50 protein-coding genes and 2 pseudogenes (1 of these 52 running past the window's edge) are annotated in these 57,230 nt (G+C 60.1%); 25 read left to right on the forward strand and 27 right to left on the reverse strand.

What is annotated here, in order from left to right:
* Positions 1–97 (forward strand): transposase domain-containing protein (locus IMW75_RS20440; protein WP_146374934.1); only part of this gene is annotated, 97 nt, incomplete at its 5' end.
* Between the two features lie 28 nt (positions 98–125).
* Here IMW75_RS20440 and tnpC read toward each other — a convergent pair.
* The 3 genes and pseudogenes from tnpC to tnpA all read right to left on the reverse strand — a co-directional run.
* Positions 126–1,343, reverse strand: a pseudogene (gene tnpC, locus IMW75_RS20445) (IS66 family transposase); the annotation flags it as partial.
* 61 nt (positions 1,344–1,404) lie between these two features.
* Positions 1,405–1,740 (reverse strand): IS66 family insertion sequence element accessory protein TnpB, encoded by a 336-nt coding sequence (gene tnpB, locus IMW75_RS26995; protein WP_237142305.1) that lies wholly within the window; start codon positions 1,738–1,740, stop codon positions 1,405–1,407.
* On the reverse strand, positions 1,737–2,054 hold the full coding sequence (tnpA, locus tag IMW75_RS20455; protein ID WP_205893565.1) for an IS66-like element accessory protein TnpA: 318 nt from the start codon (positions 2,052–2,054) through the stop codon (positions 1,737–1,739). Before tnpA ends, tnpB begins: the two co-directional genes overlap by 4 nt.
* 1,241 nt (positions 2,055–3,295) lie before the next feature.
* Between tnpA and IMW75_RS20460 the strand changes: the two genes are divergently transcribed.
* From IMW75_RS20460 to IMW75_RS20475, 4 genes are all read left to right on the forward strand, one after another.
* Positions 3,296–3,577: a DUF3077 domain-containing protein gene (locus tag IMW75_RS20460; RefSeq protein ID WP_205893566.1), complete on the forward strand. Its 282-nt coding sequence runs from the start codon at positions 3,296–3,298 to the stop codon at positions 3,575–3,577.
* Between the two features lie 569 nt (positions 3,578–4,146).
* The gene (locus IMW75_RS20465; RefSeq protein WP_205893567.1) at positions 4,147–5,481 is read left to right on the forward strand and encodes an MFS transporter; all 1,335 of its coding nucleotides are present in this window, start codon (positions 4,147–4,149) and stop codon (positions 5,479–5,481) included.
* A gap of 67 nt (positions 5,482–5,548) precedes the next feature.
* Complete coding sequence (locus IMW75_RS20470; protein WP_205893568.1) at positions 5,549–6,799, forward strand: OprD family porin; 1,251 nt, start codon at positions 5,549–5,551, stop codon at positions 6,797–6,799.
* 83 nt (positions 6,800–6,882) lie between these two features.
* On the forward strand, positions 6,883–7,596 hold the full coding sequence (locus IMW75_RS20475; RefSeq protein WP_045061350.1) for a GntR family transcriptional regulator: 714 nt from the start codon (positions 6,883–6,885) through the stop codon (positions 7,594–7,596).
* 9 nt (positions 7,597–7,605) lie between these two features.
* Here the strand turns inward: IMW75_RS20475 and IMW75_RS20480 are convergent, their stop codons facing one another.
* Together IMW75_RS20480 and IMW75_RS20485 are read right to left on the reverse strand one after the other, a co-directional pair.
* On the reverse strand, positions 7,606–8,556 hold the full coding sequence (locus tag IMW75_RS20480) for a PDR/VanB family oxidoreductase (RefSeq protein WP_205893569.1): 951 nt from the start codon (positions 8,554–8,556) through the stop codon (positions 7,606–7,608).
* 87 nt (positions 8,557–8,643) lie between these two features.
* The gene (locus IMW75_RS20485) at positions 8,644–9,702 is read right to left on the reverse strand and encodes an aromatic ring-hydroxylating oxygenase subunit alpha (RefSeq protein ID WP_205893570.1); all 1,059 of its coding nucleotides are present in this window, start codon (positions 9,700–9,702) and stop codon (positions 8,644–8,646) included.
* Positions 9,703–9,979: 277 nt separating this feature from the next.
* Between IMW75_RS20485 and IMW75_RS20490 the strand changes: the two genes are divergently transcribed.
* On the forward strand, positions 9,980–10,258 hold the full coding sequence (locus tag IMW75_RS20490) for a DUF6124 family protein (RefSeq protein ID WP_205893571.1): 279 nt from the start codon (positions 9,980–9,982) through the stop codon (positions 10,256–10,258).
* A gap of 105 nt (positions 10,259–10,363) precedes the next feature.
* Here the strand turns inward: IMW75_RS20490 and IMW75_RS20495 are convergent, their stop codons facing one another.
* The 5 genes and pseudogenes from IMW75_RS20495 to IMW75_RS20515 form a co-directional block, all read right to left on the reverse strand.
* Complete coding sequence (locus tag IMW75_RS20495; protein WP_205893572.1) at positions 10,364–11,074, reverse strand: SDR family NAD(P)-dependent oxidoreductase; 711 nt, start codon at positions 11,072–11,074, stop codon at positions 10,364–10,366.
* A 58-nt stretch (positions 11,075–11,132) separates the two neighbouring features.
* The gene (locus IMW75_RS20500) at positions 11,133–11,789 is read right to left on the reverse strand and encodes a DsbA family oxidoreductase (RefSeq protein ID WP_205893573.1); all 657 of its coding nucleotides are present in this window, start codon (positions 11,787–11,789) and stop codon (positions 11,133–11,135) included.
* Entirely contained in the window at positions 11,786–12,007 is a 222-nt protein-coding gene (locus IMW75_RS20505; RefSeq protein ID WP_045061344.1) for a tautomerase family protein, read from the reverse strand. Before IMW75_RS20505 ends, IMW75_RS20500 begins: the two co-directional genes overlap by 4 nt.
* Before the next feature lie 212 nt (positions 12,008–12,219).
* A pseudogene (gene fic, locus IMW75_RS20510) lies at positions 12,220–13,356 on the reverse strand (protein adenylyltransferase Fic).
* A gap of 268 nt (positions 13,357–13,624) precedes the next feature.
* On the reverse strand, positions 13,625–14,911 hold the full coding sequence (locus tag IMW75_RS20515; RefSeq protein ID WP_205893574.1) for an OprD family porin: 1,287 nt from the start codon (positions 14,909–14,911) through the stop codon (positions 13,625–13,627).
* A 381-nt stretch (positions 14,912–15,292) separates the two neighbouring features.
* Here IMW75_RS20515 and IMW75_RS20520 point away from each other — a divergent pair, with 381 nt between their 5' ends.
* Positions 15,293–17,386: a TonB-dependent receptor gene (locus IMW75_RS20520; RefSeq protein WP_205893575.1), complete on the forward strand. Its 2,094-nt coding sequence runs from the start codon at positions 15,293–15,295 to the stop codon at positions 17,384–17,386.
* A gap of 179 nt (positions 17,387–17,565) precedes the next feature.
* Here IMW75_RS20520 and IMW75_RS20525 read toward each other — a convergent pair whose 3' ends face one another.
* The 4 genes from IMW75_RS20525 to IMW75_RS20540 form a co-directional block, all read right to left on the reverse strand.
* Entirely contained in the window at positions 17,566–17,778 is a 213-nt protein-coding gene (locus IMW75_RS20525; RefSeq protein WP_205893576.1) for a hypothetical protein, read from the reverse strand.
* A 244-nt stretch (positions 17,779–18,022) separates the two neighbouring features.
* Positions 18,023–19,129 (reverse strand): agmatine deiminase, encoded by a 1,107-nt coding sequence (gene aguA / locus IMW75_RS20530; protein WP_205893577.1) that lies wholly within the window; start codon positions 19,127–19,129, stop codon positions 18,023–18,025.
* Positions 19,130–19,134: 5 nt separating this feature from the next.
* Entirely contained in the window at positions 19,135–20,013 is an 879-nt protein-coding gene (gene aguB, locus IMW75_RS20535) for an N-carbamoylputrescine amidase (RefSeq protein ID WP_205893578.1), read from the reverse strand.
* A gap of 353 nt (positions 20,014–20,366) precedes the next feature.
* Positions 20,367–23,279: an aminotransferase gene (locus tag IMW75_RS20540; protein WP_205893579.1), complete on the reverse strand. Its 2,913-nt coding sequence runs from the start codon at positions 23,277–23,279 to the stop codon at positions 20,367–20,369.
* A 143-nt stretch (positions 23,280–23,422) separates the two neighbouring features.
* Here IMW75_RS20540 and IMW75_RS20545 point away from each other — a divergent pair, with 143 nt between their 5' ends.
* From IMW75_RS20545 to IMW75_RS20555, 3 genes are read left to right on the forward strand one after another with little or no spacing between them, the layout of a single operon-like run.
* Positions 23,423–25,231 carry a sensor histidine kinase gene (locus tag IMW75_RS20545; protein WP_045061337.1) on the forward strand — a complete coding sequence of 603 codons (1,809 nt, stop codon included), beginning with the start codon at positions 23,423–23,425 and terminating at the stop codon, positions 25,229–25,231.
* A complete protein-coding gene (locus IMW75_RS20550; RefSeq protein WP_205893580.1) occupies positions 25,228–26,622 on the forward strand; it encodes a sigma-54-dependent transcriptional regulator in 1,395 nt (464 codons plus the stop codon). Before IMW75_RS20545 ends, IMW75_RS20550 begins: the two co-directional genes overlap by 4 nt.
* Before the next feature lie 38 nt (positions 26,623–26,660).
* Complete coding sequence (locus IMW75_RS20555; protein WP_205893581.1) at positions 26,661–27,116, forward strand: thioesterase domain-containing protein; 456 nt, start codon at positions 26,661–26,663, stop codon at positions 27,114–27,116.
* Between the two features lie 39 nt (positions 27,117–27,155).
* On the opposite strand, the gene cysQ is transcribed toward IMW75_RS20555, so the two are convergent.
* Positions 27,156–27,983, reverse strand: coding sequence for a 3'(2'),5'-bisphosphate nucleotidase CysQ (cysQ, locus tag IMW75_RS20560; RefSeq protein WP_205893582.1), 828 nt, complete (start codon positions 27,981–27,983; stop codon positions 27,156–27,158).
* Positions 27,980–28,546, reverse strand: a complete 567-nt coding sequence (gene nudE / locus IMW75_RS20565; protein ID WP_045061333.1) for an ADP compounds hydrolase NudE — start codon at positions 28,544–28,546, stop codon at positions 27,980–27,982. The genes cysQ and nudE overlap by 4 nt, the downstream gene beginning before the upstream one ends.
* A gap of 90 nt (positions 28,547–28,636) precedes the next feature.
* Here nudE and yrfG point away from each other — a divergent pair, with 90 nt between their 5' ends.
* Entirely contained in the window at positions 28,637–29,299 is a 663-nt protein-coding gene (gene yrfG, locus IMW75_RS20570; RefSeq protein WP_205893583.1) for a GMP/IMP nucleotidase, read from the forward strand.
* Between the two features lie 53 nt (positions 29,300–29,352).
* Here yrfG and lysM read toward each other — a convergent pair whose 3' ends face one another.
* Complete coding sequence (gene lysM / locus IMW75_RS20575; RefSeq protein WP_045061331.1) at positions 29,353–29,802, reverse strand: peptidoglycan-binding protein LysM; 450 nt, start codon at positions 29,800–29,802, stop codon at positions 29,353–29,355.
* A 138-nt stretch (positions 29,803–29,940) separates the two neighbouring features.
* On the opposite strand from lysM, the gene IMW75_RS20580 reads away from it, so the two are divergent.
* The 4 genes from IMW75_RS20580 to IMW75_RS20595 all read left to right on the forward strand — a co-directional run bounded on the left by IMW75_RS20580 (position 29,941) and on the right by IMW75_RS20595 (position 34,928).
* Positions 29,941–30,828 carry a LysR family transcriptional regulator gene (locus IMW75_RS20580; protein ID WP_045061330.1) on the forward strand — a complete coding sequence of 296 codons (888 nt, stop codon included), beginning with the start codon at positions 29,941–29,943 and terminating at the stop codon, positions 30,826–30,828.
* A gap of 91 nt (positions 30,829–30,919) precedes the next feature.
* On the forward strand, positions 30,920–31,759 hold the full coding sequence (gene fdhD, locus IMW75_RS20585) for a formate dehydrogenase accessory sulfurtransferase FdhD (protein WP_205893584.1): 840 nt from the start codon (positions 30,920–30,922) through the stop codon (positions 31,757–31,759).
* Entirely contained in the window at positions 31,756–34,104 is a 2,349-nt protein-coding gene (locus tag IMW75_RS20590) for an FdhF/YdeP family oxidoreductase (protein ID WP_205893585.1), read from the forward strand. The genes fdhD and IMW75_RS20590 overlap by 4 nt, the downstream gene beginning before the upstream one ends.
* Before the next feature lie 338 nt (positions 34,105–34,442).
* A complete protein-coding gene (locus IMW75_RS20595; protein ID WP_045061327.1) occupies positions 34,443–34,928 on the forward strand; it encodes a glycine zipper domain-containing protein in 486 nt (161 codons plus the stop codon).
* A gap of 69 nt (positions 34,929–34,997) precedes the next feature.
* Here IMW75_RS20595 and IMW75_RS20600 read toward each other — a convergent pair whose 3' ends face one another.
* From IMW75_RS20600 to IMW75_RS20625, 6 genes are all read right to left on the reverse strand, one after another.
* Entirely contained in the window at positions 34,998–35,417 is a 420-nt protein-coding gene (locus tag IMW75_RS20600) for an acyl-CoA thioesterase (protein ID WP_045061326.1), read from the reverse strand.
* A 175-nt stretch (positions 35,418–35,592) separates the two neighbouring features.
* Positions 35,593–36,819 carry a 3-hydroxyacyl-CoA dehydrogenase gene (locus tag IMW75_RS20605; protein WP_205893586.1) on the reverse strand — a complete coding sequence of 409 codons (1,227 nt, stop codon included), beginning with the start codon at positions 36,817–36,819 and terminating at the stop codon, positions 35,593–35,595.
* Between the two features lie 240 nt (positions 36,820–37,059).
* Positions 37,060–38,991 (reverse strand): RecQ family ATP-dependent DNA helicase, encoded by a 1,932-nt coding sequence (locus IMW75_RS20610; RefSeq protein ID WP_205893587.1) that lies wholly within the window; start codon positions 38,989–38,991, stop codon positions 37,060–37,062.
* 225 nt (positions 38,992–39,216) lie between these two features.
* On the reverse strand, positions 39,217–40,758 hold the full coding sequence (locus tag IMW75_RS20615; RefSeq protein ID WP_205893588.1) for a phosphoenolpyruvate carboxykinase: 1,542 nt from the start codon (positions 40,756–40,758) through the stop codon (positions 39,217–39,219).
* 182 nt (positions 40,759–40,940) lie between these two features.
* Positions 40,941–41,843: an Hsp33 family molecular chaperone HslO gene (hslO, locus tag IMW75_RS20620; protein ID WP_045061322.1), complete on the reverse strand. Its 903-nt coding sequence runs from the start codon at positions 41,841–41,843 to the stop codon at positions 40,941–40,943.
* Between the two features lie 146 nt (positions 41,844–41,989).
* Positions 41,990–42,397, reverse strand: coding sequence for a S4 domain-containing protein (locus IMW75_RS20625; protein WP_205893589.1), 408 nt, complete (start codon positions 42,395–42,397; stop codon positions 41,990–41,992).
* Between the two features lie 116 nt (positions 42,398–42,513).
* Between IMW75_RS20625 and rimA the strand changes: the two genes are divergently transcribed.
* Genes rimA through rimK form a run of 3 tightly spaced genes read left to right on the forward strand, consistent with a single transcriptional unit; the run spans position 42,514 to position 44,692 of the window.
* The gene (gene rimA, locus IMW75_RS20630) at positions 42,514–43,293 is read left to right on the forward strand and encodes a S6 modification regulatory phosphodiesterase RimA (protein WP_205893590.1); all 780 of its coding nucleotides are present in this window, start codon (positions 42,514–42,516) and stop codon (positions 43,291–43,293) included.
* 17 nt (positions 43,294–43,310) lie between these two features.
* Positions 43,311–43,790: a retropepsin-like aspartic endopeptidase RimB gene (gene rimB / locus IMW75_RS20635; protein WP_479687546.1), complete on the forward strand. Its 480-nt coding sequence runs from the start codon at positions 43,311–43,313 to the stop codon at positions 43,788–43,790.
* Positions 43,787–44,692: a 30S ribosomal protein S6--L-glutamate ligase gene (gene rimK, locus IMW75_RS20640; RefSeq protein WP_045061318.1), complete on the forward strand. Its 906-nt coding sequence runs from the start codon at positions 43,787–43,789 to the stop codon at positions 44,690–44,692. Before rimB ends, rimK begins: the two co-directional genes overlap by 4 nt.
* 64 nt (positions 44,693–44,756) lie before the next feature.
* Here the strand turns inward: rimK and IMW75_RS20645 are convergent, their stop codons facing one another.
* Complete coding sequence (locus IMW75_RS20645; RefSeq protein ID WP_205893591.1) at positions 44,757–46,070, reverse strand: ATP-binding protein; 1,314 nt, start codon at positions 46,068–46,070, stop codon at positions 44,757–44,759.
* A gap of 103 nt (positions 46,071–46,173) precedes the next feature.
* Positions 46,174–46,914 (reverse strand): osmolarity response regulator transcription factor OmpR, encoded by a 741-nt coding sequence (gene ompR / locus IMW75_RS20650; protein ID WP_045061316.1) that lies wholly within the window; start codon positions 46,912–46,914, stop codon positions 46,174–46,176.
* Between the two features lie 358 nt (positions 46,915–47,272).
* Between ompR and IMW75_RS20655 the strand changes: the two genes are divergently transcribed.
* The 7 genes from IMW75_RS20655 to tauD all read left to right on the forward strand — a co-directional run bounded on the left by IMW75_RS20655 (position 47,273) and on the right by tauD (position 55,663).
* Positions 47,273–49,597 carry a Tex family protein gene (locus IMW75_RS20655; protein ID WP_205893592.1) on the forward strand — a complete coding sequence of 775 codons (2,325 nt, stop codon included), beginning with the start codon at positions 47,273–47,275 and terminating at the stop codon, positions 49,595–49,597.
* On the forward strand, positions 49,597–49,980 hold the full coding sequence (locus IMW75_RS20660) for a PaaI family thioesterase (protein WP_045061314.1): 384 nt from the start codon (positions 49,597–49,599) through the stop codon (positions 49,978–49,980). The genes IMW75_RS20655 and IMW75_RS20660 overlap by 1 nt, the downstream gene beginning before the upstream one ends.
* A gap of 292 nt (positions 49,981–50,272) precedes the next feature.
* Positions 50,273–51,856: a glutamate--cysteine ligase gene (gene gshA / locus IMW75_RS20665; protein WP_205893593.1), complete on the forward strand. Its 1,584-nt coding sequence runs from the start codon at positions 50,273–50,275 to the stop codon at positions 51,854–51,856.
* A gap of 256 nt (positions 51,857–52,112) precedes the next feature.
* Positions 52,113–53,090, forward strand: a complete 978-nt coding sequence (tauA, locus tag IMW75_RS20670; RefSeq protein ID WP_205893594.1) for a taurine ABC transporter substrate-binding protein — start codon at positions 52,113–52,115, stop codon at positions 53,088–53,090.
* A 16-nt stretch (positions 53,091–53,106) separates the two neighbouring features.
* Positions 53,107–53,901, forward strand: coding sequence for a taurine ABC transporter ATP-binding subunit (tauB, locus tag IMW75_RS20675; protein WP_045061311.1), 795 nt, complete (start codon positions 53,107–53,109; stop codon positions 53,899–53,901).
* Positions 53,898–54,731 carry a taurine ABC transporter permease TauC gene (gene tauC / locus IMW75_RS20680; protein WP_045061310.1) on the forward strand — a complete coding sequence of 278 codons (834 nt, stop codon included), beginning with the start codon at positions 53,898–53,900 and terminating at the stop codon, positions 54,729–54,731. The genes tauB and tauC overlap by 4 nt, the downstream gene beginning before the upstream one ends.
* Positions 54,732–54,820: 89 nt before the next feature.
* Positions 54,821–55,663, forward strand: a complete 843-nt coding sequence (gene tauD, locus IMW75_RS20685; protein WP_205893595.1) for a taurine dioxygenase — start codon at positions 54,821–54,823, stop codon at positions 55,661–55,663.
* 147 nt (positions 55,664–55,810) lie between these two features.
* Here tauD and mgrA read toward each other — a convergent pair whose 3' ends face one another.
* Both mgrA and betT read right to left on the reverse strand, forming a co-directional pair.
* The gene (gene mgrA, locus IMW75_RS20690) at positions 55,811–56,848 is read right to left on the reverse strand and encodes an L-glyceraldehyde 3-phosphate reductase (protein WP_205893596.1); all 1,038 of its coding nucleotides are present in this window, start codon (positions 56,846–56,848) and stop codon (positions 55,811–55,813) included.
* Positions 56,849–56,915: 67 nt separating this feature from the next.
* Positions 56,916–57,230, reverse strand: the end of a protein-coding gene (betT, locus tag IMW75_RS20695) for a choline transporter BetT (RefSeq protein ID WP_177328583.1). The gene runs 1,641 nt beyond the window's last position; only the last 315 of its 1,956 coding nucleotides appear in the window; the start codon falls outside the window, past its right edge; the stop codon is at positions 56,916–56,918.

The following is a 57,230-nucleotide window of genomic DNA, read 5'->3' on the forward strand; positions in this document are numbered from 1 at the left end:
TCCGTATGCCTATCTAAAGGATGTTCTCACGCGCCTGCCAACGCAGCGGGCGAGTGAAATCGAGCAGTTGCTTCCGCATAAGTGGCAGCCGGTTTAATCACGCAAGATGTGATGCCCGGACGCATACTGATAGCTGAACCTTCGGGCACGAGATCGCGCTGGGCGATCATCCAGGCATGCAGCGCTTCCATCACAGGCACAGCCTTTTCTTGCCGTATTCGACGGCGTAAATCCGGTTCCAGATCGCGGACTTCACTTTCGATTTCGTAAAGCAACTGGATGTAGCGCAGGGCCTGCTCGGCGAGCGTGCTCTTGTTCGTGGCATGCAGTTCGAAGAATTTGCGCCGCGCATGCGCCATGCAGCCGATCTCGGTCACGCCAAATTCAAAGCTGGCCTTGTAGCCGCCAAAATCATCGCAGACCAGCTTGCCCCTCCAGTCTCGCAGGAAGTTGCGAGCATGTTCACCGGCGCGGCTGGGGCTGAAGTCATAAACGACAGCTGCCGTTTCGCAGAACTGGCTGGTGGCGTAGGCCCAGACATACGCGCGATGGGTTTTCTTCGAGCCTGGGGCGAGCATCTGCACCGGTGTTTCATCGGCGTGGACGACCTGCTGCCCGAGCACTACGTCGCGCAGCGCATCGACCAGAGGCTGCAACTGCGCACCAGTAACGCCAACCCATTGAGCCAAAGTGAAACGTGGAATCGCCAAGCCCGCTCGACCGAAAATCGATTCCTGGCGGTAAAGAGGCAGATGGTCAGAGAACTTTGAGGTCATGACGTGGGCAAGTAGCCCGGCAGTCGGGATGCCCTTGTCGATGACCTGCGCAGGCACCGGCGCTTGGATCAGCGTTTCGCAGTCGTCGCAGACCCACTTGCCACGGACATGGCGCTCAACGGTAAACACGCCGGGCGTGTAGTCCAGCTTCTCGCTGACGTCTTCACCGATGCGTTTCAGTGCGCAGCCACATGGGCAGTGAGTGTTGTCAGGCTCGTGATGGATCAACGTGCGTGGAAACTCGGCTGGCAACGCAGTGCGCTTGGGCTTTTGCTTTTTCTCGGTCGCCGCTGGCACTGTTTGCAAGCCCTGAAGCTCTGCTTCAATCGCCGCGATATCGGTATCGATCAGATCATCTAGCAAGCTCGCCTGCTGCGGATTCAACTGCTCGCTGCGCTTGGCAAATTTTAAACGCTTGAGTTGTGCGATCTCGTGGGTCAGCTTCTCGATGACCGTTTGGTCGCGATTGATTTTCTTGACCATGGTGTCGACTTGCGACAGCAACTGCGCTGCCAAAGCACGCAGTTGGTCGGGGGACATTTGGTCGAGATTGGGCGAAGAAGTCATGCCCAGGATTTTGCCAGAGCAGGCGGTTCGCGGCGATAGACCGATAGGCTAATGGCAGCCGTTAAAGCACTGTGATCGAGCCGCCCGCGCCTACCTGCTGCCAAGGCAAGCCCAGTATCAAGGCCTGAAGTTGCTCGTTGTCGAGTTCGACGTCCGATCCGTGCCGGATACCTGGCCAGTGAAACTTGCCTTGGTTCAATCGTCGCGCCGCAAGCCAGATGCCCACGCCATCATGTACCAGGACTTTAATCCGGTTGGCGCGGCGGTTGGCGAAGAGATAAGCACAGTGCGGCTTCGCCGCACCGAACACCGCGATAACTCTAGCCAACGCGGTCTCGGTACCGGCACGCATGTCCATCGGCTCGGTGGCGAGCCAGATGGAATCGATGCGGATCATTGAGCGAGTCCACGGATGAATCGTGCGCACCCTTCAGGATCAGAGGTTGGCCACTTCACCGTGATTGACTGCTCACCAACGGAAAGCTCAATGATCGCCAATGCCTCAGCCGACCGTTTAGGCGAAGCCCTCAAAGGAACAAATGCCGGCAGCGCCGCTGCTGACCGATCTCGGTAAACCGGCAGCCACTTGCGAATGACGTTGGCGTTGATGCCGTGGGTAATGGCAACGCTGGAAATGGAAGCACCGGGTTGCAGGCACTCCTGAACAACTTGGCCTTTGAACGGTTTGGGGTAAGAGCTTCGTTGGCGCATTGAAATCCTGACGTTAAGGGCTATCGCGTCCGCTTAAAAATACGCGGACACCATCGCCCTTAATGCTGGAGTTCGGAAGGTGTGTTGGCTGGACGCTTACCAGTTTTCAGCTTAGCTTCGTTGCTGATCAAGCTCATGACCCTATGCGGCTGAGCACGTATTGAAGCTGCTCACTGGTTATCTTTGGTTTAGGGCTGAATGACTTGAACGGCTGCTTCTGGCCGATTGCTGACTGTCGCGAAGCCTAAAACGCTCTAATGCAGCCGCGGCAATGGCTAATAGGCTTACTGCCAATCCAAAAAACACTGTAATCACGCACGAAACCGGTCGAATAGTTTTCTCAGAAATACATCGCCTGCCATAGAGTCTGAAAGCTAGTAGTGCCCAGACCAGTTGTCCCAACCCGACGCAAGGCTGAACTCAGCACACTGGAAATCGTGGTCAATTTGTTCACTAACAGCTGTGACGGGTGAGCCTACGCGTTTCAACCCTTGGAGACTGGTCAGCGCTTCAGCTATCGATAGCCAACCAGCCTCTGACAACTCGTTGAAATCAAGCGCCAGATGCCCATTAGCTGCCATATGAAGCGTTAGATTCATTCGTTGTCGTCCAAGGGGTGATGCGAAGCGCTGCATAGCGCGGTTGAAGAAAAACCAGGGGTAAGTAGCGCATCTGGGTTGCTGCACAAATTACGTCTAAGTAGCTGGGGAGTCTACGGATCGCCTCCGGCCGAGAGCTACGTTTCGCCCATCTTAGTCTTGGGATCTTAGCGGTCTCATCAAGACCATCGATGAGCCAAAAGGAGCGCAGATGACCTCATTCTGCGAATTTCAGAAGCCAGTCCAAAGTTATCGGTGGTTGCAGGGCGATGAACGCTCGCGATACCATGACGCCGTCGCTGCCAATTCAGCGACCGGGCTTGGTAACCCGAGGTAAATCACTGCGCAACAGTGCTATGCGTTCGCAGGCGCTTTTTTTTCGCCTGCGATATGCGTAATGGCGGCTGTGCGTGGGACGTCTTCGGACGTGCCGGTTTCCTTGATTTCCCGGTTTACCAACCTGCGCACAGCTGTCACCCATTCGCTTGGTAACGAATTGTGGCAGCTCTTCAAATTAAGGAGCTTCACTATGCGCAGCATAAATCCGTTCGAAATTTGGCTTTCCCCTCTACGCGGCTCCCGGTTGCGTAACGCCCCACCATCCACCCTCCCACACGTCCTCTCCATCACCGGAGGTGGCAAATGACCGACAATCCAGAACTCAAAACCATCGGCTTTACCCCCGCGATCTACCTCGGTAATCAAGCGATGTTTCACGTCATTGGTGGTGTGCCCATTGCCGATGCGTTATCGATGGCTTCTGATTTTCTTTGCCTTGCCAAGTCGCTGACTGAGGATGCGGCTTATGCGAAGGGCAATGGGCGGCATGCTTGGGCTGCGCATTATCTGGTGTCTATGGGTAAGGCGTTGGTTGATGATTCGGTGAAGGTTTTGATGCGGGAGCGAGGGGTTTCTGGGGGTTAGTCAAAGGTGGGCTTGCGATGGTGCTGGGTCATTTGGGTTTGTTGTGGATGATCTGGCGCTATCGCGGGCAAGCTTTGCTCCCACAGAGGTATTTCCCACAGGAGGCCTTCCACAGGGGGTCATCCAAATCGGGCCTTCTGCAGCGGGGCTCCTGCTGATTCGGGGTTGATCGCGAATGATGCCTAGCCCGATCGTTTTCGGGGGGGGTCCCCGGGGTCTACCAAAACAGCCCCTCGCCGGCAATTAGTGGATCCCCTAAAGACAAAACACCCAATCCGACCGATAATCGAACACTTTCATAAACAGTATAAATTGCTGATTTATAATGTTTTTATTATAAATTAGAAAATATACAGCTAACATTTTTCCGAAACCCACTTCTCAATGGATCCATAAATTGATTGACTGCCACCACACGGTGTCAGGTACCCCACCTGCCCGCCCATAAAAATAACAAGGGTGTCTGTCGTGATGAGTGACTTCTCGATCTGGCTCAAGCCTTGGCTTGCAGCCACCTGCGTCTGCTATTCCAGCCTTACCTGTGCACAGCCTCGTTTCGAGGGCCGACCATGACCGTCGATCTCAAGAGAGTGGTGGACGAGCGCCCCATGGCGCCATTCCAGTGGCTGGCCGTGGGCATCTGCATTGTCCTGAACATGATTGATGGCTTCGACGTGCTGGTCATGGCCTTCACGGCCTCCTCGGTGTCTGCCGAATGGGGCCTGAACGGTGCGCAGATTGGCCTGTTGTTTAGCGCGGGGCTGTTTGGCATGGCAGCGGGCTCTTTGTTCATTGCCCCGTGGGCGGATCGCTTTGGTCGTCGCCCTTTGATTCTGTTTTGCTTGCTGCTCTCGGGTGTCGGGATGCTGTTGTCCGCGCTGACCCAGACGCCCTTGCAGCTGGCGCTCATGCGCGGGCTGACCGGCCTGGGTATTGGCGGGATCCTGGCCAGCAGTAATGTGATTGCCAGTGAGTACGCCAACAAGCGCTGGCGAGGATTGGCGGTGAGCCTGCAGTCCACCGGTTATGCCTTGGGCGCGACGCTTGGGGGCTTGTTGTCGGTGTGGCTGCTGACGCACTTTGGCTGGCGCTCGGTGTTTATCTTCGGTGGCGTGGTGACCCTGGCGGTGATTCCCCTGGTGCTGCTGTATTTGCCTGAGTCGCTGGATTTTCTGATCGCCCGCCGTCCCGTCAATGCCTTGGCCCGGATCAATCGTCTGGCCGCCCGCCTCGGCCAGCCGGCGCTGGGCGCCCTGCCCCTCGCCATGACAGCGCCGACTTCAGGCCGCGGACGCCTGGCGCAGTTGCTCTCACCGGACTCGCGGCGCACCACGCTGCTGATCTGGCTGCTGTTCTTCCTGGTGATGTTCGGCTTCTACTTCGTGATGAGCTGGACGCCGAAGCTGCTGGTCGCGGCAGGGCTGTCGGCACAACAAGGCATCAGCGGCGGGGTGTTGCTGAGTGTTGGCGGTATTTTTGGCGCGGCATTGATTGGCGCCATGGCCTCGCGCTGGCGGCTGACTCGGGTGCTGTCGCTGTTCATGTTGGTGACTGCAGGCTTGCTGGTGTTGTTCGTCGGCTCGGCTTCATCGGTGTCAATGGCGCTCGGCCTGGGGCTGTTGATCGGCCTGTTTGCCAACGGCTGTGTGGCGGGCCTGTACGCGTTGTCGCCGATTGTCTATGACGCTTCGGTGCGCGCGACGGGGGTGGGTTGGGGCATCGGTATCGGCCGCATTGGCGCGATTCTTTCGCCGACGGTCGCCGGTCTGTTGCTGGACGGCGGCTGGCAACCCCTGCACCTGTATGGGGTGTTTGCCGTGGTTTTCGTCATCGCCGCCGCTGTGCTGTTGGCGCTGCGGCCTGCCGCCCAACCACAGCCTGGCACTCAGCTCAGCCAGGCCTGACACCTTTGCAAAGAGGTAGCGGGGTCGGTCCCCGCTTCTGACTACATCCTTCAGGAAAATAACAATAATGACTTACCTCTCCTTCCCTCCCCGGGCGCTGCTCGGCGGTGCAATAGCGCTTGCCCTGATTCCTTCGGCGCAGGCTGAAAGCAGCGGTTTTTTCGAGGATTCGAAGACCAGCCTGACGCTGCGAAATTACTATTTCAATCGGGACTTCAACGATCCCGGCGCCAGCAAGAGCAAGATCGAGGAATGGGCCCAGGGCGCGATCCTCAAGTTCAGTTCCGGTTATACCCCTGGTGTGGTCGGCTTTGGCCTGGACGGTATAGCCATGTTTGGCGTCAAGCTCGACAGCGGCCCTCAACGCTCCGGATCGGAGCTGTTGCCGGTGCACGACGATGGTCACGCCGCTGACAACTACGGGCGCGCGGGGGTGGCGGCAAAAATGCGTGTTTCCGAAACCGAATTGATGCTCGGCGAGCTCATGCCGGATATTCCGCTGCTGCGCTACGATGACGGGCGCCTGCTGCCACAGACCTTCCAGGGCACCACGCTGGTGTCCCGAGAGCTCCCTGGCCTAAGCCTGCAGGCAGGTCAATTCACCGCCGTGAGCCTGCGTAACTCCTCGGACATGCAAGACCTCTCGGCCTGGGCGGCTCCCACCGTCATGTCGGACAGTTTCAACTACGCGGGCGGCGAATACCGTTTCAACGAACAACAAACGCTGATTGGCGCCTGGCACTCGCAGCTCGAAGACATCTATCAGCAAAGCTATCTGAACCTGCTGCATAAACAGAAATTCGGTGACTGGACCCTCGGCGCGAACCTGGGCTATTTCATCGACAAGGATGACGGCAGCGCGCGTATCGGCAACGTGCAAAGCCATACCGCCTACGGGCTGTTCTCGGCCAACCTGGGTGGCCATACCCTGTATCTGGGGCTGCAAAAAGTCAGCGGCGATACCGGCTGGATGTCCGTGTATGGCAGCAGTGGGCGCACCCTGGGTAATGACATGTTCAACGGTAACTTCAGCAACGCCGATGAACGTTCCTGGCAGGCTCGGTATGACTACAACTTCGTCGCCGTGGGTATTCCCGGCCTGCAGCTGATGACCCGCTACGGTCATGGCGACAACGCGACGACCAAGGCTGGCAGCAATGGCAAGGAATGGGAGCGCGACACCGAGCTCAGCTATACCCTGCAAAGTGGCCCGCTGAAGAACCTCAGCCTGCGGGTGAACAACGCCACCAACCGCCGCAGTTTCAACAGTGACTTCGATCAGACCCGTGTGATCGTCAGCTACCCACTGTCACTCTGACCTCCGCCCAGGGGCGCCTGGCGCCCCTGCATCTCCCCCTCTCCTTGCGTTACTATGGCGACCCCTCACTGGAAGTCGCCTGCATGAGCAAACCAGGTCAAATGGTGCTGGTCGCACTGCGCAAAATGATCGCCTCGGGCGAGCTGGCGGCCGGCGAACGGCTGATGGAGATTCCGACGGCGGAACGCTTCGGCGTCTCGCGCATGCCGGTGCGCATGGCCTTCCTGACCCTGGAACAGGAAGGCTTGCTGGTGCGCCATGGCGGGCGGGGCTATCAGGTACGCTCGGTGAGCGCCGACGATATCGCCGGCGCCGTGGAGGTACGCGGGGTGCTGGAGGGGCTGGCGGCGCGGCAGAGCGCCGAGCGCGGTTTGAGTGAGCAAGCGCAGGCGGCGCTGCTCGAATGCCTGGTGCAGGGCGATGCGCTGTTCGACAAAGGCTTTGTGACTGAAGAAGACCTTGAGGTATTCCATGACCTCAATATGCGTTTTCATCAGGTGATCGTCGCCAGCAGCGCCAACCCGGCCATTGCCGAAGCCCTGTCGCGCAACGACCATCGCCCTTTTGCCTCAGTGTCAGCGCTGGCGATCGATCGTGAAGACATGGCGCGTGAGTACCGGCGCTTCAACTTCGCGCACATGCAACATCACTCGGTCTACGACGCGCTGGTCAGCCGCCAGGGCGCACGCGCTGAAGCCATCATGCGTGAACACGCCAACGCCACGCTGCGCTACGCCGAAGTGTTCGGAGCAATTGGCAATGGCGAGCGGGTAAAAGTCATCGCGCGCGGCGAATGACCGGCTCGTTCAGAGATCCAGCACCAATAACGCGGATTTGGCTCTCGAACAGCAGGGCGTGAACTGATCGTTGGCCGCTTGCTCGTCTTCGGTGAGGAACAGGTCACGGTGATCCGGCACCCCCTCCAGTAAACGGGTCAGGCAGGTTCCGCAGACGCCCTGCTCACAGGAAATGGCAATCTCGACACCGTGGCTTTCCAGCACCTGGACCACCGTCTTGTCTGCGGGAATGTCGAACACCTGCCCGCTGCTGCCAAGCTTGACCTGGAACGTCCCGTCGCCGGCGGTATCCACCGGTGCCGCGGCGAAGTATTCACGGTGCAACTGCCCATCGCTCCAGCCCTGAGCCTTTGCGCTGTCGAGTACATGCTGCATGAAGCCTGAGGGGCCGCAGACATACAGGTGCACGTCAGGCTGCGGATTGGCCAGAACCCTGGCGGCGTCCAGGCGAGAATCGGCTTGTTCATCGAAATGCAGGTGCACACGATCGGCAAAGGATGCTCCTTTGAGCCGTTCGACAAACGCCGCACGTTCACTGGAGCGAGCACAGTAGTGCAGCTCGAAATCGGCGCCGCTATGGGCCAGTTGCTCGGCCATGCACAGAATCGGGGTGATGCCGATGCCGCCGGCGAACAACAGGCTGCGCCGTCCCTCGGCCACCAGCGGGAACAGATTGCGCGGCTCACTGATCATCAGCCGATCGCCACTGTTGATCTGCTCATGCAGGCTCTGGGAACCACCGCGCGAGGCGGCGTCCCTGAGTACGCCAATCACGTAGCGATGGCGCTCTTGCGGGTGATTGCACAGCGAGTACTGGCGGATCAGTCCGCCGGGCAGGTGCACGTCGATATGGGCCCCGGCACTGAAGACGGGCAATGCCCCGCCTTGGGCACAGGTCAACTCGTAGCTGCAGATATCCAACGCTTCGTTGTTGCGGGATGACACGACGACTTCAATCATGGCGCACCTTCAAGACCGGCCACCGCAGTGGCCGCGAACAGGATCTTTGGGAGGGACTGGCGTAGCGCTAAAGGGCAATGCCCTTGGCTATTTGGCCGCCGCGATCAGCTCGACCGCCGGCGCTCGTTCAAGGGCGATGAGACGTTCCAGCACGCGCCTGGACTGCACGCCCCCGGCATCGATGTTGAGCTTGAGCAAGTTGCGTTCGGGATGGGCCAGCAGGTTTTTCTGCTGCTGCTCGAGCATGTCGAGGTCTTCGCTGAAAATTTTGCCCTGGCCCTCACGAATGCTGGCGGTCAGGGCTTCGTCGCCGGGATTGAAATTGCGTGCCATGCCCCAGAAGTACCAGATCGACGTTTCGGTCTCCGGGGTGATGAAGTCGACCACGATGCTCGCGGCCTTGTGTTGCGGCTCGGCGTGGTAACCGCCCTTGCCGGCGTGGGCCACGCCAACCTGGATCAACACGTGGCTGGGCGGGCTGAAGCGGCAGATCTGCCAACGGTCTACCGGCACGTCGTCGGCCAGATTGTTGCCACGCAGGGCCATTCGCCAGAACGGCGGGGCCATGATGTTTTCCATGTGCCGCTCGGTGACCACCTCGTTGCCCTGGACGGTGGTGACCGGCGCCGCTTCATCGATCTCTTTCTGGCCGATGCTCGAAGCGTGTACGTAGGTTTCGTGGGTGAGATCCATCAGGTTATCGATCATCAGTCGATAGTCGCAATTGATATGGAACAGCCCACCGCCGTAGGCCCACTCATCACTCACAGCCCATTCCAGATGGTGGATCAGTGCAGGATCAGCCTTGTCCTGCTCCCCAGGCCAGACCCAGATGAAGCCGTAACGCTCTTCGACCGCGTAAGTCTTGTTGCACGGAAAACCCCGTACGCGCTGACCCGGCATTTCGACAGTCTTGCCGTCGCAGCCCATGACCAGGCCATGGTATCCACACACCAGGTTGCCGTTGTCGACATAACCAAGCGAGAGGGGAGCGCCGCGATGAGGACAAAAATCCTCGACAGCGGCAACGCGCCCTTCAAGGCCTCGATAGAAAACGATTTTCTCACCGCATATTTGCCGCCCCAGAGGCTTGGAGGCGATCTCGTCAGGGGTGCAGGCGACATACCAGGTGTTTCTCGGATACATGAAGATCTCCAGCGCAGGCTTGTTTTTATGGATCCATTAAATATGAGTATTCTCAAATCCGTCAAGCATTAAGCCTGAACATAGGAATTAATGGATCCAATGAGCACTGGAAAGCTCGGGAGTAGACCGTTATCAGAGTTCGAAATACCAAGGCCGCATTCTCGGATCGCAATACAAACTGAGCACCGAAGAACGCGTTCGACGCTGTGGGCGTGAAGCGGTATCGGAGCAAGTGCAGGCCCGACTGGCTGAGGGGTCCGAGACCTGGGCGTTAGGTATGTTCGCTGGAAGCTACGATCGTCAGAGGTACGGCCTGGATATCCAGTCCACCCCCCGCACCCCTTCCACGATGTACACCATCAACCCGACAGTCGATATCCAGACTCTCCTGGGCTCCGTCAGCGAATCCCTGGCTTCCGCCAGCGTCATCACCATGGACATCGCCGACCGCGAAACCGGCCCAAGCCGCAACTCCCTATTGGGCGTTCACCAGATTCTCATGCTGGCAGAGCTCTCGGTGAACCGGGCTCTGGATCAACTCGACCCGATCGCCTAAGCGTTCCGTTGCGTGAGATAGGGTCTGCAGGTAAACCTGTTGCGACCCCGCAAAACAAAGCCCTCAAACGAGGGCTTTGTTTGTCGAAGGCTGAAGCACCAAACCTCAGTGCCCAGCGCTCTGCCCACCGTCAACATGCAAAATCTCGCCAGTAACAAACTTGGCACTATCCAAATACACCACAGCCTGCGAAATATCATCGATCTCGCCCATGTGCCCCATCGGATGCAGGCTGCCCAGCGCCGCATGAGTCTCCTCACCATGCATCGGCGTCTTGATGATGCCGGGCGATACCGCATTCACCCGAATCCCGCGCTTGGCGTACTCGATGGCCAGGGATTTGGTCGCCGCGTTCAAGCCGCCTTTGGTCAACGACGCCAGTACTGAAGGCACGCCATCAATCGCATGATCGACCAGGCTGGTGGTGATGTTGACCACATGCCCTTTGCCTTGCTTTTCCATCTCGGTGATGGCGAGTTGGGTGATGTAGAAGAAGCCATTCAGGTTCACCGACAGCACGGCGGCGTAATCTTCGGCGGTGTAGTCCGTGAACGGTTTGGCGACGAAGATCCCGGCGTTGTTGACCAGGGTGTCGATGTGGCCGAAACGGGCGATGGTTTCGCGGATGACTTGTTGGGCGACTTCAGGTTCGCCGATGTCGCCGGCCACGGTGAGGATGTCCGGATCGGTGGACGGCTTGATCGAACGCGAAGTGGCAACCACCTGGTAGTCCAGATCACGGAAGGCTTTAACCATGCCGGCGCCGAGGCCTTGGGATGCACCAGTGATAACGATGACTTTTTTCGAATTGCTCATGATGAACCTCTACTCATAAATGATGGTTTAGAAATCAGGTAATCAGGTAATCAGGTAATCAGGCTTCAGCGGGGGCGTTGGCCATTTGTCGCAACATCTGTTCGTAGTACTCGACCGACTGTGAACCGGACACCAGGTGACGACCGTTGAGCACCATGGCCGGCACCGAGTTGATGCCGTGCTGGCGGTAAAAACCTTCCAGCTCGCGCACTTCGCTGGCGAAAGCGCCGGAGGTCAGTACTTCACGTGCTCCGTCCTCATCCAGCCCGGCTTCCACCGCCAACCGCACCAGGCTTTGCTGATCGCTGGGGTTCTGGCCCTCGGTGAAGTAGGCTCGCAGCAGGATCTTCTTCAGTGCGATTTGCCGCCCTTGCTGCAAGGCCCACAACAGCAGGCGGTGTGCATCGAAGGTGTTGTAGAAGTGGCTGCGTTTCTCCAGGTCGAACTTGAAGCCGATGGCTTCCCCGCGAGCGATTTGCATGGCCTTGCCGGCGGCGACTTCCTCGGCGGTGCGGCCATATTTGCGCATCAGGTGCTCTACGGCTTTCTCGCCGGCTGCCGGCATGTCGGGGTTCAATTCGAAGGGTTTGTAGGTGAGCTGCACCGAGACATCGTCCGCCACATTCGCGATCGCTTGCTCCAGCGCCGTGGCGCCCAGGGCGCACCAGGGGCACACCACGTCGGAGACGAAATCGACGGTGACCGAGGCGGTCATGACTTGCCCTCCTCTTCAGCCAGTTGTTTTCGGTACGCAGTGGTGGTCATGCCGGCGTAGCCCCAGTTATCGGTGTCGACTTCTTCGATCACGATGTGGGTCAGGTCCGGGCGTTTGTTGAGGACGCGTTCCAGGGTTTCAGTGATTTCGGCGATCACCTGAGCTTTCTGCTCTGGGGTAACGCCATCGCGGGTAATGCGAACGCTGACGAAAGGCATGAGGAATCTCCAGTGACCTGCCCTCGGAATGATGGGTAGGTGTTGGAGCTCAATGTAGGGCGTTGGGTGGAGGGGATAAAGATGGGGGCGGGAACATCATTAGTTACGTGGGGTAATCAATGAGATCGATGGTGCATGCCGTTTTGGACGCTCTACTGCAATTGACGGGAATTATGAATGGCTGGGCAATAATTATTGCCCAGCCATAAAAATCACAAAATCTCGGAGCTCCCTGCATAGCGCCGGAATTCGTTGCTATCGCGAACCAGCAATTGCATCAGTTTCGGATGGATAAAGAGTTTCTCTTTACCCACCTGAACCTCTTCCAGCACTCCGATAGCCACCAGATCCTTGAGGTGACGAGACGCCGCCTGGCGCTGGGCAATTTTCTTTTCGACCACGTTACTGATCCGGCAGTAAGGCTGCTCGAAAATCACATCAACCAGCTCGCGCGTATTGGCCTTGGGCAGTTGTTCTCGGACAAATTGAGTGGTGTGTTCGGACAGGGCTCGAATCGCCGCGATCTTGGCCGTCGTCCAGCGAGCGGTCTCTTCCACAGCACTCAGCATGAACAACAGCCACGGCTCCCAAGCTTGTTGGGTCGTTACTTCCAGCAGGAGTCGATAGTAGTCCGCGCGGTAAGCAATGATGTAGCGGCTTAGATAGAGGATTGGCAGGTTGAGGAGGCCTTCCTGTATCAGAAACAAGGTATTCAGGACTCGTCCGGTGCGACCGTTACCGTCGATAAACGGGTGGATGGCTTCAAATTGGTAGTGTCCTACCGCCATGCGCACAAGCGGATCAAGTTCTGTTTCGTTGTGCAGAAAGCGCTCCCAGTTGGCGAGCAGGTTACGCAGGTGCTCCTCCCCTTCAGGTGGGGTGTAAATCACTTCTCCGGTTCGATCGTTCGCGAGCTGCGTACCTGGCGTGCGACGAATACCCAACTCTGCGCCCTTGAGGGTGCGGCAGATTTCTACGGCTGTGTTGGTGGATAGTGGCCGTTGAGCCAGGGATTGAAAGCCTTGGCTCAGCGCCGTTCGATAGCGCAGTGCCTCTTTGGTCGCTGGGTCCGCATGGTTTTCAGTGTCTTGGGCATGCTGGAACAGCAGGTCCGTAGTGGTCACGATACTTTCAATTTCCGAGCTGTCCTTCGCCTCCAGCAAGGGAATTGTGTTGATCAGGACTGTCTGATTCGGAATCAACTCTGCGGCTTATTTCAACTCGGCCAGCGCTGTACGAGCAGAAATACACTTCTTAAGGACAGCGCGTGTCTCCAGTTCAATGCCTGGCGGTAGCAAGGGAAGCTGGTTGTACGGCCTGTCAGCCTGCCACGGCAATGATTCAGTCATGGTTCGCCCCTGCTGATTTGTACGTTTTTTGAGCAAAAAAAGCTTTATTCATGTCGCCAGTGTAGACATGAGCCGACAACGTGTCGCAATTTTCCACTTTTTGCGACACGTTATTGGAACGTGTCGCCGCCGACGACATGTTCGCGACACGTGTTCTCGAAATACGATTTCAGCGACATGACATCCTGCGGACAAAAACCCACCGCCCAGAAATAAAAAAACCCCGAACCAGTCGGGGTTTTTTCATGTTCGAAAACTCAAATCCGCATCAGAAGATGTTGATCGGGTAATCCACGAACACACGCACTTCGTTGCCGCTGACGTTGTACTCGCTCGACTTCTGCGATACCCGCAGGATCGAGCTGCGCAGTTTTACGCTGAGGTCTTTGGCCGGGCCGCTTTGGACGACGTATTTGAACTGGTTGAAGATTTCGCGCTCGGTACCGCCTTCGCTGGTGGAAGTGGTGATGTTGTCGCCGCGCACGTAGGCGAAGTTGTAGCTCAGGCCTGGCACGCCGAAGGTGCCGAAGTCGAGGCCGTAGCCCAGCTGCCAGCTGCGTTCGTCTTCAGCGTTGAAGTCGGACCAGTAGGAGTTCGCCAGGTAGATGGTGTTGCCGCCGTCACCCACACGACCTTGGCCGCGCTGATAGCCGCCGTAGGCATAGCCCAGGTTGCTGTCGCCGGTACTGCGCTGGTGGGCGATGGTGAACGAGTGCGGGCCGGTGGCGAAAGTGGCCGCCAGGCTCCAGATCTTGTTGTCGTCGCCGGTGGCGCCGCTGTCACGGACGTAGGAGTCTTCCAGCTTGGTGCGATAGCCGTTGAAGTCCAGGGTCAGGGACTGATCCTTGTCGATCGGGAATACGTAGTTGGCGTTGAGGTACTGTTTCTTCAACACGTCTTCAACGTCGGAAGCGTAGACCGCTGCCTTGAACTGCTCGGTGAACTGGTAGCTGCCGCCCAATACGTTGATCGACTTCAGGCCACCGCTGTCACGGCCTTCAGCGCTCTTGCGCGATTCGGCGGTGAAACGACCGGCGTTCAGCTCCAGGCCCTTGATCTCCTTGGAGGTGATCAGGGTGCCGGTGTAGCTTTCCGGCAGCAGGCGCGAGTTGTCGTAGCTCAGTACCGGCAGGGCCGGCATCTGGTCGCCGTAGGTCAGCGTGGTGCTGGACAGGCGGAATTTGACCGCAGCGCCAGCCTTGGACAGGTCGTCAGCCGCAGCGCCGCTGTCGCCTTGTTTAAAGAAGTCGATACCGCCAGCGCCGCTGCGGCCTTTGCCGCCGTCCAGGCGCAGTGCGTAGAGGCCGAAGGCGTCAACACCGACACCAACGGTGCCTTGGGTGAAGCCGGACGAGAAGGTGCCGATGGCCGCTTGGCCCCATTCGGCCTTGTCCGGGTTGCCGTCTTTGTAGTCACGGTTCATGTAGGCGTTGCGCAGCAACACTTTGAGGCTGCTGTCTTCAACAAAACCCTTGGATTCGGCCTGGTCGTTAGCCATGGCCTGTGTAGCACTCAACATCCCCAGAGCGATCAGGCTGATACGCTTGTTCAACATTTTGTTCTTTTCCTTATAAGCGGTTAATACGCGCTGTGCCGAACGGCTGAAACGGCGCTGTTACGCTCTTTTTTCAACGCAAAACAAAAAGGCCCGCCCACGAGAAATCGAGGCGGGCCTTTTATTATTTTGTCGGTCATGGCGGTTGGCCACAGGCGTTGGGGCGAATCCTAGCCGCGCCCTTAACGGTGTGTCAATTTGAAGAATCGTCTGTGAATAGGCGAAAAAAGTCTAAGGAATCATCAACGTAATGTTTCTGACATGATCAGTAACAATCGAACCAGGGAACTTTTCAGGAATAATTATCGAAAGTAAATAGCACGCATTATCATTCGCGACGTTCAGCCACATCCCAAAAATTCTAAGGACGCGCCCTCCAAAATGCCTGCCCCTTTTCGCCTTGTGCCCTTCAGCTTGGGTCTCTCAGCTGTGCTTTCTGCCGGTTTTTCCTACGCCGCACCGACCACATTACCGGCGACTTCCATCAGCGCCGAAGCTGAGGCCGATGACCCGCGAGTGAAGGAAACCAGCACGGCGACCCGCACGGCGACACCGGTGCGTTACGTTCCCCAGGCCATCGACTCGGTGAAAACCGCGAACGTGATGGACTACGGCACCAACGACCTGGGCACGGCACTCAGTGGCGTTCCCAACGTCAGCAGTGGCGCCGACACCCGTTTTGATAGCCTGCGCATTCGGGGCTTCGACGCCAGCAACGACTTTTACCTCGACGGCATTCGTGACGACAGCCAGTACGTGCGCGACCTGCACAACATCGGGAAGATCGAAGTGCTCAAAGGCCCGGCAGCCGTGCTGTATGGCCGTGGTAGCCAGGGCGGCATCGTCAATCGGGTCAGCAAACAGCCAGAATTCGGCCGCCGCTCGACCATTGAAGCCCAAGGCGGCAGCGAAGACCTGCGCAGCCTGTACGCCGACCTGAGTACCGACCCGACCGATAACATCAGCCTGCGCCTGAACATGGGCAATATGGACGAAAATAGCTTCCGCGATGGCGTCAGCGGCAATCGCCAACTGTTCGCGCCATCGATGAGCTGGCAGCTGACCCCGGACCTCAACTGGCTGGTGCAGTACGAGTACAGCCGTTACAACCGCACCCCCGACCGTGGCGTGCCTGGGGTAAATGGCCGCCCGGCAGATGTAGGACGGGGTACCACCTACGGCAGCGATCACGATTTCATCGACGACAAGTCACAATCCCTGCGCTCCAAACTCAGCTACGAACTCAGCGATAACTGGCAGCTTCGCCATACCCTGGGCGTATTCAAGCTCAACAGTGATTTTGATAACACCTACCAGACCGGCTACACCCCGGCCACCCACCAGGTCACGCGCCAGCACTGGCAACAGGACCTGACCACCCGTAACGTTTTCAACAACGTCGAGCTGGAAGGTGGGTTCGACACCTTCGCCCTGGAACACCGGTTGCTCACCGGTATTGAAGTGGGCAGCCAGCGCCGTGATCCGACGCTGTACAACGCTGCTACGTCGGGGCCAGGCAGCTCACCGGTGCCGGCACTCGACCTGTTTAACCCCAACCGTGAGCTGCGCCATACCGGGCGCATGCAGGTGGCGAGCAACAACCACACCGAAGTCGAGAGCCGCGCGGTGTACGTGCAGGATCAGCTGCGCCTGAACGACCAATGGCAGGTGTTGGCCGGCCTGCGCTACGACACCTTCGATATCGAATCGACCAACCAGCTGCGCAATATTTCCGAAGACCGTGACAGCCACAGCACCAGCCCGCGTGTAGGCCTTGTCTGGACACCGCTGCGGGATCATTCCTTCTATGCGTCCTGGTCCAAGACCTTCTCGCCGGTGGGCGGAGGTTTGATCGGCATCACGCCGGGCGCCACCGGTAACGGCAATGACCTGAGTCCAGAGCTGACCAAACAAAAGGAAATCGGCGTGAAGTCCGACTGGCTCGACGACCGGCTGAGCACCACCCTGGCGATCTATGAACTGGAACTCTACAACCGGCGCACCAGCGACCCGCTGGATCCGACCATCACTTTGCTCACCGGCAAGCAACGGTCCCGCGGCATCGAGCTGACCGGTACCGGCCGTATCACCGGCAACTGGTATGTGCGCGGTGGTATGGGCATTCAGGATGCGACGGTGGAAAAGGACAACAACGGCTTTGAGGGCAAGCGCATCAGCGACGTGGCCAAGCGTAACGGCAGCCTGTTCGTGACCTGGAAACCGGAGATGGGTTGGTATGCGGAAACCGGTTTGACGCTGGTGGGTGATCGGTATGCCGATAACCTCAACACCGTGATGATGCCGGGCTATGGTCGGTGGGATGCATTGGCCGGGTTCCGGCAGAAGGATTGGGATTTGCGGGCGGCGTTGAACAATATTGCGGATAAGGAATATTACGAGTCAGCGACGAGTCAGTTTCAGATTCAGCCGGGGGCGCCGCGTAGCCTGGTTGTGACCGGAACCTACAGCTTCTGATCACCGCAAAACCTGTAGGAGTGAGCCTGCTCGCGATGAGGCCATGTCAATCGGCAGATGCTTTCTGACAGACCACTATCGCGAGCAGGCTCGCTCCCACACTTGATCTTCAGCGTTTAAAAAGCAAAAAAAAAGCGCCGCCATCCCGGCAGCGCTTTTATCAATCCGTTGTTTTCTTCTTATCCTTCCATCACATCCCACAACGCTTCCAGTTCAGCTTCGCTGAATAAACCAGCGGGGTAGCGCTCGATCATCATCCGGCGCGGATCAGGTTCCCTGATCTGACGCGTTCCATTGGATTTCAACCAGTGCGCCAGGACCTGGAGCGATTCGTTGTTGACTGCCAGGGGATGCGACGCCTGCTCGCTCACTACATTGACTTCGGCGTTCATCTCCGCGCTCTCTCCCGGTATATGAGCGGCTAACTTATCCAAGGTTTGTGACAGAACATCGCAGTTCTCCCCTCCTTGTTTAACCCCATAACCGATACAAGAGCTGTGCCAATGTGTTGACGTTGTCGATAAGCGGACACAAAAAGGCCCGCAGTCCTGATGGACGGCGGGCCTCTCGTGTCAGTCAGCAGGAAAATCGTCGAGTTGAAATTTTTCCAGTCAACTCAATCTGTTACAACCCCACTCACTCGTTGTGCGGCGCCGGCTGCTGTTGGGTAAGGCAGTGAATGTTGCCGCCGCCCAGTAACAACTCACGCCCCGGCACCATCACCACTTCGTGCTGGGGAAACAGGTTCTGCAGGATTTCCCGCGCCGGACCATCCAGCGGGTCGTCGAAACTTGGAGCGATGATGCCGCCGTTGACGATCAGGAAGTTCACGTAGGAACCCGCCAAGCGAACGCCAGGATTTCGTTCCTGGCTGCCGTCGACCGGATCCACGCCCGCACATTCTTCCTCGGTCGCGTACAGCGGCCCCGGAATCGGCATCTTGTGCACCGTGAATGGGCGCCCCTTGGCATCAGTGGCGCTTTCCAGCACTTTCATTGCGGCCTGGCAGCGCGGGTAGTTCGGGTCTTGCGGATCGTCGGTCCAGGCCAGCAGTACTTCACCCGGACGGATGTAGCAGCAGAAGTTATCCACATGACCATCGGTTTCGTCGTTGAACAAACCGTCCGGCAGCCAGATGATTTTATCCACAGCCAGGTTCGCGCTCAGCACCGCTTCGATGTCAGCGCGGTCCAGGTGTGGATTGCGGTTGCGATTGAGCAGGCACTCTTCGGTGGTGATGAGCGTGCCTTCGCCGTCGACGTGAATCGAGCCGCCTTCGAGCACAAAACCTTCGGTGCGATAGCGCGGGCTGCGTTCGATCTCGAGGATCTTGCCGCCGACCTGCGAGTCGCGGTTCCACGGCGAATAGAGGCCGCCGTCGAAGCCGCCCCAGGCGTTGAAGTCCCAGTTCACGCCGCGGACTTCGCCACTGTTGTTGATCACGAAAGTAGGACCGGTGTCGCGGACCCAGGCGTCGTCGCTGGACATCTCGACAACCCGGATATTCGGCACGTCCAGGCGCGCACGGGCATTTTCATACTGGCCGGCGGAGACCGCCACGGTCACCGGTTCGAAACGCGCGATGGCCTTGGCCACTGCAACGTGGGCGGCTTGCGCCGGCTTGCCGCCCAGACGCCAGTTGTCCGGGCGCTCTGGCCAGATCATCCAGGTTTGGGTTTGTGGCGCCCACTCGGCCGGCATGTAGAAGCCATCGGCGCGGGGCGTGCTGTTTAAAGTGGTCATGACGATCAGGACTCCAGGGCACCGTCTAGGGTTTTGATAGCACCATACAGGTTGGGGCGGCGGTCACGGAAGGAGCCCCATGCACTGCGGGTATGTTCCAGCAGGTCCAGATCGAAGCTGTGGACCAATACGCCTTCTTCGGTTTGATTGAGTTCCTGCACCTTTTCGCCAAACTGGTTGGCGATAAACGACGAACCGTAGAAGGTGATGTCGTACCCGTCCTGCTCTTCATTGCCGATACGGTTACTGGCGATCAGCGGCATCAGGTTGGCGCCGGCATGGCCTTGTTGCACGCGCTGCCAGTGGTCGCGGGACGAGATGGTCTTGTCGTGCGGCTCGCTGCCGATGGCGGTCGGGTAAAACAGGATTTCCGCGCCTTGCAGCGCCATGCTGCGGGCACACTCGGGGAACCACTGGTCCCAGCAGATGCCCACGCCGATTTTCGCGTAGCGGGTATTCCACACCTTGAAGCCGGTATCGCCCGGGTTGAAGTAATACTTTTCATGGTAACCGGGGCCGTCCGGGATGTGGCTTTTGCGATAAATCCCGAGGTTGCTGCCGTCGGCATCGATGATGGCGATGCTGTTGAAGCGCGCGCGGCCGGCCAGCTCGTAGAAGCTTATTGGCAACACGACTTGCAGCTCCCTGGCGATTTTCTGGAAGTGCTTGATGGCGACGTTGTCTTCGACCGGGGTGGCCAGTTGCAGGTAATCGGCGTTGGGCTTCTGGCAGAAGTACGGTGCTTCGAACAATTCCTGGATCAGGATGATTTGCGCACCCTTGGCTGCAGCCTCGCGGACCAGCCTTTCAGCGGTCTCGAGGTTGGCCTCGAGGTCCCAGCAACAAGCCATCTGGGTGGCGGCGACGGTAACGATACGACTCATGAATCATCTCCTGGGCAAGCGGCTGGGGTCAGTGTGACGACGACCCATGACAGAAAGCGGAAGCCCAGGCGGAATTTCACCATGCCGAGGCAATGGCGACTTTATAGCCGATAAAAATCGGCTTTAAAAGCGAATATTTTTAGAAAAATGAATATATACGCTGGAAACACCGATAATAATCGATATCCATGGACGACCCCACACCCGTAGGAGCTGCGTAGGAGCTGCCGAGTGCAACGAGGCTGCGATCTTTTGATGTTGTATTTTTTAAGATCAAAAGATCGCAGCCTCGTTGCACTCGACAGCTCCTACACGCCCTCAACACACCCCCAACACAGCAATGGGCATAGGGTTCAAAGGCCCTCTGCAAGCACCTTCGAAAGCATATCCACAAAGAAATCCACACTCCGGCGCGACGTCACCATCGGCGGTTTGATTTTCAGCACGTTCAGGTAATCCCCCGTCGGCTGCATGAAAATCCCCAGCTCGCGCAGCCGATCACATAGTGCCGTGGTCTCCTGCGTCGCCGGCTCCAGGGTCTCGCGGTTACGGATCAGCTCCACCCCAAGATAAAATCCGGAACCGTGCACCGCGCCCACCAGCGGATGAATATCGATCAGGGCCTCAAGTCGCTCCTTGAAGTACCCGCCCACGACCTGAGCGTTGTCCCAGAGTTTTTCTTCCTCCATCACATCCAGCACCGCCATGCCGATCTGGCAGCTCACCGGACTGCCACCCGCCGACGAGAAGAAATAGCCCTCGGCCTCCAGCGCCTCGGCGATTTCCCGGCGAGTGATCACCGCGCCCAAGGGCTGGCCGTTGCCCATGCCCTTGGCCATGGTGATGATTTCCGGCACCACGCCCTGCTCCTCAAACCCCCAGAAAAAGTGGCCCATGCGACCGTAGCCGACCTGCACTTCATCGGCGATGCACACGCCACCCTGGGCGCGTACCAGGGCGTAGACCTGCTTCAGATAACCCGGGGGCAACGAGATTCCGCCCGCGTTGCCATAGACCGGTTCGCAAATGAACCCGGCAAGCTGGCGCTGCTGCCCGGCGATTTTCGCCAGGTGGTGCTCGACGCTGCGCACGTACTCGGGAGCACTGTCGGGGCCACGGAATTCGCCGCGATAGGTGTTCGGCGCCGTCACCGGGTGCACCCAGTCCGGGCGGCTGCTCAAGGCCTGGGGGTTGTCGGCGATCGAGGTCGAAACGGCGTCCGCGCCCACCGTCCAGCCGTGATAAGCCTCCAGCACGCTGAGCATGTCGCGCCCGCCGCTGTAGGCCCAGGCCAGGCGAATGGCCAGGTCATTGGCCTCGCTGCCGCTGTTGACCAGGAACACCCGGTCCATGGAGTCCGGTGCCAGCTTGAGCAGTCGCTCGGAAAACTCGGCGACCGCCGCGTAGTTGAAACGCGAGTTGGTATTGAGCAGCGACCACTGGCGACTGGCGACCGCCGCCATGCGCGGATGGCCATGGCCCAAGACTGCAACGTTGTTGAGCATGTCGAGATAGGAGCGGCCCTGCATGTCGATCAGGTGATTGCGCCAGCCGCGCTCGATACGCGGCGGGTCCACGTAGTAGTGTTTTTGCGTGCGGGCGAAACTGGCCTCGCGACGCGCCAGCAGGGTCTGCGAATCCAGCTCCTGTTCCGCATCGCAGGCCAGCCCCAGCAGGCTTGCCGGCGACGGGCATAGCGCCTGCCAGGCGGCAGCACGGGAAGGTGTGCAGAACAACGGCGCGTTTAGCGAAGCGCCGCGACACAGCTGCACCCTCAGCGGCCCGTTCACCGCACCCAGCACCTGGCCTTTGACCAGTGCCGCGCCCGTGTGCAGCGACGGCTGGACGCCCCACAACCGCAGGCTCAATTGCGGGCCATCAAGTTGCAGCACACCCGGCTCGGGTTCATGGACCATGCCGGCAAACGGTGACTCGACCGCCGTGCCCATTGGCACCCTTAATTCGACGTGCAGCGGGCAAGTGTCCGGCTCGCGAAACGAATCCGGCTGGGTGCGCGACAGGCGATATTGCCCGTAACGACTGGCCGCCAGTTCATGCAAGGCGGCGGCCTCGTCCAGCAGGCGCTGATCGATGCCCGGCTGTTCCCAGTTGCCGGCTTCGAAATGCGGGCTCAGGACGCCCAGGTCAATCAGGGCAAACTCCCGTCCGACCAGGCCCGGCAGCAGCGGGGCAAACCCTTCGCTGCCAATGCCCGGCAGGTGCTGACCGACGGCAGACAGGATCGCCGCCTCCATCAATTCCAACGGTACCGAAGTGGCCACGCGAAAGATTTCCCACTCGTGGGTCAGGTTGTCACGGCTGTAGGCATTGCCCGGATCGATGCTCACCTGCTGCTCGCCACTGAGCACCAGCACGGCGGCGCGGGCCACGATCAGCGGCCACAGCGCCAGGAGCTCTGCGTGCTCCAGTGGATTGACCGCGTGACACGCCTGCACCGCCGGCAGGATGTAAAACGGATCGCCACCGGCATGATGCAACAGCGCCGCGCAGGTCACCGACAGATCGGTGATGCGCCAGGTACGGATCAGGTCGCCGAAATCGATCACGCCCTGTAATTGCCACAGGCGATCAGCATCGCGTTGCCAGACTACGTTGTCGTCTGTGATGTCCATGTGAATGGCCTGCACCGGCAGCTTGTCCACCAGCGGTTGCAGATGCCGTTCGGCGCGTTCCGCTGCATCGGCGACTTGCCGGCGCTGCGTGTCATCCTTGATCACCGGCAGCAAGTGCGCAATCAGCGCATTGGCGTGACGGGCATCCCATTGCAGCGTGCGGGTCAGGCCGGGATGATCAAAGTCGGCCAGCGCCAGGTCCATTTCGCCGCAGAGCCGCCCGAACCCTGCAACGACGGCACCGGGCAGGTGATCGAGGTCTGTCAGCGGCTGGCCGTCGATGTAACCCAGCAGCCGCACATGCACGGTCTGATCGGCCACTTGCAGGGTCAGCAGGTCCGCGCCGCTCCTGGCGCAAATAACCCGTGGCACTTGCACCCCGGCCTTTTCGGCCAGGTGCTTGAGGCCTGCATGCTGGGCTTGCAGCTCTTGCACGGCATAGTCGCCGCGGCAGATTTTCAGGACGAAGCGCCCCTGATCGCTGTCGACACGGTAATTAAGATCCTGCTGACTGCCCAGGGCCCGCAGCGTTGCGCTCAACCCGTAATGCTCTGCGAGCAGCCCAAGCGCAAGCTCGGCCGACACTTGTGGGCTGGGCAAACTGGCGCGATGAATCAACGTGGCGAGCGGCATACAACGACCCCTGAGAATTTGATCAGGCGCTTATATCGCCATTGCTTGGGGCGATACGCAACCCCCCACAATCACACACCCCTCGCGCCACCCGGCACTTTGCGCAAGAATGCCGACCATCAACGCGACAGGCGCTCGACCTCATGACCCCGACTCTCCCCCGCAGACCCCGCTGGCGCAGCCTCGCACTGCTCGCGCTATGCCTGGCGCCGTTGCTGTGGCCGCTGGAGCATCTGGCCGAACGCTATTACCGCAGCGAACTGGCCGGGCAGAACCGCCAGACGCTTGACCTGTACGTCGCCAACCTGCTGGGCACCCTGCACCGTTATGAGGTGCTGCCGCAGATTCTCGGCGAGCTTCCAGCCCTGCGCGCCGTCCTGGGCGCGCCGGACGACGGCGTGAGCCAAGGCAACGCCAACCGCCTGCTGAAAAACATCAGCGCCCAGACTGGCGCCGAAGTCATGTACCTGATGGACACCACCGGCAAAACCCTGGCGGCGTCCAACTGGGACAAACACGACAGCTTCGTGGGGCGCAATTTTTCCTTCCGCCCCTACTTCAGCGAAGCCATGGCCGGTCGCCTTGGGCGCTTCTTCGGCCTGGGCACGACCTCGGCCAAGCGTGGCTATTTTTTTGCGGCGGCAGTTCGTCAAGGCGAAAAGATCATCGGCGTATTGGTGGTCAAGGTTGACCTCGACCATACCGAGAGCCTATGGGGCAACACCCCGGAACAGCTGTTGGCCACCGATCAGAATGGCGTGGTCATTCTCACCTCACGGCCGGAATGGCGCTTTCGTTCGACCCGCACCTTGAGCGAGGCGGAGAACAAGGCGATCACGGCGATCCAACCCTACCCCACTCGCGATCCCCAGCCGCTCAAGCTCAACCCCGATGCGTGGCTGACCCAGTCCCACCAGATCGACGAGACCGGCTGGACGGTGAACATCCTCGCACCGCGGACCCTGATCGACCGCCCGGTGCGCACGGTCGTTGCCATTGGCGGCGCCACCCTGCTGGTGTTGATGCTGCTGCTCGGCCTGATGATGCAGCGCCGCCGCCATTACCTGGAGCGAATCGCCTTCGAGGCCAAGGCCCGTCGCGAACTCGAAGGCCGGGTTGCCGAGCGCACCAGCGACCTTGAAGGCCTCAACCGGCGGCTCAAGGAGGAAGTTCTGGAACGCGAGCAGGCGCAGCAGGAATTGGTGCGCGCCCAGGATGACCTGGTGCAGGCCGGCAAGCTGTCGGCACTGGGGACGATGTCCGCCAGCATCAGTCATGAGTTGAATCAGCCGCTGGCGGCGATCCGCAGCTATGCGGAAAACGCCGAGGTGCTGCTCGATCACCAGCGCACCGACGATGCCCGTGGCAATCTCAAACTGATCAGTGAACTGACCGCGCGCATGGCGTCAATCATCGCCCACTTGCGCGCATTCGCCCGCCGCGATCGCCATGCGCCGGAGAGTGTCGCCCTGCAACCGGCGCTGGACGACGCACTGGCCCTGCTCGCCAAGCGCCGGCGCAGCATGGAGGTCGAACTGATCCGCGATTTGCCGGCCGCCACCTTGTGGGTCGAAGCCGGCGAAACCCGCCTGCGCCAGGTGCTGGGCAATTTGCTGGCGAACGCCCTGGACGCTCTTACGGAAAAAGGCCCGCCGCGTAAACTGTGGCTGAGTGCCCAATCCACTGCCGAAGGCGTCAACCTGTACATTCGCGACAATGGCCCGGGTTTTTGCATGGAAGCCCTGGGCCGCGCCAGCGAACCTTTCTACACCACCAAGACCCGCACCCAGGGCCTGGGGCTGGGGCTGGCAATCTGCGAAACACTGATGCGCGCCTTCGGTGGTGAACTGTCGTTCTCCAACCACAAGGAAGGCGGCGCGCTGATTACCTTGAAATTGCGCGCAGGCGCACCGGGCGTGAGCCTGCAACCGTCCGAGGACCGAAGTGCATGACCATCGACAACCGCATCCAGGTCGTGCTGATCGACGACGATCCGCACTTGCGCCAGGCCCTGAGCCAGACGCTGGACCTTGCCGGCCTGAAGATCCTGCCGCTGGCCGAAGCCAAGGGCCTGGCTGCCCAGCTGGAGCGAGACTGGCCGGGCGTGGTGGTCAGCGATATTCGCATGCCGGGCATGGACGGTCTCGAACTGCTGACCGAACTGCATGCCCAGGACCCGGAGCTGCCGGTGTTGTTGATCACCGGCCATGGCGACGTACCGCTGGCGGTGCAAGCGATGCGCGCCGGGGCCTACGACTTCCTGGAAAAACCTTTTGCCAGTGATGCCCTGCTCGACAGCGTGCGCCGGGCGCTGGCCCTGCGCCGGTTGGTGCTGGATAACCGCAGCCTGCGCCTGGCACTGAGCGATCGCAACGAGCTGAGCGCCCGCCTGGTGGGACATTCAGCGCCAATGGCGCGCCTGCGCGAGCAGATCGGCGCCTTGGCGGCCACCCGGGCGGACGTGCTGATCCTTGGCGAAACCGGCGCGGGCAAGGAAGTTGTCGCCCGCGCGCTGCACGATCTGTCGAGTCGGCGCAACGGGCCATTCGTGGCAATCAATGCCGGCGCCCTGGCTGAATCGGTGGTGGAGAGTGAGCTGTTCGGGCACGAGCCCGGGGCTTTCACCGGGGCGCAGAAGCGCCGCATCGGCAAGTTTGAATTCGCCAACGGCGGCACGCTGTTTCTCGATGAAATCGAGAGCATGAGCCTGGATGTACAGGTCAAACTGTTGCGCCTGCTGCAAGAGCGAGTGGTTGAGCGCCTTGGCGGCAACCAGCAGATCCCGCTGGACATCCGCGTCATCGCCGCGACCAAGGAAGACCTGCGCCAATCTGCCGACCAAGGCCGTTTCCGGGCCGACCTGTACTACCGCCTCAATGTAGCGCCGCTGCGCATCCCGCCTTTGCGCGAGCGCGGCGAAGATGCCCTGATGCTGTTCCAGCATTTCGCCAACGAGGCCAGCGCCCGCCACGGTCTGCCTCCCCACGAACTGCAACCGGGTCAACGCGCCCTGCTATTGCGCCACACCTGGCCAGGCAACGTACGGGAGCTGCAAAACGCCGCCGAGCGCTTCGCCCTGGGCCTGGAACTGGCCCTGGACAACAGCGCACCGGATGGCACATCCGGGGTCACGGCAAAGGTGATCAGTGGCGGGTTGAGCGAACAGGTGGAAAACTTCGAGAAGAGCCTGATCGCGGCCGAGCTCGCGCGATCCCACAGCTCGGTCCGCAGCCTGGCGGAAGCACTGGGCATCCCGCGCAAAACCCTGCACGACAAACTACGCAAGCACGGGCTCAACTTTGCCGATGGTGGCGCCCACACCGCCACCGACGAACTCGACTGAGCTACCGTCCAATCACCGCCACCTACAAGAGAGCGTTCATGAACCTCGACAGTCGTCACCTGGAAAGCATCCTGCACCACGACATTCCCCTGACACGGGACATGGGCCTCAAGGTGCTCGACTGGCACGACCAGCAGTTACGCCTGCACCTGCCGCTGGAGGCCAACGTCAACCACAAGAACACGATGTTTGGCGGCAGCCTGTATTGCGCCGCCGTACTGGCGGGTTGGGGCTGGTTGCACCTGCGGTTGCGCGAGGAAGGCATTGAAGACGGGCACATCGTGATTCAGGAAGGGCAAATCAGTTATCCGCTGCCGGTGACCATGGACGCGATTGCGATTTGCCAGGCGCCCGGTGCGGCGCAGTGGAAGAAATTTTTGGCGATGTACCGGCGGTATGGGCGGGCGAGATTGACCCTGCAATCGCGGATTGTGAATGCCGAGGGTGCCGAGGATGCGGTGACGTTTAGCGGGCAGTACGTTTTGCACCGTTAAGATCAAAAGATCGCAGCCAGGCTGCGATGTTTTCGATCGTTAACCCTGAGCCAGTTCCAACAACTGCTGTCGCCAGGACGCCTGGGCCGGCAGCGCCAGGAAAAACCCGTTCAACAACGATTCCCGCGCCGGGTAACTGAACATTTTACCGCTCAACTCCAGCACCTCGCCCCCGGCACCTTCCAGCACTCCCTGGGCCGCCGCCGTGTCCCACTGCGAAGTCGGCGCCAGGCGCGGATAACAATCCGCCGCGCCTTCGGCCAGCAGGCAAAACTTCAATGAGCTGCCGATGTTGGCCAACTCCAGCTCACCGAGACTCGCGCTCAAGCCTGCAAGCAAGCGCTCCTGCTCGGGGCTCGAATGCCGGCGGCTGGCGACTACGGTAAAAGGCTCACCTGCCGGCGGCACTTGGCGGACCTGAATAGGCAAAGGCTCGGCACCTTTATCCCCGCGCCATGCCCCCATGCCTGCGCCTCCGACATAAACGCGCCCATTGGTCGGCATCGATACCACCCCAAACACCACGCGGCCTTGCTCGATCAGGGCGATGTTGACGGTGAACTCCTCGCTGCCCGAGATGAATTCCTTGGTCCCGTCCAGCGGATCGACCAGCCACCAGCGCTGCCAGCCGGCGCGCACGCTTTGGGGGATGTTGGCGTCTTCTTCCGAGAGCACCGGGATGCTTGGGTCCAGAGCGGTCAGCCCGTCCAGAATCAGATGGTGAGCCGCCAGGTCAGCTGCTGTGACGGGCGAATCGTCGGCCTTGGCAGTCACGGCCGTACCGGTGCGCCAGAACGGCAAAATGGCGTCGCCTGCCTGCAATGCCAGTTCGATCACGGGCGCCATCAGAGGATGTGGGAAATTCATGGCTGGTACACCCCACGCTGTGTCAGCAGATCCCGGGCCAGATAGAGCGCGGCCAACGCACGGCCTTCGGTGAATTGCGGGTTCTGCGCCAGCGCCGACAGCTCGCGCAGGTTGACCTTGCTTACGCCCATCGGCTCGGGCTCGTCGCCTTCCAGGCGTTCCTCGTACAAGTCCGTGGCCAGCACCACCTGGATCTTCTGGCTCATGTAGCCGGGCGACAAGGACAATTCGGTCAGGTGTTCCAGCTGCCGTGCGCCATACCCGGCTTCCTCCTTGAGCTCGCGCTCGGCCGCCGCCAGCACGTCTTCGCCGGGTTCGATCAAACCCTTGGGCAACGACATCTCGTACTCATCGGTGCCGCCGCAGTACTCCTCGACCAGCACCGCATGATCCGCGTCCAGCATCGCCACGATCATCACCGCGCCATAACCGGCGCCCTTGCCGACCAGTCGCTCATAAGTGCGCTCGACGCCATTGGAAAAGCGCAACTTCAGCTCTTCGACGCAGAACAGGCGGCTGGTGGCGACGATCTCGCGAGCGAGGATGGTAGGTTTCTGGCGCATGAGCGGCTCCTGGGTGATAGCGAGTTACTATACCCGGCCTATCCTGAATGTTGACCCCGGATATCCTTTTTACCGCTGGAGAAGTTTTTTATGCCCCTGCTGCCCTGGCATGACATCGATACCGTTTTGCTGGACATGGACGGCACCTTGCTGGACCTGCATTTTGACAACCATTTCTGGCTGGAGCACCTGCCGCAACGCTATGCACAGCTGCATGGAGTCAGCCTGGCGATGGCCGAGATGGAGTTGCAGCCGCTGTTCGAACGCCACGCCGGTCAGTTGCAGTGGTATTGCCTGGACTTCTGGAGCACCGAGCTGAAGTTATCGGTTCGCGAGTTGAAACTGGAGACCGCGCACCTGATCGCCCTGCGCCCGGACGCGGACACGTTCCTGGCGGCGATTAAAAAAGCCGGCAAGCGGGTGGTGATGATCACCAACGCCCACCGCGATTCCCTGTCACTCAAGCTTGAACGGATTGAACTGGCGCCTTACTTCGAGCGGCTGATCAGCTCCCACGATTACGGCTATCCCAAGGAAAATCCGCAGTTCTGGGACGCCCTGCAGGCGGATATCGGCTTCGATCCGGCGCGCAGCCTGTTTATTGACGACACGCTGCCGATTTTGCGCAGTGCGCGGGACTTTGGCGTGGCACATCTGCTGGCGGTGCGGGAGCCGGACAGCCGCAAAGGGCCCAAGGACACGGAGGAATTTGCGGCGGTTGAGGACTATAGGCAGCTTGTTGCAGGGCTCTAGACCGAGTCGGCTGCATCGCGGGCAAGCCTTGCCCGCGATGGCTATCTAAAGCTTTACTCAGGAATCCGCAACGACTGCCCCGGATAGATCTTGTTCACATCCTTGAGCATCGGTTTGTTGGCTTCGAAAATCTTGTTGTACAAGTTGGCATTGCCATACACCCGCAGGGAAATCGCGCTCAGCGTATCGCCCTTCTCCACCACCACAAACTTCGCAGCCACCATCACTGGCCCGGTCACGGTAATCTGGTCTTCAACACCACTGACGCCCGCCACGTTGCCCAGGGACAACAGGATCTTTTCTTTCTCTTCCTGGGTGGCGGCTTCACCACTGGCGATCACCTTGTCGCCCTCGACCTTGACCTGGATCTTCGAAGTATCGATGCCCGTCAGCGCATCCTTGACGTGCTTGGTCAGCGCCTCGCTATTGGCTTCGGCCTTGTCCGGCGTCAGCGCATCGAGGATTTTTTCACCGGCTTCTTTGAGAAAACTGAAAAGGCTCATCGTGTGCTCTCCATGGTAATAAAAGGGTCCAGACGCAAAAGCCTAGACCAAGCTTGCACACTGCGGTTCCAACCCGACCAATGACGCCGCTTCCCGCCAGGGGCTAGAATCGGCGCCTTCCTGCGCCCTGGAGCGAAGATGGACATCAAGCAGCTGAAATTTCTCATCGCACTCGACGAAACGCGACATTTCGGCCAGGCCGCCGCGCGCTGCCACATCACTCAACCGACCTTGTCGATGCGTTTGCGCAGCCTTGAAGAAGAGCTCGAATTACCCCTGGTCAACCGCGGCCAACGCTTTGAAGGCTTTACCGCGCCGGGCGAGCGAGTGCTGGCGTGGGCGCGCACGGTGCTGGCGGCCTACGACGGGCTGCAAGCCGAGGCGGCTGCCTGTCGCGGCAATCTGGTCGGCACCCTGCGCCTGGGGGTGGTGCCGTTATCGAGTTTCGATCCATTGCCGTTGATGCAACGCCTGCATGCGGAACACCCGAACCTGCGCTTCGAGTTGTCTGCATTGAGCTCCGAGCAAATTCTCGAACAACTGGCGAACAATCGCCTGGACCTCGGCGTGTCTTACCTGGAACGCCTCGACGGCGAGCGCTTCGACTCCCTGGCCTTCAGCGAGACCCGCATGGGCCTGCTTTACGATCAGCGTTTCTACAGCTTCAGCGAGGCACCGCTGAGTTGGGAATCGTTGATCGAACTGCCGTTGGGCATGCTGACTAGCGGCATGCACTTTCGCCAATCCATCGACCACAATTTCCACAGTCGTGGCCTCAGTCCCCAGCCTCTGCTGCAGACCGACGCCGTGCATCAACTGTTACAAGCTGTGCACGGCGGCTTGTGTTGCGCCGTGATGCCGCTGGATGGCGGCCTGGAAAACCTCACCGACCACCTGCGCCTGCAACCCATTGAAAACGCCCAGACTCTCGCGCGCCTGGGGTTGATCATGCGGCGCAGCGCCCCTCGATCGGCACTGGCCGAGGCGTGTTTTGCGATTTATCAAAAATCATCCACGGACGCTTGATCGACGCCATCTATCGGCACATCAGTATTAGCGATTAGACGCGACCGTTTGACGCGCCTAGGCTTAAAGCTGATCAAACCGTGGTGATGCCATGAACGCCAAGCGCCCAGCCTGCGCGGCGCCTGCCCTCGAAACGCCCGCGCCCGCTGCGAGTCAGACTTACAGCTACAACAACCTTGATGCTTCCGGATCGGCCAATACCGAGCTGGCCGAGGAAGTTGCGCTGGCGATTGCCTACAACGGCATCAGCCAGGCCGTGATGCTGGTGACCCCAACCGACCTGGAAGACTTCATCGTCGGTTTCAGCCTCGGCAGCGGCATCGTCAACGACCCCGCCGACATCTACGACCTGCAACTCAGCGGCTCCGGCTCGGCGCAGTACGCGCAAGTCACTATCGCCAACCGTGCATTCTGGAACCTCAAGCAGCAACGCCGGCAACTGGCCGGAACCAGCGGTTGCGGGTTGTGCGGAGTGGAGGCGGTCGAGCAGGCGTTGCCAGACCTGAAAGTATTGCCCGGCGCGCCATTGCCTCCGATTGCCTGGCTCGACGGCTTGCGCCAGCGCATCGGTGCTTTCCAGCCCCTTGGCCAACACTGCGGAGCAGTACATGCCGCGGTGTTCATGAATGATCGGGGCGAGTTGTTGCTGGGTCGCGAAGATATCGGCCGGCATAACGCCCTCGACAAGCTGATTGGTGGCCTGATCCGCCAGGACATCCCGATTGGCGCGGGGCTGGCGATCGTCACCAGCCGCTGCAGCCTCGAACTGATCCAGAAAGTGTTGCGCGCAGGCATCCAGACCCTTGTCAGCCTGTCTTCGCCTACGGGCCTTGCTGTGCAATGGGCGCGCCGACACAACCTCAATCTCATCCACCTGCCGCAGAAAAGTGCGCCGCGGGTCTACAGCCCTGCGATGGAGAACCTCACGTGAGCCAACATCATCAAGCCGACCAGAAACCCGTCCCCCGCTACAAGCCCTACAAAGGCCCGGCCGGTGGCTGGGGCGCGCTGATCAGTGTGGCCCAGGCGTGGCTGACCAGCGACAACGCGCTGAAGAACCTGCGCATGATGCTCAAGACCAACCAGAACGGCGGCTTTGACTGCCCGGGTTGCGCCTGGGGCGACTCGCCGGAAAGCGGCATGGTGAAGTTCTGTGAGAACGGCGCCAAAGCCGTGAACTGGGAAGCGACCAAGCGCCGGGTGGATGCGGCCTTCTTCGCCAAACACAGCGTCAGCTCGCTGCTGGAGCAAAGTGACTACTGGCTGGAATATCAGGGCCGCCTGACCGAACCGATGAGCTACGACGCCGAGACCGATCGCTACAAGCCGATCACCTGGGAAGCCGCCTTCGCCCTGATCGGCAAACATCTGCAGGGCCTCTCGAGCCCGGATCAGGCCGAGTTCTACACTTCGGGGCGCGCCAGTAACGAAGCGGCCTACCTGTATCAATTGTTTGTGCGCGCCTATGGCACCAACAACTTCCCCGATTGTTCGAACATGTGCCACGAGGCCAGCGGCGTGGCGTTGGCGCAGAGTGTCGGCGTGGGTAAAGGCACGGTGACGTTCGACGATTTCGAACACGCCGATGCGATATTTGTCTGGGGCCAGAACCCCGGCACCAACCACCCCCGGATGCTGGAGCCGCTGCGTGAAGCGGTCAAGCGCGGCGCCCAGGTGGTGTGCGTCAACCCGTTGAAAGAGCGTGGGCTGGAACGCTTCCAGCATCCGCAGCACCCGATCGAAATGCTCACCAATGGCGACAAGCCGACCAATACCGCGTACTTCCGGCCGGCGCTCGGCGGCGACATGGCCTTGCTGCGCGGCATGGCCAAATTCCTGCTGCAATGGGAGCGCGACGCGCAGAAGACTGGCGGGCCCGCCGTGTTCGACCACGACTTCCTCAATGAGCACAGCGTCAATGTGCTGGAGTACATGGGCGCCATCGATGACACGCCATGGGAGCAGATCGTCGAGCAATCCGGCCTTGCCCTGGTGGAGATCGAGCAAGCGGCACGGATGTACGCCTCGGGCAAGAACGTGATCATGTGCTGGGCGATGGGGATTACCCAACACCGTCATTCCGTGCCGACGATTCAGGAAATCGCCAACCTGATGCTGCTGCGCGGCAACATCGGTCGCCCAGGCGCCGGCCTGTGTCCGGTGCGTGGCCATAGCAACGTGCAAGGCGACCGGACCATGGGCATCAACGAACGTCCGCCGGTGGCGTTCCTCGACTCCCTGGAACGTCGCTTCCAGTTCAAGGTGCCGCGCGAGAGCGGCCACAACGTGGTCGAGGCGATTCATGCAATGGCCGAGGGTCGCGCCAAGGTGTTCATCGGCCTGGGCGGCAACTTCGCCCAAGCCACGCCGGACAGCCCACGCACCTTCAAGGCGCTGAGCAGCTGCGACCTGACCGTGCAGATCAGCACCAAGCTCAACCGCAGCCATCTGGCCCACGGCAAGGACGCGCTGATCCTGCCGTGCCTGGGTCGCACCGATATCGATATCCAGACCGAAGGCCCGCAAGCGGTGACCGTTGAAGACTCGTTCAGCATGGTCCATGCCTCCAACGGCCAGTTGCAACCGCTGTCAAACCAGATGCGCTCGGAGCCGTCGATCATCGCCGGTATCGCCGCCGCTACCCTGGGCAGCCGGCCCGTGGACTGGAGCTGGCTGGTGGCCGACTACGACCGCATTCGCGACCTGATCGCCGATACCATTCCAGGTTTCAAGGACTTCAACGAGAAAGTGAAGAATCCAGGCGGTTTTTACCTGGGCAACAGCGCCGGTGCCCGCAAGTGGAATACGGCGTCGGGCCGGGCCAGTTTCCGCCCCAATATCCTGCCCAAGGACTTGGTTCACGAACGGACGCGCGCCACGGGCGTGCTGCCGGATCTGATCATGCAGTCGATGCGTTCCCACGATCAGTACAACACCACGATCTACGGGCTCGATGACCGGTATCGCGGGGTCAAGGGGCAGCGCGACGTGCTGTTTGTCAACGAAGCCGACATCATCCGCCTGGGCTTCAAGCCTGGACAGAAGGCGGACATCGTTTCAATCTGGGACGATGGGCGTGAGCGCCGGGTGAAGGGTTTTACGTTGCTGGCGTTTGATATCCCGGCGGGACAGGCTGCCGCTTATTATCCGGAGGTGAATCCTCTGGTGCCGTTGGAAAGCACGGGGGATGGCAGCCACACACCGACGTCGAAGTTCGTGGCGATCCGGTTGGAAGCGGCAAGCGAATCCGGTTTGATCATGGCCAGGTCAGCATAGGTATCGCTCGACAGTTCTGCCGCCATCGCGGGCAAGCCTTGCTCCCACCGTGTTATGTGGTTCAGATGATTTTGCTGAGTGCAGGGCCTTGTGGGAGCAAGGCCTGCCCGCGATAGCATCAACACGGGCAATCACTTTTCAATCGCCCACAAAAAAGGCCATTTCTGTGTGGAAACGGCCTGTCTGAAGTAGATAAAGACCAGCGAAAAAGCATTAAGTTCCGCCCAAAAAACAGTAACTTACGCAATTGTGTACAAGTCGTGTCACTCGTCGGATTTCGATTGTAACCAGTATCTCCCAGCCTCAGGATCGCGCCGTCATCCCCTTGAGGTTCCTCTATGAAGTTCTCCTCGATTCTCTTGTTGTCCCTTGGCCTGGTCAGTGGCTTCGCTTCTGCCGGAGGCACCACCGAAGCAGGCGTGGGCGGCGCATTGGGCGGGGTTTTGGGCTCAGTCGTCGGTCAATCGTTAGGCGGCAATACTGGTTCAACCATTGGCGCGGCCCTGGGCGGCGCGGGTGGTAGTGCCGTCGGCGCAGACAAACGCAGCCGTGGCGAAGCCGCCATCGGTGGTGCGCTGGGCGCAGCCGGCGGTAACGTGGTCGGCCGCAGCATGGGCGGCACCACAGGCAGCCTGATCGGCTCCGCAGCGGGCGGTGGCGCCGGTGGCGCACTCGGCAACTACATGGGCAACAAGAGCGATGAGGACGATAATCGTCGCTCTTATCGCGGTGGCCGTGATGATCGTCGCTACTATCGCGATGACCATCGGGGTCGCGGTCATGCCTACGGCCACCGCAAGAACAAACATCGCTATCGCGACTGAGGCATCAATCGCCTCGGTTATCGGTAGATCGAAAAATCGCAGCCCAAGGGCTGCGATTTTTTTTGCCAGTCAAACCACCAATCGCTCCAGCGCCCCGCGTAACCCGCCAGGAATCGCCACCGGCTGATTCGACCCGCGATCGACGAACACATGCACAAAGCGCCCTGCTGCACAGGCCTCGTCTTCACCCGCCTTGAACACCGCCAGTTCGTATTGCACCGAACTGTTGCCCAGCTTGCCTACGCGCAGGCCGATTTCAATCCGGTCCGGGAACGCAATCGAGGCGAAATAATCGCAGGCCGAGCTCACGACAAAACCGACGACTTCGCCGTCATGGATATCCAGGCCGCCGACTTCAATCAGGTAGGTGTTCACCGCGGTATCAAAGAAACTGTAGTAGGTCACGTTGTTGACGTGGCCGTAGGCATCGTTGTCATGCCAGCGGGTGGTGATGGGCTGGAAATGCGGGTATTCGCAGCGTTGAGGCATTGGCGTCGTTTCCCTGGATTGAATTCCAATTCTAAAGCTAATACTGCTTCAGCATTCTTCGCCAGCAGGCTGGCTCCCACAGTCAATCGGGTTTCAACTCAAGGTTTAAGAACACCCACAATTCCATGTGGGAGCCAGCCTGCTGGCGATGGCGCCCGCAAGAGCACTGTAGTGATCACCTGTCGGCAAACCCCTTGCCGGTCGCCGCCAACTCACCAATCAACCGGGCCGGATTCCAGTGATCGCCCTGGCGAGTTTCCAACGCCAGCAACCGCTGATGAATATCCGCCAGCCCCTGCTGATCGGCCCAGGCCATCGGGCCGCCCTTGTCGGCCGGGAAGCCATAGCCGTTGAGGTAGACCAGATCGATATCGTGGGCCGATCCGGCGATGCCTTCCTCAAGAATCTTCGCGCCTTCATTGACCAATGCCAGCAAGGAGCGCTCCAGGACCTCCTCAGGCGAGATCTCACGGCGTTGATAGCCCAATCCCTCGCTGACCTCCAGCACCAGCGCATCGACCTCTACGTCGTGCTCTGCCTGGCGGCTGCCGGCTTCATAGTGATAATAACCATTGCCGCTCTTTTGGCCGAAGCGACCCAGCTCGCACAAGCGGTTATCGACCTGCACCTCAGGCGCATCCTGGCCAACACCCGCCAGTTGCCTGGCGCGCCACCCCAGATCGACGCCAACCACGTCGTACATGCGGAAAGGGCCCATGGCAAAACCAAAACCTTGCAGCGCCGCATCGACCTGATGGGGATAGGCGCCCTCGAGCAGCATCTTGCGTGCTTCGAGCACGTAGGTATTGAGCATGCGGTTGCCGATGAAACCGTCGCAGTTGCCGGCCACCACGCTGACCTTGCTCATGCGCTTACCCAGCGCCAGCGCCGCTTCCAGTACCGCCGGCGCAGTGTTCGCACCGCGGACGATTTCCAGCAGTTTCATGATGTGCGCCGGGCTGAAGAAATGCAGCCCCAATACCTGCCCGGGACGGCCGGTGACTGCAGCGATGGCGTCGATATCCAGCGCCGAGGTATTACTCGCCAGAATCGCTTCGGGCTTGAGCAGAGCGTCCAGCTCCCGGAAGATCTTCTGCTTGAGCTCAAGGTTCTCGTACACCGCTTCGATCACCAGGTCTACATCAGCAATGGCCGCATAATCGGCAACGGCAGTGACCCGCCCAACACGCGCATCCGCTTCGGCCTGATCGATACGGCCCTGGCGAACATTGTGAGCGCAGGTATCTGCCACGCTTGCCAGGGCTTGCTCGAGCATCTGCGGATTATTATCGACCCACTGCACTGGCACCCCGGCATTCACCAGGCACATCACAATGCCCCGGCCCATGGTGCCCGCGCCAATCACGGCGGCGCGCTGAATGTTGAACGGTGTCTGGCTCATGGTTGTTCTCTTGTTGGCGATCCAAAGACAGCCCTCACCATAGTCAGCCACCGTTCATTTTTGAAATTTATTCCTGTGATGGGGGACATTCAGCAGATGGATACGCTGTTTGCCCAGACGCCAAAACCCCTGTAGGAGCGAGCTTGCTCGCGATGATCTTGAGGTCGCGCAAATTAAGCTGTTGCCCCGCGTCATCGTTGACGACCATCGCGAGCAAGCTCGCGCCTACAGATATCCCGCTCAAGCTGGGAGGTGAGTTTCGACCCACCCCCGCACTTCGCCATACGGGTATTCCTCCAGCACCGCATACCCCGCAATTGACCGCGCCTTGAGCTTGGTAAACAACGGCACACTGATGCCGCACAGGAAACGGGTCACCCGCTCGGTCGAAGGAATGCTGCCGGTGTGCTGCTCGTGCTTGTGGATAAATTCAGCGCACAACGCCTCGAAATTCTTATCCACAAGCGCTGGCAGCTCCGGCGGCGCCGGCAGTCGTGCGATATCGCCGTGACACACTGAACAATGCCCGCACTGCCGGGGAGCCTGTTCGTCCCCGAAGTACTCGGCCAGCCGATAACCCAGGCAGCGTTCGGTGGCAAACAGATCCAGCATCGCGTGAATTCGGGCGACCTCGGTTTGCTCGTGGCGGGTGAAGTAAGCGTGCAGTTCCGTGGCCAGCGCCTGGCTGTCAAAGCCTGCTTGCAGCACGCTGTAAACCTCGGTCGTCTGCTTGCTTTCGAGCTCGATCCAGCCCTTCTCCTGGAAATAATCCAGGGCCTTGACCACCCGATTACGCTCGGCCTGGTAGCGTTCGTACAGCGCGTCGAAACTCACCGTGGCCCAGGCTCGCGCAAGGGTGGATGTCTGAATGATCGCCGCCACGAAATCCTTGCGCTCTCCCTCGAATCGGGCCAGCAAGTCGGCAGGCTCCTGCAGGTATTTGAATCGATACTCGGCGTAGTAGGCGTAACGCGGGGCGATGATCCGGCGCAGCTCCAGCTGAACCAGCAAGGTCTTGAGCGGCAGCTGCCGGATGTTGCTCTGGTCTGCCAGCGGCCCCAGCAGAAACTCCCATTGCCCATCGGCCGCGCACGCCTTCAACTCATCCAGCACGTGCCGGATGCCATCCAGCTCCGGCGTGTCACCGTAGACGAAGTTTTCCAGCACATTGAGGCTGTCGCGGTTGGCCAGGACCAGGCAGTCCGACGGCTGCCCGTCGCGCCCGGCACGACCGATTTCCTGACTGTAGTTTTCGATGGACTTGGGCAGGTCGAAATGCACCACGTTGCGTATGTCGCTTTTGTCGATGCCCATGCCAAATGCGATGGTGGCGACGATGCAATTGGATTGCCCGCCCATGAAGCGCTTCTGGATCGCCTCACGTTTTTCGTGGGGCAACCCGGCGTGATAGGCCTCGGCCTGTATGCCATTGCGACCCAGGTGCTCGGCGATGTGCTCGGCGGTTTTCTGCAGGGTGACGTAGACGATGCTGGGCTGACCCGGCCGCTCGCTCATCCACTCAACCAGTCGCCGGCGCTTGTCCTGCCCACGCACCGGCTCCACCCGCAAACTGAGATTAGGCCGGTAGAAACCGGTGGTCACTACGTCTTCAGGCGCAATGGCGAACTTGGCCTGCATGTCCGCGATCACCTTCGGCGTCGCCGTGGCGGTCAGCAGCAGCGCCTGCGGGATATTGAACTGGCGCTGGTAGTCCGGGAGCTTGAGGTAATCAGGCCGGAAGTTATGACCCCACTCGGAAATGCAGTGCGCCTCGTCCACGACCAGTAACGAGATTGGCACCTGCTGGAGGAAGTTGCGAAAGCGCTCATTCTTCAGCCGCTCCACGGACACCATCAGGATCTTAAGCTCACCCGATTTCGCCCGAGCCATCACATCGGCGTCGTCGCGGCTCTGCGCCGAATCGATACTGCCTGCCGAGATACCATGACGCTGCAGGAATGCCAGCTGGTCCTGCATCAGCGCCAGCAGTGGCGAGACCACCAGCGTCAGGTGTGGCAACAGCATCGCCGGGATCTGGTAGCACAGGGACTTGCCTGAACCCGTGGGAAAGATCGCCGCTGCCGAGCGCCCTGCCAGTACCGCGCTGATCGCAGCCTCCTGGCCGGGACGAAATTGTGGATAACCGAAAACCTGTTCCAGGGTGTTGTGCATAAGCTGTCACTCCGTTGACCGCTGGCGAAGCCCAAAGCCTAGCTGGCGATCGCCGCGAGTCGAGAAAAGGTCGGGGGTAAAAAGATACCGGATGATACCGCGCAGGTGCTGGCAGGGCGTGTTGAATCAAGGCAGCGACAGGTTCGCAGGCACCTCAAGACCTGATGCTCACGCCCACGAAAAAGCCGCCCTGAAGGCGGCTTTGTCGTTACATCAAGCCAATCCTTACATCTTCGGACCAGCAGCCTTGATGGCGTCGCTCACGTCGAACTTCTTGAAGTTCTCGACAAACAGGCCGGCCAGTGCTTTAGCCGATTCATCGTAGGCAGCTTTGTCAGCCCAGGTATTACGTGGGTTCAACAGGCCAGTCTCAACGCCCGGTACGGCCAATGGCACGTCGAGGTTGATGGTGTCGAGGTGTTCGGTTTCAGCACCGATCAACGCGCCGCTCTGGATCGCTGCGATGACGCCGCGAGTGGTCGGAATGTTGAAGCGCTTGCCAACGCCGTAGCCACCGCCGGTCCAGCCGGTGTTGACCAGGTACACCTTGGAGCCGAAGCCGCGGATGCGCTTGATCAGCAGTTCTGCGTATTCGCCAGCCGGACGCGGGAAGAACGGTGCGCCGAAGCAGGTGGAGAACGTCGACTTGATGCCGCTGCCCGAGCCCATTTCGGTCGAGCCCACCAAAGCGGTGTAGCCGGACAGGAAGTGGTAGGCCGCTTGTTCTTCGCTGAGGATCGACACTGGCGGCAGTACGCCGGTCAGGTCGCAGGTCAGGAAGATCACCGCGTTAGGCTCACCGCCAAGGTTCTTCTCGGAACGCTTGGCAACGTGCTCCAGCGGGTAAGCTGCGCGGCTGTTCTGGGTCAGGCTCACATCGGCGTAGTCGGCGTGCTTGGCGTCATCGATAACGACGTTTTCCAGGACTGCGCCGTGCTTGATGGCTTTCCAGATGACCGGCTCGTTCTTCTCGGACAAGTCGATGCACTTGGCGTAGCAGCCGCCTTCGATGTTGAACACAACGCCTTCGCCCCAGCCGTGCTCGTCGTCACCGATCAGGTAACGGCTTTCGTCGGCGGACAGGGTGGTTTTACCGGTGCCGGACAAACCGAAGAACAGGGTCACGTCGCCCGCTTCACCGATGTTGGCAGCGCAGTGCATTGGCAGCACGTCGGCGGCCGGCAGCAGGAAGTTCTGCACCGAGAACATGGCTTTCTTCATTTCACCGGCGTAACGCATGCCGGCGATCAGTACCTTCTTCTGGGCGAAGTTGAGGATCACGCAGCCGTCGGAGTTGGTGCCATCACGCTCAGGCACGCACTCGAAGTTGGCCACGTTCAGTACTTGCCACTCTTCGCGACCTGCCGGGTTGTACTGGGCAGGATTGATGAACAGGCAACGACCGAACAGGTTCTGCCAGGCAGTCTGGGTGGTCATTTTCACAGCCAGGTAGTGGTCTTCGGACGCACCTACATGCACATGGGAAACGAAATGCTCTTGCGCGTTGTTGAACGCCTCGACGCGGTCCCACAGGGCATCGAACTTGTCGGCCGGGAACTTGCGGTTGATCGGGCCCCAGGCGATGGCTGCCTGGGTGGTTGGCTCTTCCACGATGAAACGATCGACTGGCGAGCGGCCGGTACGGTGACCGGTACGAACAACCAGCGCGCCGGTATCGGCAAGCTCGCCTTCACCACGATTCAGAGCTTCTTTTACCAGATCATCAACACTCAGATCGGTGTACACGGCGTTATTGGCTTGCGTCATGAGATTCCCCGTCGGCCAGTGGCCGAGTGTGCTCCAAACGTTTTGTAGTAGAAAGTCGTGCACTACTACCGCGACAAAAAGTGGGCCGGATTATGCCAGAAACGCCCAAAAATAGTAGGGCCCTCCCGTCGTAACGGCGCTATTGCGCCGCTAAGCAGTGAATTTACCTGCGCTGAACCGTTTTAGTGCCGGGTATCTGACGGGGTATCGACACCGGCTCCAGCGAACAATTGAGTGATATCGGCCGCATCGAACAGGTAGCGCTGATTGCAAAACTGGCAGTCGATCTCGATGTTGCCACCGTGTTCCACGACCAGGTCCTGAGCGTCTTCCAGACCCAGGCTGACCAGCGCATTCGCCGAGCGCTCGCGCGAGCAACTGCAACGGAAGCGCAATCGCTGGACATCGAACAGGCGCACCTGCTCTTCGTGGTACAAGCGGTGCAGCACGGTTTCGTTGTCCAGGCTGAGCAGCTCATCGGCAGTCAGCGTACTGCCCAGGGCGGTGATGTGCTGCCAGCTGGCGGCACGCTCTTCTTCATCCTTGAGGCGATCAGCGGGCAGTTGCTGCAGCAGCAGACCTCGGGCACGACGGCCGTCGGCGTACAGCCAGAAGCGCGTGCCGACCTGCTGGGACATGACGAAATAGTTGGTGAAGCACTCCGACAGGGTTTCGCCGTCCAGGTCAACGATGCCCTGGTATCGCTGGCCTTGGGTCGGATCGACCGTCAGCGCGAGGACACCGTTGGGCATCAGGTCGGCAAGCGTCGCATCAGGCGCGATGCGGTCAGCCTCGTAACGGGCCAGGCCACGGATTTCACGCTCGCTGGAGCACTCGATCATCAGCAGCGGGATGGGCCCTTCAGAGCGGGCCTGTAGAATCAGCAGGCCATCGAATTTCAGGGTGCCGACCAGCAACGACGCCGCGGCCATCAGTTCGCCGAGCAATTGCGCAACCGGTTCCGGATACGCATGTTTAGCCAGGACTTCGGCGTAGCTGAGTTCCAACGAAACCAGTTCGCCGCGGGTATCGCTGTCATCGAAGATGAAGCGTTGGGTGTAGTCGGTATCCGTTAGATCGGTCATAGGTTTGGGTATCTGAATTAATGTCAAAAGATTTCAAAGAGTAAGCTGCGCAGGGTTTGCGCACGCGAAGTCTGGCCATGGCAGGCATTTTAGGAACAATCCGGTCGGGTTCCAAGCTCATACCGGCCAGCGCACGAACACCTGCTTCACTCGTCGTTGCTGCTCCCACGAAACTTAAACAGATCCCGCCGCTGTTTTTTGCTCGGCTTGCCGTCGGTGGTCATGCCCAGCGAACCCGCCTTGCGCATCTCGGCAGCAGCCTCGCGCTTGGCGACGCTGGCTTCGGTCTCGGCGTACAAGGCCTGCGCCTCGGGAGCACCCCGGCGCACGATAGACAGGGCCTGAACTACTACCGTACGCTCTTCGAACCCCTGGCGAATCTGAAATTCGTCGCCAATGCGCGGTTCCTTGCCGGGTTTGCAGCGCTCGCCCCGACAATGCACCTTGCCGCTTTCGATCGCCGTCTTGGCCAAGGCACGTGTTTTATAGAAACGCGCAGCCCACAGCCACTTATCGAGACGGACCTTGTCGTCCTCATCCTTTTTTTGTGTCACCGGAATTCCTCTTTTAGCCCATAGTCGGAACTGTACTACCGTTTCTGTCGGGCGCAAGAACCCGCCCCTCCAGATAGAATGTCATCCTGGTCGGTTCATCGCAGTGGAGTGTTCGAGTGACAATATTTCCGTCTTCATTGACTTCATCCAGTGGCGATTGCCAGGGATGTCAGCAAAGCGAACCGTTGGGCTTTGATTTTGCCTTTGCTTACCAACCCATCGTGGACCTGCGGGACCGATCGATCTTTGCTCACGAGGCACTGGTGCGCGGCACCGACGGTGAAGGCGCGTTATCGGTACTTGACCAGGTCACCGAGGCCAATCGCTACCGATTTGACCAGCTCTGCCGCACCAAGGCGATCGAAGGTGCTGCGCAACTGGGCATGCAAACCAACCTGTCGATCAACTTCATGCCCAACGCCGTGTACCGCCCGGAGCTGTGTATTCGCAGCACGCTGAAGGCCGCCAAAAAACATAATTTCCCCATAGACAGGCTGATTTTCGAAACCCTGGAAAGCGAGCACGTAGATAACTATCGCCATTTGACCAATATTCTGCGTGAATACCGCGAATTCGGCTTCAAGACCGCCATCGATGACTTCGGTGCGGGGTACTCGGGGCTCAATCTGCTCGCTGACTTCCAACCCGACCTGATCAAACTCGACATGGCACTGATCCGTGACGTCGATCGCGATCGTGTTCGTCAGGCTATCGTGCGGGGGATTGTCACAATCTGTGCGGATCTGGACGTTACAGTCATTGCCGAAGGCATCGAAAGCGCTGGAGAACGGGATTTCCTGGCGGACTGTGGAATTTTTCTGATGCAAGGCTACTGGTTCGCCAAGCCTGCATTCAAAGCGTTGGCCCAGGTACCAGGGGGTACCTGGACGCGTTAATCGCCGGTTTATTCCTATTGAAGACATTTGACCATTTGACCGTTGTCGGTCTGCGCGAGTGGGTGGCGCTTCCGGATTTGGGAGTGGCAGGCCTGCGGGCAAAAATCGACACCGGTGCCAGCACCTCCAGCTTGCATGCCACCGACATTGAGCCGTTTGAGCGCGATGGTGAAAAATGGGTGCGTTTTACCGCGCATCTGGGCACGGTATTGCAACTGCGTCATCGACGTTGCGAAGCCCCGCTGGTGACCATGAAAACCATCAAGAGCTCCAATGGCCATGCGCAGAAGCGCTATGTGGTCAGCACCACCCTGGCCCTCGGTGATCGGGTCTGGCGGGTCGAGTTCACCCTCGCCTGCCGTAAATCCATGCGATATCGCCTGCTACTCGGTTCCAAAGCCCTTATCGACGGCCAACTGGTCGTCAATCCGGGCATCAAATACGTACAAGACAAGCCGGTGTTCCCGGTCTCTACCCTTTCCACAGGTGTTGCATGAAGATCGCTGTGCTGTCGCGGAACCCGCGTCTGTATTCCACTCGTCGTCTGGTCGAAGCCGGAACCGAGCGTGGCCACGAAATGGTCGTGGTCGACACCTTGCGCGCCTACATGAACATCGCCAGCCACAAGCCGCAGATCCACTACAGGGGCCGGCCGCTGGAAGGTTTCGATGCGGTCATCCCGCGTATCGGGGCATCGGTGACGTTTTATGGCTGCGCGGTTTTGCGCCAGTTCGAGATGATGGGGGTATTTCCGCTCAACGAATCGGTGGCCATCGCGCGTTCGCGGGACAAACTGCGCTCATTGCAACTGCTCTCGCGCCGAGGGATCGGCTTGCCGGTCACCGGGTTTGCGCACTCGCCGGATGACATTCCCGACCTGATCGAAATGGTCAACGGCGCCCCTCTGGTGATCAAGGTACTGGAAGGTACCCAGGGCATCGGCGTGGTGCTGTGTGAGACCGCGACTGCGGCGGAGTCGGTGATCGAGGCCTTCATGGGTCTCAAGCAGAACATCATGGTCCAGGAATACATCAAGGAAGCCGGTGGGGCAGACATTCGCTGCTTCGTGGTGGGCGACAAAGTGATTGCTGCGATGAAACGCCAGGCCAAACCCGGGGAGTTCCGTTCCAACCTGCACCGGGGCGGCAGCGCGAGCCTGATCAAGATCACCCCGGAAGAACGCATGACGGCCTTGCGTGCGGCCAAGGTAATGGGGCTGGCCGTCGCAGGCGTGGATATCCTGCGTTCCAATCACGGGCCGCTGGTGATGGAAGTCAACTCGTCGCCGGGGCTGGAAGGCATCGAGACCACCACCGGCAAGAACGTGGCGGGGATCATCATCGAGCATCTTGAAAAGAATGGTGGGCCGAATATGACGCGCACCAAAGGAAAAGGCTAAAGCGGGAAGATCAAAAGATCGTCCGAAGGCTCCGGCCGCGTTCGGACGATCTTTTTTTCAGCCGTTAAACCGCATCGCGCGGCAACATCAACCCCAACGGCAAGCGCACCCGCGCCTCCAGCCCGCCACCATCACGGTTGCGCAGCTCGACATTGCCGCCATGCATCGAAGCAATCCGCTTGACGATCGCCAGGCCCAATCCGGTTCCCTTGCCGCCCCGGGCACGATCACCACGGGTGAACGGGTTGAAAATGGCTACCAGCTCCGACGGATCGATCCCGGCGCCACGGTCCATGACGCTCAGCACCACGTAAGGCGCGCTGGTATCTCCGGATACGTAAGCCGCTACCTCCACACCGCTGCCGGCGTGATGCAGCGCATTGCCGATCAGGTTGTTCAACAGTCGTTTCATCGACACCCGCCGTAGCGGGAACGGCTGAATCGGCTCCAGGCGCAAACGCACTTTTTCTTCGTTCTGGTTGTAAGGAGCAGCAACTTCGCGCACGAGATCGATCAGGTCGACTTCTTCCACCGACTCATCGCGTCCATCACGGATAAATGCCAGGAACTGGTCAAGAATCGCGTCCATGTCCTCAATGTCACGCACCATATCGTCGGTCAGGTCGCTGTGGTCGCCCATCAGCTCCAGGGACAGGCGCAAACGGGTGAGCGGGGTTCGCAGGTCGTGGGATACCCCGGCCAGCATCAGCTCACGCTCACGGCCCGCCTGCTCGACGTCCTCGGCCATCTGGTTGAAGGCGCGGTACACCTCGGTCATTTCGCTGGGCGTGTCGCTGATCGGCAGGCGCACGCTGCGCCCCTGGCCGAGCTGTCTGGCCGCGTAGACCAGGCGTTTCAAAGGTTGATTGAGCTGACTGACAAAAATCCACGCCGAAGCCGTGGACAGCAATCCGATGGCGAGGAACCAGCCGAGTACGTTCCAGATTTTCTGCCCGCGCAGCGGATGCGGGTAAAGCGGTACTTTCAGCCAGCCGTCACCCAGGCTCGGCGCCCGCACCCAGAGGGCTGGGGGCGAGTGCATACGTAACCGGACTTCGGTATCGGCACCGAGTTCTGCCTGCATCTGTCGCTGGTAGATTTCGCTATAGGGCCAATGCTGCTCACCCTCCGGCACACCGGTGCCAACCACACGAATCAGCGTTGCCGCTTCGGCGATTTTGTCTCGATTGTTTTCATCAGCCGCCCAATAGGCGCGCAGCGTCAAGGCGACGCCGTGGCTGTACTGGCGATCCACAAGCACGTCTTCGTTCATCAGCAGATAAACGAGGGTCAGTGCCTTGGAAAACAGCACAACGATCAGCACCAGCCACAGGGTGCGAGAGAAGAAACTTTGGGGGAACCACACGGGCGTTTTCATGGATAACCGCTAAACACATGCAAGAGCGAGCGATGCTCGCATATTGCGGTTCGCGAGTCTGCGGACAAAATCATCCGCATGACCCGCTCCTACAAATCGCCAATCACTTGGTGGCTGCGCCATCCGGCACGAATACGTAACCCACGCCCCAAACCGTCTGGATGTAACGCGGTTTGGATGGATCAGGTTCGATCATCCGGCGTAGACGCGAGATTTGCACATCGATGGAGCGTTCGAGCGCATCCCATTCACGACCACGAGCCAGGTTCATCAGCTTGTCGCGAGTCAATGGCTGACGCGCGTTCATCACCAACGCCTTGAGCACGGCGAACTCGCCAGTGGTGAGCATGTGCACTTCTTCGCCACGCTTGAGCTCACGGGTGGCCAGCGACAGTTCGTAGTCACCAAACGTCACGCTCTCGTCTTCGCTGCCCGGTGCGCCTGGCACAGGCGTCGACTGGCGACGCAGCACCGCCTTGACCCGCGCCATCAGCTCGTCCGGGTTGAACGGCTTGGCCAGGTAGTCGTCGGCACCCAGCTCCAGACCCTTGATCCGGCTCAGCTCATCGCCCTTGGCGGTCAGCATGATGATTGGAATCTGGTTGTTCGCGGTACGCAGGCGGCGGCAGGCGGTCAGGCCGTCTTCGCCTGGCAGCATCAGGTCGAGAACGACCAGGTTGAACACTTCACGCGCCAGCAGGCGGTCCATTTGTTCCGTGTTCGGTACCGTGCGGGCACGGTAGCCCTTGCTGACGAAAAAGCGCTCCAGCAGGCTGCTCAGCCCCGGGTCGTCATCAACAATAAGAATTTTTTCGCCTTCAGCAATGTTTGCAGTGCTGCTCATTAGATGCTCCTTTTAGCTCGGCGCGCATTATGGCGTAGCTGCCGTTATACGCACCGTGTGCATTGTTAGCAGATTTTTCCTCCACCGCCAGTAAACCGGGTGGATAGCGGGAGCCTGCGATGCCCCGAATGACCGATGCTGGTTATAATGCGCGGCCTTTTGTGTCAGGCAACGTCTGATCGTTTACAGCAGCAGCCACTTTTTATTTTCATGGCGCTGGCAGTAATTGTTCGATTTCACGGGTCAACGGGATGCCTGTTGATCCAGGTAGCGGCGCAGGCCAGGCCGCTCAACCAGACTCGCCGAGCCTTTAATCCTGTGCCTGCGAGCCTGCTTTCACAATTTGTCAGGTGGTTTTATGGACAGCATCAACAGCCGCATCGCCGAGGAACTCGGTGTACGCCCACAACAGGTCGAAGCGGCCGTCGCGCTACTCGATGAAGGTTCTACCGTGCCATTCATCGCCCGCTACCGGAAAGAAGTGACCGGCAGCCTCGATGATATCCAGTTGCGTCATCTGGAAGAGCGTCTGCGCTACCTGCGAGAACTCGACGAACGGCGCATCAGCATCCTGGCCAGTATTCAGGATCAAGGCAAGCTGACCCCGCAGCTGGAGCGCGACATCAAGCTCGCCGACACCAAGACCCGCCTCGAAGACTTGTACCTGCCGTACAAGCAGAAGCGCCGCACCAAGGGCCAGATCGCCCTGGAAGCCGGCCTCGGCGAGCTGGCCGACGGCCTGTTCAACGACCCGACCCTGGCCCCGGACGTCGAAGCTGCACGCTTCATCGACGCGGAAAAAGGCGTAGCCGATGTGAAGGCGGCCCTTGAAGGCGCCAAGTACATCCTGATGGAGCGCTTCGCCGAAGACGCCGGCCTGCTGGACAAACTGCGCAGCTACCTCAAGCAGGAGGCCATCCTCAGTGCCCGCGTGATCGCCGGCAAAGAAGAGGAAGGCGCCAAGTTCCGCGACTACTTCGAACACGACGAACCCCTCAAAAGCATGCCATCGCACCGCGCCCTGGCGATTTTCCGTGGCCGCAACGAAGGCATTCTCAGTTCCGCGCTGAAAGTCGGCGACGAGCTGCCGGGCACCATGCACCCCTGCGAAGGCATGATCGGCCAGCAGTTCGGCATTCAGAACCAGAACCGCGCCGCCGACAAATGGCTGGGCGAAGTGGTGCGCTGGACCTGGAAGGTCAAGCTCTATACCCATCTCGAAACCGACCTGCTCGGCGAGTTGCGCGATGGCGCGGAAACCGAGGCGATCAACGTGTTCGCCCACAACCTGCACGATCTGCTGCTGTCGGCCCCGGCCGGCCCGCGCGCCACACTGGGCCTGGACCCGGGCCTGCGCACCGGTTGCAAGGTCGCCGTGGTCGACTCCACCGGTAAGCTGCTGGATCACGCCACCGTTTACCCCCACGTGCCGCACAACAAGTGGGACCAGACTATTGCGATCCTGGCAGCCCTTTGCGCCAAGCATTCGGTCGACCTGATCGCCATCGGCAACGGCACCGCCAGCCGTGAAACCGACAAGCTCGCCGCTGAGCTGATCAAGAAATACCCGGCGATGAAAATGACCAAGGTCATGGTCTCCGAGGCCGGCGCATCGGTTTACTCGGCGTCGGAATTGGCTTCCAAGGAATTCCCGGACCTCGACGTGTCGATTCGTGGCGCGGTATCCATCGCTCGTCGCCTGCAGGACCCGCTGGCCGAACTGGTGAAGATCGATCCGAAATCCATTGGCGTCGGCCAGTATCAGCACGACGTATCGCAGCTGAAACTGGCGCGCGGCCTGGACGCCGTGGTCGAAGACTGCGTGAACGCCGTCGGCGTGGACGTCAACACTGCTTCCGTGGCACTGCTGGCCCGCATCTCCGGCCTCAATGCGACCCTGGCGCAGAACATCGTCAGCCACCGCGACGAACACGGTGCGTTCAAGACCCGCGCCGCGTTGAAAAAAGTCGCACGCCTGGGTGAAAAAACGTTCGAACAGGCCGCCGGCTTCCTGCGGGTCATGAACGGTGACAACCCGCTGGATTCGTCCGCCGTTCACCCGGAAGCCTATCCACTGGTGCAGCGCATTGCCGCTGAAACCGACCGCGACATCCGTTCGCTGATTGGCGACGCCAGCTTTCTCAAGCGCCTGGATCCGAAGAAGTACACCGACGAGACGTTCGGTCTGCCAACGGTCACCGACATTCTGCAAGAGCTGGAAAAACCCGGTCGCGACCCGCGTCCCGAGTTCAAGACTGCCGAGTTCCAGGAAGGTGTCGAAGACCTCAAGGACCTGCAGCTGGGCATGATCCTCGAAGGCGTGGTGACCAACGTGACCAACTTCGGCGCATTCGTTGACATCGGCGTGCATCAGGACGGTTTGGTGCATATCTCTGCACTTTCGGAGAAGTTCATCAAGGATCCCCGTGAAGCGGTGAAGGCGGGCGACGTGGTGAAAGTGAAGGTCATGGAAGTCGATATACCGCGTAAGCGCGTGGGCCTGTCGATGCGCATGAGCGACACCCCTGGCGAGAAAATCGATGGCGCTCGTGGTGCGCGTCCTGGTTCGGCACCGCGTCAGTCCCAGAACACTGCACCGCGCAAGGAAACCACGGCGCCCGCCCCTGCCAACAATGCCATGGCTTCGCTGTTCGCCAACGCCAAGCAACTGAAGAAGCGTTGATGGAGATCCCGCCAGGGTTGACCGAAAGCGCGTTCTTCAAGCTGCTGGGTTGTCGTTTGCACAGCCTGGACACCGGGGTGGCGCAAGTCGCCCTGGCACTGCAGCCCGAACTGCGCAACCGCGGCGGCAAGCTGCACGGCGGCGCGTTGTTCAGCCTGGTGGACATTGCCATGGGCCTGGCCTGTTCCAGTACCCATGGCTTCGACCAGCAGAGCGCGACCATCGAATGCAAGATCAACTACATTCGCGCGGTTTCTGAGGGCGAGGTGATGTGCACAGCACGGGTGATCCACCCGGGCCGTCGCACGCTGGTGGTCGAGGCCGAGGTGATGCAAGGCGAAAAATTGGTCGCAAAAGCGCAAGGCACGTTCGCTGTCCTGTAGCTACCGATCATCATTTTGAGGTAATTTCGGCGCTATGAAAGCGGCGCCGGGATTTTCTTTGGGAGCGCGCTTGCCCGCGATGGCGGTGTGTCAGGCAACATAAATGGTGACTGACACTCCCTCATCGCGGGCAAGCCCGCTCCCACAGGGTTCGCGGCGACGGGTCCTTGACCGACTGGCATGAAGTCCGTGCTGCTAAAAAACCAGGCGAAAACGCCAGTTTCAACTTCACCCTTGTAGACCGTCTTGCCCACCCCCATATTGGGGCGACTGACGCGTGAAGGAATCCAACTTGAGCGAAATTCTCAACCGCCGCCTGGCTCTGCTTGGCGAGCGCGCTAACCTCTCTCTGCTCGAACAGTGCCTTCACGGCATCGAACGTGAATGCCTGCGCGTGACCAGCGAAGGTCGCCTGGCGCAAACGCCCCACCCCGAAGAATTGGGTTCCGCGCTGACCAATGAACAAATCACCACCGACTATTCCGAGTCGCTGCTGGAGTTCATCACGCCCGCCCTGCCGGACCCGGCCGATACGCTGGCGAGCCTGGACAGCATTCACCGCTTTGCCTACAGCAAGCTGGGCAGCGAGTACCTGTGGAGTCCTTCCATGCCGTGCCCGTTGCCGGCTGAGGAAGACATCCCGATTGCCTACTACGGCACCTCGAACATCGGTCAGCTCAAGTACGTCTACCGCAAGGGCCTGGCCCTGCGCTACGGCAAGACGATGCAATGCATCGCCGGGATTCACTACAATTTTTCCCTGCCGGAACAGCTCTGGCCGCTGCTCAAGGAAGCTGAAGGCTTTGTCGGCACCGATCGCGACTATCAGTCCTCGGCCTACATCGCGCTGATCCGCAACTTCCGTCGCTACAGCTGGCTGCTGATGTACCTGTTTGGCGCTTCACCAGCCCTTGATGCGGGCTTCCTGCGAGGTCGCTCCCATCAGCTGGAGCAGCTGGACCCGGACACGCTCTACCTGCCTTACGCCACAAGCCTGCGCATGAGTGACCTGGGTTACCAGAGTAACGCCCAGGCCGGCCTGACGCCTTGCTATAACGACCTGGTCAGCTACACCGACAGCCTGCGCAAAGCGGTAGCCACTCCCTACGCACCGTACGTGGAGATCGGCACCCATCAGGATGGAGAGTGGGTTCAGCTCAACACCAACATCCTGCAGATCGAAAACGAGTACTACTCCAACATTCGCCCCAAGCGCGTGACCTACACCGGCGAGCGCCCGATCCAGGCGCTGGTGGCACGTGGTATCCAGTACGTCGAAGTGCGCTGCCTGGACATCAACCCGCTCCTGCCGATGGGCATCGACCTCACCGAGTCGCGCTTCCTCGACGCGTTCCTGCTGTACTGCGCGCTCAACGACAGCCCGCTGCTGACCAACACCTCGTGCGGCAACGCGACCTCGAACTTCCTTAGCGTGGTCAAGGAAGGTCGCCGCCCGGGCCTGCAACTGCAGCGCGACGGCCAGCCGGTGGACCTCAAGGAGTGGGCCAGCGAGTTGCTGGAGCACATTGCGCCGCTCGCGGCGATACTGGACCAGAGCCACGGCGGCGATGCTCACAGCAAGGCGCTGGATGCCCAGCTGGCCAAGGTCAAGGACCCGGCCCTGACCCCATCGGCCCAGGTGTTGGCCGCGATGGCAGAGCACAAGGAGAGTTTCAGTCAGTTCTCGTTGCGTCAGAGCCAGGCGCATGCGGAATATTTCCGCAGCGAACCGCTTTCTGCCGAAGACCAGGGGCGATTCGAAGCACGTGCGCGTTCATCGCTGGCTGAGCAAGTCGAGTTGGAGCAGAACGAGGTCGGCGATTTTGATGTGTTTGTCGGGTCGTATCAGGCGAGCATTCTGGCGATCAGTAATTAATCGGCAGCTTTAAAAAGATCGCAGCCTGCGGCAGCTCCTACAGGGATCGGCTGGAGTCTGCGATTTTTTTTCGCCGCGCTACGCAGTCCCCGAGCCTGCACGCGACCTGTGTAGGAGCTGCCGCAGGCTGCGATCTTTTGATCCTCCGCTTTTTCCACTCATAAGCTAATGCGAAAAAGTTATTTATTTCCGCATTCTTAGATCATTTAGTCTCCTCAAACGCCAACTCCCGGCCGCCTGTTGAGGAGCTTCTCCGATGAAACTGCATTTCCCCCTTCGCCTCCTGGCGGCCGCTTCGCTGGCTGCGGCGAGCTTCTTCGCCCAGGCCGCCGACGTCACCGTTGCCTACCAGACCACCGTAGACCCGGCGAAAGTTGCCCAGGCCGACGGCGCCTATGAAAAAGCCACCAACGCCAAGATCGACTGGCGCAAATTCGATAATGGCGCCGACATCATTGCCGCCATTGCCTCCGGCGACGTACAGATCGGCTACCTCGGCTCCAGCCCCCTGACCGCCGCGATCACTCGCAAAGTGCCTGTGGAAACCTTCCTGATCGCCACCCAGATCGGTGCCGCCGAAGCCCTGGTGGCTCGCGACGGATCGGGGATCAAGACACCGCAAGACCTGATCGGCAAGAAGATCGCCGTGCCATTCGTGTCCACCGGACACTACAGCCTGCTGGCCGCGTTGAAGCACTGGAATATCGACCCGTCGAAAGTCACCGTACTGAACCTCGCCCCGCCAGCCATTATCGCCGCGTGGAAACGGGGTGACATCGACGCTACCTACGTGTGGGACCCAGCCCTGGGCGTTGCCAAGGAAAACGGCAAAGTGCTGATTACCTCTGGCGAACTGGCCAAGTTCGGCGCACCGACCTTCGATGCCTGGATCGTGCGTAAAGATTTCGCTGAAAAACACCCGGAAATCGTCACCGCCTTCGCCAAAGTCACCCTCGACGCCTACGCCGACTACCGCAAGGACCCAACAGCCTGGCTGGCTAATCAGGGCAACGTCGACAAGCTGGTGAAACTCTCCGGCGCCAAGGCCAGCGACATCCCACTGCTGTTGCAAGGCAACGTCTACCCGCTGGCGGCTGATCAGGTGATCACCCTCGGCGCGCCGACCACCAAAGCCATCACCGACACCGCCGTGTTTCTCAAGGAACAAGGCAAGGTGGAAGCGGTTCTGCCGGACTACGCGCCGTACGTCAGCGCCAAGTTCATCACCAACTGATCGGGAGTTTATTGCGATGGCCTTGCTACAGCTGGAGCGTATCAGCGCACAGTACCCCGGCAGCCCCGAACCGGTACTGGCGGATATTTCCCTGAGCCTGGGGCCTCAGCAATTGCTGGTGGCGCTCGGCCCGTCGGGCAGTGGCAAGACCTCACTGCTGAACCTGATTGCCGGTTTCGTCGAGCCCAGCGCCGGGCGCATCACCCTCGACGGCGTGCCCGTCAAGGGACCGAGCGCCGAACGCGGCGTAGTGTTTCAGGACGACGCCCTGCTGCCTTGGCAGGACGTGCTGGCTAACGTCGGCTTCGGCCTGGAACTGGCAGGCGTCTCGAAAGACAAGCGCGAAATCCGTGCGCGGGAAATGCTCACGCTGGTGGACCTGTCCGGTTTCGAACACCGGCGCATCTGGCAGCTTTCGGGCGGCCAGAAACAGCGTGTCGGCCTGGCCCGTGCGCTGGCGGCCGACCCTCGCGTACTGTTGATGGACGAACCGTTCGGCGCGCTCGATGCGTTCACCCGCGAACAGATGCAAGAGCTGCTGCTGCAAGTCTGGCAGCGCACCGCAAAACCGGTATTTCTGATTACCCACGACATCGAAGAGGCGGTGTTTCTTGCCACAGACCTGATTCTGCTGGCGCCAAATCCGGGGCAGATCGTCGAACGTCTGAGCCTGGACTTCGGTCAGCGTTACGCCGCCGGCGAGTCGGCACGGGCGATCAAATCCGACCCACGTTTTATCGAAACCCGCGAACACGTGCTCGCCAAGGTGTTCTCCCAACGCAGCGCCGCACAACGGCAGGAGCGCGCATGAGCAGCTACGAAATTCCTGCCGTTAGGGTAAAAACCGCTTCGACGGTGATTCCCGTACGGCGCAGCTTGAGCACGCGCTGGATCAGCGTCCTGACACTGGTCGCACTGGTAGCGCTTTGGTGGGCTGTGACGGCAACCGGCATGATCGAGCCGCTGTTCTTGCCACCACCGTCGGCCGTCCTGCAGAAGGGCTGGTTGCTGGTAACCACCGGCTACATGGACTCGACGTTGTGGCAGCATTTGGGCGCGAGCCTCAGCCGTATCGGCCTGGGCCTGGGCTTTGCCGTGCTGACCGCGGTTCCGGTGGGTATCGCCATCGGTCACAACCGCATCGCCCGTGGCATTCTCGATCCGCTGATCGAGTTTTACCGCCCTATCCCACCGCTGGCGTATCTGCCACTGATCGTGATCTGGTGCGGCATCGGTGAGCTGTCCAAAGTCCTGCTGATCTACCTGGCGATCTTCGCCCCGATTGCCATTGCCACCGCCACCGGCGTGCGCACCGTCGATCCGGCCAAATTGCGTGCTGCACAGTCCCTGGGCGCTACCCGCGCGCAGCTGATTCGCCATGTGATTCTGCCGAGCGCGTTGCCGGACATCCTGACCGGCGTGCGCATTGGCCTGGGGGTTGGCTGGTCGACGCTGGTCGCCGCCGAACTGATCGCCGCCACCAGTGGTTTGGGCTTCATGGTGCAGTCGGCCGCGCAGTTCCTGGTCACTGACGTGGTGGTACTCGGGATCCTGGTCATCGCGCTCATCGCTTTCGCCATGGAAATGGGCCTGCGCGCCCTGCAACGCAAGCTGGTGCCGTGGCACGGCCAGGCCCACTGAAAAACTTGAACGCCCCTTATTAGACCCAGCCCGCAGGTGCCGTGTCGTTCACCAAACATAGACGACACTCAGAACTGAAGAGAATCACGATGAGTAACCTGACGATAGTCCCTTTAAGCTCGGCCCTCGGCGCGCAGATCAGCGGTGTCGACGTGAGCCAGCCACTGACTCCGGAACAACGCGACGCTATCGAGCAGGCATTGCTCAAGCACCAGGTGCTGTTCTTCCGCGACCAACCGATCACGCCACAACAACAGGCACGATTCGCCGCGTATTTCGGCGACCTGCACATTCATCCGATCTACCCCAATGTGCCGGAACAACCCGAAGTGCTGATCCTCGACACCGCCGTCACCGACGTGCGCGACAACGCTATCTGGCATACCGACGTGACCTTCCTGCCCACCCCGGCAATGGGCGCGGTGCTCAGTGCCAAGCTGCTGCCCGAGTTTGGCGGCGACACCTTGTGGGCCAGTGGTATTGCAGCCTACGAGGCGCTGTCCGCCCCCATGAAATCCATGCTCGAAGGGCTGACAGCCACTCACGACTTCACCCGGTCATTCCCGGTGGAGCGCTATGGCAACACCCCTGACGCGTTCGCCCAATGGGAAGAGGCCCGACGCAAGAACCCGCCGTTATCGCACCCGGTGGTTCGCACGCACCCGGCGAGCGGGCGTCGGTCACTGTTCGTCAACGAGGGCTTCACCTCGAAGATCAACGAGCTGTCAGACACCGAGAGCGAGGCGGTGCTGAAACTGCTGTTCGCCCATGCCACTCGCCCGGAGTTCACCATTCGCTGGCGGTGGCAGAAGGACGACGTGGCGTTCTGGGATAACCGCGTGACGCAGCATTACGCCGTGGACGACTATCGGCCGGCGCGGCGGGTGATGCAGCGGGCTACGGTGTTGGGGGATGTTCCGTTCTTTCGGTAGTTGCCCAGTTTTTGTCGCGAATTTGATGGACCCTTCGCGGGCAAGCCCGCTCCCACAGGAATCCGTGCCATGCACAAAACTCACTGTGGGAGCGGGCTTGCTCGCGAAGGCGATCTAACAGGCGCCAGATAACCTGACGCCTGACGCTTACTCAGCCGTCGAAGGCTTCTCCCAAAGATTGATCCCGCCTTCCTGGGCAAAGCGGTCGATCTCCGCCAACTCTTCAGCACTGAAGCTCAGATTCTTCAACGCACCGACGTTTTCGATAATCTGCTCAGGCCGGCTTGCACCGATCAGCGCCGAGGTCACCCGCGAGTCACGCAGTGTCCAGGCCAGTGCCAACTGCGCGAGGCTCTGGCCGCGACGCTTGGCAATCTCGTTCAGCGCGCGCACATGAGCGATGTTGGCTTCAGACAAATGCGAGGCCTGCAGCGAGCCACCCCCCGGACGATTCACCCGCGCATCCGCCGGCACGCCGTTGAGGTACTTGTCAGTCAGCAAACCCTGGGCCAGAGGCGTGAAGGCGATCACGCCAGCGCCGAGCTCATCGGTGACATCCAGCAGGTCCTTTTCAACCCAGCGATTGAGCAAGTTATAAGCCGGTTGATGGATCAGCAGCGGCACTTTCCATTCTTTCAACAGTTCGGCCATTTCGCGGGTTTTAACCCCGGAATACGACGAGATCCCGATGTACAGGGCCTTGCCTTGCTGCACCGCTGTTGCCAGTGCGCTGGCAGTTTCTTCCAGTGGCGTGTCCGGGTCGAAACGGTGCGAGTAGAAGATATCAACGTAGTCCAGGCCCAGGCGCTGCAAGCTCTGATCAAGACTGGCCAGCACATACTTGCGCGACCCGCCGCCCTGGCCATAGGGGCCGGGCCACATGTCCCAGCCGGCCTTGCTCGAGATGATCAGTTCGTCGCGGTACTGCTTGAAATCTTCACGCAGCAAACGACCGAAGTTGATCTCGGCACTGCCGTAGGGCGGGCCATAGTTGTTGGCCAGGTCGAAGTGGTTGATGCCCAGGTCGAACGCGGTGCGCAGCAACGAGCGCTGGGTGTCGATCGGCGTGCTGTCGCCGAAGTTGTGCCACAGGCCCAGCGACAACGCCGGTAGCACCAGCCCGCTGCGGCCTACGCGGCGGTATGGGATAGAGTCGTAGCGATTTTCAGCAGCGGTATAGATCATCGAATCCTCTCTCGTTGATTTCTGTGGGAGCAAAGCTTGCTCCCGATGACGCCCTCACCTTTCCTGATCAACGTACCAAATGCAGGAACTGCATGTGCCGCTCGTACTGATCGAGGATGTCGTTGATGATCTGCTCCTTGGTGTAGCCGACCAGATCATAGTCCTGACTGCCCTCGGCCAAATGCACTTCAGCCCGGTAATAACGGCGATTGTTGAGCTGCTTGGAGCCCATGCCTCCGCGGGCAAACGACGGCGTGAAGTACCCGCGCATCTGCACTTGATAGATGAACGGATGCTCCTCGCCATGTCCGATTTCCAGGCTGACGTTGTCGTTGGCCGGGTCGGGTTGAGTGACCACGCTCAAGCCCTTCTCGACGAACAC

Source organism: Pseudomonas gregormendelii (assembly GCF_017114825.1).
Lineage (GTDB): Bacteria > Pseudomonadota > Gammaproteobacteria > Pseudomonadales > Pseudomonadaceae > Aquipseudomonas > Aquipseudomonas gregormendelii.

What these genes read in the sequence shown, in the direction of transcription:
- tnpB (WP_237142305.1), bottom strand. Translation starts at nt 1,740, where the DNA reads ATGATCCGCATCGATTCCATCTGGCTCGCCACCGAGCCGATGGACATG.
- tnpA (WP_205893565.1), bottom strand. Translation starts at nt 2,054, where the DNA reads ATGCGCCAACGAAGCTCTTACCCCAAACCGTTCAAAGGCCAAGTTGTT.
- IMW75_RS20460 (WP_205893566.1), top strand. Translation starts at nt 3,296, where the DNA reads ATGACCGACAATCCAGAACTCAAAACCATCGGCTTTACCCCCGCGATC.
- IMW75_RS20465 (WP_205893567.1), top strand. Translation starts at nt 4,147, where the DNA reads ATGACCGTCGATCTCAAGAGAGTGGTGGACGAGCGCCCCATGGCGCCA.
- IMW75_RS20470 (WP_205893568.1), top strand. Translation starts at nt 5,549, where the DNA reads ATGACTTACCTCTCCTTCCCTCCCCGGGCGCTGCTCGGCGGTGCAATA.
- IMW75_RS20475 (WP_045061350.1), top strand. Translation starts at nt 6,883, where the DNA reads ATGAGCAAACCAGGTCAAATGGTGCTGGTCGCACTGCGCAAAATGATC.
- IMW75_RS20480 (WP_205893569.1), bottom strand. Translation starts at nt 8,556, where the DNA reads ATGATTGAAGTCGTCGTGTCATCCCGCAACAACGAAGCGTTGGATATC.
- IMW75_RS20485 (WP_205893570.1), bottom strand. Translation starts at nt 9,702, where the DNA reads ATGTATCCGAGAAACACCTGGTATGTCGCCTGCACCCCTGACGAGATC.
- IMW75_RS20490 (WP_205893571.1), top strand. Translation starts at nt 9,980, where the DNA reads ATGTTCGCTGGAAGCTACGATCGTCAGAGGTACGGCCTGGATATCCAG.
- IMW75_RS20495 (WP_205893572.1), bottom strand. Translation starts at nt 11,074, where the DNA reads ATGAGCAATTCGAAAAAAGTCATCGTTATCACTGGTGCATCCCAAGGC.
- IMW75_RS20500 (WP_205893573.1), bottom strand. Translation starts at nt 11,789, where the DNA reads ATGACCGCCTCGGTCACCGTCGATTTCGTCTCCGACGTGGTGTGCCCC.
- IMW75_RS20505 (WP_045061344.1), bottom strand. Translation starts at nt 12,007, where the DNA reads ATGCCTTTCGTCAGCGTTCGCATTACCCGCGATGGCGTTACCCCAGAG.
- IMW75_RS20515 (WP_205893574.1), bottom strand. Translation starts at nt 14,911, where the DNA reads ATGTTGAACAAGCGTATCAGCCTGATCGCTCTGGGGATGTTGAGTGCT.
- IMW75_RS20520 (WP_205893575.1), top strand. Translation starts at nt 15,293, where the DNA reads ATGCCTGCCCCTTTTCGCCTTGTGCCCTTCAGCTTGGGTCTCTCAGCT.
- IMW75_RS20525 (WP_205893576.1), bottom strand. Translation starts at nt 17,778, where the DNA reads ATGAACGCCGAAGTCAATGTAGTGAGCGAGCAGGCGTCGCATCCCCTG.
- aguA (WP_205893577.1), bottom strand. Translation starts at nt 19,129, where the DNA reads ATGACCACTTTAAACAGCACGCCCCGCGCCGATGGCTTCTACATGCCG.
- aguB (WP_205893578.1), bottom strand. Translation starts at nt 20,013, where the DNA reads ATGAGTCGTATCGTTACCGTCGCCGCCACCCAGATGGCTTGTTGCTGG.
- IMW75_RS20540 (WP_205893579.1), bottom strand. Translation starts at nt 23,279, where the DNA reads ATGCCGCTCGCCACGTTGATTCATCGCGCCAGTTTGCCCAGCCCACAA.
- IMW75_RS20545 (WP_045061337.1), top strand. Translation starts at nt 23,423, where the DNA reads ATGACCCCGACTCTCCCCCGCAGACCCCGCTGGCGCAGCCTCGCACTG.
- IMW75_RS20550 (WP_205893580.1), top strand. Translation starts at nt 25,228, where the DNA reads ATGACCATCGACAACCGCATCCAGGTCGTGCTGATCGACGACGATCCG.
- IMW75_RS20555 (WP_205893581.1), top strand. Translation starts at nt 26,661, where the DNA reads ATGAACCTCGACAGTCGTCACCTGGAAAGCATCCTGCACCACGACATT.
- cysQ (WP_205893582.1), bottom strand. Translation starts at nt 27,983, where the DNA reads ATGAATTTCCCACATCCTCTGATGGCGCCCGTGATCGAACTGGCATTG.
- nudE (WP_045061333.1), bottom strand. Translation starts at nt 28,546, where the DNA reads ATGCGCCAGAAACCTACCATCCTCGCTCGCGAGATCGTCGCCACCAGC.
- yrfG (WP_205893583.1), top strand. Translation starts at nt 28,637, where the DNA reads ATGCCCCTGCTGCCCTGGCATGACATCGATACCGTTTTGCTGGACATG.
- lysM (WP_045061331.1), bottom strand. Translation starts at nt 29,802, where the DNA reads ATGAGCCTTTTCAGTTTTCTCAAAGAAGCCGGTGAAAAAATCCTCGAT.
- IMW75_RS20580 (WP_045061330.1), top strand. Translation starts at nt 29,941, where the DNA reads ATGGACATCAAGCAGCTGAAATTTCTCATCGCACTCGACGAAACGCGA.
- fdhD (WP_205893584.1), top strand. Translation starts at nt 30,920, where the DNA reads ATGAACGCCAAGCGCCCAGCCTGCGCGGCGCCTGCCCTCGAAACGCCC.
- IMW75_RS20595 (WP_045061327.1), top strand. Translation starts at nt 34,443, where the DNA reads ATGAAGTTCTCCTCGATTCTCTTGTTGTCCCTTGGCCTGGTCAGTGGC.
- IMW75_RS20600 (WP_045061326.1), bottom strand. Translation starts at nt 35,417, where the DNA reads ATGCCTCAACGCTGCGAATACCCGCATTTCCAGCCCATCACCACCCGC.
- IMW75_RS20605 (WP_205893586.1), bottom strand. Translation starts at nt 36,819, where the DNA reads ATGAGCCAGACACCGTTCAACATTCAGCGCGCCGCCGTGATTGGCGCG.
- IMW75_RS20610 (WP_205893587.1), bottom strand. Translation starts at nt 38,991, where the DNA reads ATGCACAACACCCTGGAACAGGTTTTCGGTTATCCACAATTTCGTCCC.
- IMW75_RS20615 (WP_205893588.1), bottom strand. Translation starts at nt 40,758, where the DNA reads ATGACGCAAGCCAATAACGCCGTGTACACCGATCTGAGTGTTGATGAT.
- hslO (WP_045061322.1), bottom strand. Translation starts at nt 41,843, where the DNA reads ATGACCGATCTAACGGATACCGACTACACCCAACGCTTCATCTTCGAT.
- rimK (WP_045061318.1), top strand. Translation starts at nt 43,787, where the DNA reads ATGAAGATCGCTGTGCTGTCGCGGAACCCGCGTCTGTATTCCACTCGT.
- IMW75_RS20645 (WP_205893591.1), bottom strand. Translation starts at nt 46,070, where the DNA reads ATGAAAACGCCCGTGTGGTTCCCCCAAAGTTTCTTCTCTCGCACCCTG.
- ompR (WP_045061316.1), bottom strand. Translation starts at nt 46,914, where the DNA reads ATGAGCAGCACTGCAAACATTGCTGAAGGCGAAAAAATTCTTATTGTT.
- IMW75_RS20655 (WP_205893592.1), top strand. Translation starts at nt 47,273, where the DNA reads ATGGACAGCATCAACAGCCGCATCGCCGAGGAACTCGGTGTACGCCCA.
- IMW75_RS20660 (WP_045061314.1), top strand. Translation starts at nt 49,597, where the DNA reads ATGGAGATCCCGCCAGGGTTGACCGAAAGCGCGTTCTTCAAGCTGCTG.
- tauA (WP_205893594.1), top strand. Translation starts at nt 52,113, where the DNA reads ATGAAACTGCATTTCCCCCTTCGCCTCCTGGCGGCCGCTTCGCTGGCT.
- tauB (WP_045061311.1), top strand. Translation starts at nt 53,107, where the DNA reads ATGGCCTTGCTACAGCTGGAGCGTATCAGCGCACAGTACCCCGGCAGC.
- tauC (WP_045061310.1), top strand. Translation starts at nt 53,898, where the DNA reads ATGAGCAGCTACGAAATTCCTGCCGTTAGGGTAAAAACCGCTTCGACG.
- tauD (WP_205893595.1), top strand. Translation starts at nt 54,821, where the DNA reads ATGAGTAACCTGACGATAGTCCCTTTAAGCTCGGCCCTCGGCGCGCAG.
- mgrA (WP_205893596.1), bottom strand. Translation starts at nt 56,848, where the DNA reads ATGATCTATACCGCTGCTGAAAATCGCTACGACTCTATCCCATACCGC.